This is a genomic window from Gluconobacter sp. Dm-74 (assembly GCF_018256135.1).
Taxonomy (GTDB): Bacteria; Pseudomonadota; Alphaproteobacteria; order Acetobacterales; family Acetobacteraceae; genus Gluconobacter; species Gluconobacter cadivus.
On the sequence record NZ_JAERLX010000004.1, the window covers coordinates 168,208 to 224,293 of the forward strand.

56 protein-coding genes and 1 pseudogene (1 of these 57 cut by a window edge) are annotated in these 56,086 nt (G+C 61.0%); 30 read left to right on the forward strand and 27 right to left on the reverse strand.

From position 1 onward, the window contains the following. Nucleotides 1-31: 31 nt before the first annotated feature. On the reverse strand, nt 32-403 hold the full coding sequence (locus JK208_RS08490) for a hypothetical protein (RefSeq protein WP_211575481.1): 372 nt from the start codon (nt 401-403) through the stop codon (nt 32-34). A gap of 205 nt (nt 404-608) precedes the next feature. On the opposite strand from JK208_RS08490, the gene dnaG reads away from it, so the two are divergent. The 7 genes from dnaG to JK208_RS08525 all read left to right on the forward strand — a co-directional run bounded on the left by dnaG (nt 609) and on the right by JK208_RS08525 (nt 8,075). After that, nucleotides 609-2,456, forward strand: coding sequence for a DNA primase (dnaG, locus tag JK208_RS08495; RefSeq protein ID WP_211575484.1), 1,848 nt, complete (start codon nt 609-611; stop codon nt 2,454-2,456). Between the two features lie 166 nt (nt 2,457-2,622). After that, complete coding sequence (gene rpoD, locus JK208_RS08500; RefSeq protein ID WP_194262336.1) at nt 2,623-4,581, forward strand: RNA polymerase sigma factor RpoD; 1,959 nt, start codon at nt 2,623-2,625, stop codon at nt 4,579-4,581. A gap of 21 nt (nt 4,582-4,602) precedes the next feature. Next, nucleotides 4,603-5,178, forward strand: coding sequence for a GNAT family N-acetyltransferase (locus JK208_RS08505; protein WP_211575490.1), 576 nt, complete (start codon nt 4,603-4,605; stop codon nt 5,176-5,178). Between the two features lie 159 nt (nt 5,179-5,337). Further along, nucleotides 5,338-5,820, forward strand: coding sequence for a 30S ribosomal protein S6 (gene rpsF / locus JK208_RS08510; RefSeq protein ID WP_194262338.1), 483 nt, complete (start codon nt 5,338-5,340; stop codon nt 5,818-5,820). 5 nt (nt 5,821-5,825) lie between these two features. After that, the gene (gene rpsR, locus JK208_RS08515) at nt 5,826-6,116 is read left to right on the forward strand and encodes a 30S ribosomal protein S18 (protein ID WP_194262339.1); all 291 of its coding nucleotides are present in this window, start codon (nt 5,826-5,828) and stop codon (nt 6,114-6,116) included. 10 nt (nt 6,117-6,126) lie between these two features. Then, nucleotides 6,127-6,717 (forward strand): 50S ribosomal protein L9, encoded by a 591-nt coding sequence (rplI, locus tag JK208_RS08520; RefSeq protein WP_099286870.1) that lies wholly within the window; start codon nt 6,127-6,129, stop codon nt 6,715-6,717. A gap of 140 nt (nt 6,718-6,857) precedes the next feature. Then, on the forward strand, nt 6,858-8,075 hold the full coding sequence (locus tag JK208_RS08525; RefSeq protein WP_211575491.1) for a cyclopropane-fatty-acyl-phospholipid synthase family protein: 1,218 nt from the start codon (nt 6,858-6,860) through the stop codon (nt 8,073-8,075). Between the two features lie 9 nt (nt 8,076-8,084). Here the strand turns inward: JK208_RS08525 and rsmA are convergent, their stop codons facing one another. Genes rsmA through JK208_RS08565 form a run of 8 tightly spaced genes read right to left on the reverse strand, consistent with a single transcriptional unit; the run spans nt 8,085 to nt 17,323 of the window. Beyond that, nucleotides 8,085-8,903 carry a 16S rRNA (adenine(1518)-N(6)/adenine(1519)-N(6))-dimethyltransferase RsmA gene (rsmA, locus tag JK208_RS08530; RefSeq protein ID WP_211575493.1) on the reverse strand — a complete coding sequence of 273 codons (819 nt, stop codon included), beginning with the start codon at nt 8,901-8,903 and terminating at the stop codon, nt 8,085-8,087. Nucleotide 8,904: 1 nt separating this feature from the next. Continuing rightward, complete coding sequence (locus JK208_RS08535) at nt 8,905-10,263, reverse strand: peptidylprolyl isomerase (protein ID WP_194262342.1); 1,359 nt, start codon at nt 10,261-10,263, stop codon at nt 8,905-8,907. 2 nt (nt 10,264-10,265) lie between these two features. Beyond that, nucleotides 10,266-12,590, reverse strand: a complete 2,325-nt coding sequence (locus JK208_RS08540; RefSeq protein WP_408872104.1) for an LPS-assembly protein LptD — start codon at nt 12,588-12,590, stop codon at nt 10,266-10,268. Next, complete coding sequence (gene lptG, locus JK208_RS08545) at nt 12,590-13,780, reverse strand: LPS export ABC transporter permease LptG (protein ID WP_211575500.1); 1,191 nt, start codon at nt 13,778-13,780, stop codon at nt 12,590-12,592. The genes JK208_RS08540 and lptG overlap by 1 nt, the downstream gene beginning before the upstream one ends. Continuing rightward, on the reverse strand, nt 13,777-14,946 hold the full coding sequence (lptF, locus tag JK208_RS08550; RefSeq protein ID WP_211575510.1) for an LPS export ABC transporter permease LptF: 1,170 nt from the start codon (nt 14,944-14,946) through the stop codon (nt 13,777-13,779). The genes lptG and lptF overlap by 4 nt, the downstream gene beginning before the upstream one ends. Before the next feature lie 57 nt (nt 14,947-15,003). Next, entirely contained in the window at nt 15,004-15,501 is a 498-nt protein-coding gene (locus tag JK208_RS08555) for a hypothetical protein (protein WP_211575513.1), read from the reverse strand. A gap of 2 nt (nt 15,502-15,503) precedes the next feature. Continuing rightward, nucleotides 15,504-16,529: an L-threonylcarbamoyladenylate synthase gene (locus tag JK208_RS08560; protein ID WP_194262346.1), complete on the reverse strand. Its 1,026-nt coding sequence runs from the start codon at nt 16,527-16,529 to the stop codon at nt 15,504-15,506. Beyond that, nucleotides 16,526-17,323, reverse strand: a complete 798-nt coding sequence (locus JK208_RS08565; protein WP_211575516.1) for a 3'(2'),5'-bisphosphate nucleotidase CysQ — start codon at nt 17,321-17,323, stop codon at nt 16,526-16,528. Before JK208_RS08565 ends, JK208_RS08560 begins: the two co-directional genes overlap by 4 nt. 234 nt (nt 17,324-17,557) lie before the next feature. On the opposite strand from JK208_RS08565, the gene JK208_RS08570 reads away from it, so the two are divergent. The 11 genes from JK208_RS08570 to JK208_RS08620 all read left to right on the forward strand — a co-directional run bounded on the left by JK208_RS08570 (nt 17,558) and on the right by JK208_RS08620 (nt 28,388). Next, nucleotides 17,558-19,030, forward strand: coding sequence for a leucyl aminopeptidase (locus JK208_RS08570; RefSeq protein WP_211575521.1), 1,473 nt, complete (start codon nt 17,558-17,560; stop codon nt 19,028-19,030). Nucleotides 19,031-19,044: 14 nt separating this feature from the next. Beyond that, nucleotides 19,045-19,488 (forward strand): DNA polymerase III subunit chi, encoded by a 444-nt coding sequence (locus JK208_RS08575; protein WP_211575522.1) that lies wholly within the window; start codon nt 19,045-19,047, stop codon nt 19,486-19,488. An 84-nt stretch (nt 19,489-19,572) separates the two neighbouring features. Beyond that, nucleotides 19,573-20,661, forward strand: coding sequence for an aromatic ring-hydroxylating dioxygenase subunit alpha (locus JK208_RS08580; RefSeq protein ID WP_211575524.1), 1,089 nt, complete (start codon nt 19,573-19,575; stop codon nt 20,659-20,661). A gap of 36 nt (nt 20,662-20,697) precedes the next feature. Next, nucleotides 20,698-21,543 (forward strand): aldo/keto reductase, encoded by an 846-nt coding sequence (locus JK208_RS08585; protein ID WP_211575527.1) that lies wholly within the window; start codon nt 20,698-20,700, stop codon nt 21,541-21,543. Nucleotides 21,544-21,654: 111 nt separating this feature from the next. Further along, entirely contained in the window at nt 21,655-22,893 is a 1,239-nt protein-coding gene (locus JK208_RS08590) for a hypothetical protein (protein ID WP_349291972.1), read from the forward strand. Further along, nucleotides 22,893-23,762 (forward strand): hypothetical protein, encoded by an 870-nt coding sequence (locus JK208_RS08595; RefSeq protein WP_211575531.1) that lies wholly within the window; start codon nt 22,893-22,895, stop codon nt 23,760-23,762. Before JK208_RS08590 ends, JK208_RS08595 begins: the two co-directional genes overlap by 1 nt. Beyond that, the gene (locus JK208_RS08600) at nt 23,759-24,280 is read left to right on the forward strand and encodes a hypothetical protein (RefSeq protein ID WP_211575534.1); all 522 of its coding nucleotides are present in this window, start codon (nt 23,759-23,761) and stop codon (nt 24,278-24,280) included. Before JK208_RS08595 ends, JK208_RS08600 begins: the two co-directional genes overlap by 4 nt. After that, complete coding sequence (locus tag JK208_RS08605) at nt 24,280-25,368, forward strand: hypothetical protein (RefSeq protein WP_211575536.1); 1,089 nt, start codon at nt 24,280-24,282, stop codon at nt 25,366-25,368. The genes JK208_RS08600 and JK208_RS08605 overlap by 1 nt, the downstream gene beginning before the upstream one ends. After that, entirely contained in the window at nt 25,365-26,804 is a 1,440-nt protein-coding gene (locus JK208_RS08610; protein WP_211575662.1) for a hypothetical protein, read from the forward strand. The genes JK208_RS08605 and JK208_RS08610 overlap by 4 nt, the downstream gene beginning before the upstream one ends. After that, on the forward strand, nt 26,801-27,286 hold the full coding sequence (locus JK208_RS08615; protein WP_211575538.1) for a hypothetical protein: 486 nt from the start codon (nt 26,801-26,803) through the stop codon (nt 27,284-27,286). Before JK208_RS08610 ends, JK208_RS08615 begins: the two co-directional genes overlap by 4 nt. A gap of 166 nt (nt 27,287-27,452) precedes the next feature. Continuing rightward, a complete protein-coding gene (locus JK208_RS08620; RefSeq protein WP_194262356.1) occupies nt 27,453-28,388 on the forward strand; it encodes an ROK family protein in 936 nt (311 codons plus the stop codon). Nucleotides 28,389-28,461: 73 nt separating this feature from the next. Here the strand turns inward: JK208_RS08620 and JK208_RS08625 are convergent, their stop codons facing one another. From JK208_RS08625 to JK208_RS08635, 3 genes are all read right to left on the reverse strand, one after another. Continuing rightward, nucleotides 28,462-29,379, reverse strand: coding sequence for a CDP-alcohol phosphatidyltransferase family protein (locus tag JK208_RS08625; protein WP_408870876.1), 918 nt, complete (start codon nt 29,377-29,379; stop codon nt 28,462-28,464). Nucleotides 29,380-29,393: 14 nt separating this feature from the next. Next, nucleotides 29,394-30,071 (reverse strand): phosphatidylserine decarboxylase, encoded by a 678-nt coding sequence (locus JK208_RS08630; RefSeq protein WP_194262421.1) that lies wholly within the window; start codon nt 30,069-30,071, stop codon nt 29,394-29,396. A gap of 79 nt (nt 30,072-30,150) precedes the next feature. After that, entirely contained in the window at nt 30,151-30,867 is a 717-nt protein-coding gene (locus JK208_RS08635; protein WP_211575540.1) for a methyltransferase domain-containing protein, read from the reverse strand. Nucleotides 30,868-30,907: 40 nt separating this feature from the next. Between JK208_RS08635 and gloB the strand changes: the two genes are divergently transcribed. After that, nucleotides 30,908-31,624 carry a hydroxyacylglutathione hydrolase gene (gene gloB, locus JK208_RS08640; protein ID WP_211575542.1) on the forward strand — a complete coding sequence of 239 codons (717 nt, stop codon included), beginning with the start codon at nt 30,908-30,910 and terminating at the stop codon, nt 31,622-31,624. A gap of 55 nt (nt 31,625-31,679) precedes the next feature. On the opposite strand, the gene JK208_RS08645 is transcribed toward gloB, so the two are convergent. The 8 genes from JK208_RS08645 to JK208_RS08680 all read right to left on the reverse strand — a co-directional run bounded on the left by JK208_RS08645 (nt 31,680) and on the right by JK208_RS08680 (nt 38,826). Further along, nucleotides 31,680-31,829, reverse strand: a complete 150-nt coding sequence (locus JK208_RS08645) for a DUF2474 domain-containing protein (protein WP_211575544.1) — start codon at nt 31,827-31,829, stop codon at nt 31,680-31,682. 18 nt (nt 31,830-31,847) lie between these two features. Further along, nucleotides 31,848-32,873, reverse strand: a complete 1,026-nt coding sequence (gene cydB / locus JK208_RS08650) for a cytochrome d ubiquinol oxidase subunit II (RefSeq protein WP_194262361.1) — start codon at nt 32,871-32,873, stop codon at nt 31,848-31,850. Nucleotides 32,874-32,878: 5 nt separating this feature from the next. Beyond that, nucleotides 32,879-34,318 (reverse strand): cytochrome ubiquinol oxidase subunit I, encoded by a 1,440-nt coding sequence (locus tag JK208_RS08655; protein ID WP_211575547.1) that lies wholly within the window; start codon nt 34,316-34,318, stop codon nt 32,879-32,881. A gap of 208 nt (nt 34,319-34,526) precedes the next feature. Further along, complete coding sequence (locus JK208_RS08660) at nt 34,527-35,585, reverse strand: DUF2125 domain-containing protein (protein ID WP_211575551.1); 1,059 nt, start codon at nt 35,583-35,585, stop codon at nt 34,527-34,529. Between the two features lie 249 nt (nt 35,586-35,834). Then, nucleotides 35,835-36,584, reverse strand: coding sequence for a 1-acyl-sn-glycerol-3-phosphate acyltransferase (locus JK208_RS08665; protein WP_211575664.1), 750 nt, complete (start codon nt 36,582-36,584; stop codon nt 35,835-35,837). Nucleotides 36,585-36,629: 45 nt separating this feature from the next. Further along, a complete protein-coding gene (locus JK208_RS08670; protein ID WP_211575553.1) occupies nt 36,630-37,223 on the reverse strand; it encodes a YdcF family protein in 594 nt (197 codons plus the stop codon). Beyond that, the gene (locus JK208_RS08675; RefSeq protein WP_211575558.1) at nt 37,220-38,128 is read right to left on the reverse strand and encodes an ABC transporter permease; all 909 of its coding nucleotides are present in this window, start codon (nt 38,126-38,128) and stop codon (nt 37,220-37,222) included. Before JK208_RS08675 ends, JK208_RS08670 begins: the two co-directional genes overlap by 4 nt. Then, nucleotides 38,125-38,826, reverse strand: coding sequence for a cell division ATP-binding protein FtsE (locus tag JK208_RS08680; protein WP_211575562.1), 702 nt, complete (start codon nt 38,824-38,826; stop codon nt 38,125-38,127). Before JK208_RS08680 ends, JK208_RS08675 begins: the two co-directional genes overlap by 4 nt. Before the next feature lie 123 nt (nt 38,827-38,949). Between JK208_RS08680 and JK208_RS16205 the strand changes: the two are divergent. Beyond that, a pseudogene (locus JK208_RS16205) lies at nt 38,950-39,042 on the forward strand (zinc-ribbon domain-containing protein); the annotation flags it as partial. Nucleotides 39,043-39,054: 12 nt separating this feature from the next. After that, nucleotides 39,055-39,435 carry a hypothetical protein gene (locus JK208_RS08685; RefSeq protein ID WP_249202030.1) on the forward strand — a complete coding sequence of 127 codons (381 nt, stop codon included), beginning with the start codon at nt 39,055-39,057 and terminating at the stop codon, nt 39,433-39,435. A gap of 27 nt (nt 39,436-39,462) precedes the next feature. On the opposite strand, the gene JK208_RS08690 is transcribed toward JK208_RS08685, so the two are convergent. Next, entirely contained in the window at nt 39,463-39,873 is a 411-nt protein-coding gene (locus JK208_RS08690; RefSeq protein ID WP_211575568.1) for a hypothetical protein, read from the reverse strand. Between the two features lie 138 nt (nt 39,874-40,011). Between JK208_RS08690 and JK208_RS08695 the strand changes: the two genes are divergently transcribed. Genes JK208_RS08695 through JK208_RS08705 form a run of 3 tightly spaced genes read left to right on the forward strand, consistent with a single transcriptional unit; the run spans nt 40,012 to nt 44,210 of the window. Continuing rightward, nucleotides 40,012-41,811, forward strand: coding sequence for an ATP-binding protein (locus JK208_RS08695; protein WP_408872106.1), 1,800 nt, complete (start codon nt 40,012-40,014; stop codon nt 41,809-41,811). Further along, a complete protein-coding gene (locus tag JK208_RS08700) occupies nt 41,808-43,745 on the forward strand; it encodes a response regulator (RefSeq protein ID WP_211575572.1) in 1,938 nt (645 codons plus the stop codon). The genes JK208_RS08695 and JK208_RS08700 overlap by 4 nt, the downstream gene beginning before the upstream one ends. Before the next feature lie 24 nt (nt 43,746-43,769). Next, on the forward strand, nt 43,770-44,210 hold the full coding sequence (locus JK208_RS08705; RefSeq protein WP_211575574.1) for a SufE family protein: 441 nt from the start codon (nt 43,770-43,772) through the stop codon (nt 44,208-44,210). A gap of 39 nt (nt 44,211-44,249) precedes the next feature. Here the strand turns inward: JK208_RS08705 and JK208_RS08710 are convergent, their stop codons facing one another. From JK208_RS08710 to JK208_RS08720, 3 genes are all read right to left on the reverse strand, one after another. Next, a complete protein-coding gene (locus JK208_RS08710) occupies nt 44,250-44,459 on the reverse strand; it encodes a hypothetical protein (protein WP_211575576.1) in 210 nt (69 codons plus the stop codon). Between the two features lie 108 nt (nt 44,460-44,567). After that, nucleotides 44,568-45,221, reverse strand: coding sequence for an energy transducer TonB (locus tag JK208_RS08715; protein WP_249202032.1), 654 nt, complete (start codon nt 45,219-45,221; stop codon nt 44,568-44,570). A 133-nt stretch (nt 45,222-45,354) separates the two neighbouring features. Further along, nucleotides 45,355-47,781, reverse strand: a complete 2,427-nt coding sequence (locus JK208_RS08720) for a glucose/quinate/shikimate family membrane-bound PQQ-dependent dehydrogenase (protein WP_211575578.1) — start codon at nt 47,779-47,781, stop codon at nt 45,355-45,357. Nucleotides 47,782-48,091: 310 nt separating this feature from the next. On the opposite strand from JK208_RS08720, the gene rpmI reads away from it, so the two are divergent. The 5 genes from rpmI (at nt 48,092) to lpxB (ending at nt 53,547) form a co-directional block, all read left to right on the forward strand. Beyond that, nucleotides 48,092-48,292: a 50S ribosomal protein L35 gene (gene rpmI / locus JK208_RS08725; protein ID WP_046901279.1), complete on the forward strand. Its 201-nt coding sequence runs from the start codon at nt 48,092-48,094 to the stop codon at nt 48,290-48,292. 14 nt (nt 48,293-48,306) lie between these two features. Beyond that, nucleotides 48,307-48,663, forward strand: coding sequence for a 50S ribosomal protein L20 (rplT, locus tag JK208_RS08730; protein ID WP_062033041.1), 357 nt, complete (start codon nt 48,307-48,309; stop codon nt 48,661-48,663). Between the two features lie 99 nt (nt 48,664-48,762). Then, nucleotides 48,763-49,833, forward strand: a complete 1,071-nt coding sequence (pheS, locus tag JK208_RS08735; RefSeq protein ID WP_211575580.1) for a phenylalanine--tRNA ligase subunit alpha — start codon at nt 48,763-48,765, stop codon at nt 49,831-49,833. Between the two features lies 1 nt (nt 49,834). Continuing rightward, on the forward strand, nt 49,835-52,303 hold the full coding sequence (gene pheT, locus JK208_RS08740) for a phenylalanine--tRNA ligase subunit beta (protein ID WP_211575584.1): 2,469 nt from the start codon (nt 49,835-49,837) through the stop codon (nt 52,301-52,303). Continuing rightward, a complete protein-coding gene (gene lpxB / locus JK208_RS08745; protein ID WP_194267996.1) occupies nt 52,300-53,547 on the forward strand; it encodes a lipid-A-disaccharide synthase in 1,248 nt (415 codons plus the stop codon). Before pheT ends, lpxB begins: the two co-directional genes overlap by 4 nt. 4 nt (nt 53,548-53,551) lie before the next feature. Here the strand turns inward: lpxB and trpS are convergent, their stop codons facing one another. Together trpS and JK208_RS08755 are read right to left on the reverse strand one after the other, a co-directional pair. Next, a complete protein-coding gene (gene trpS, locus JK208_RS08750; protein ID WP_194267997.1) occupies nt 53,552-54,541 on the reverse strand; it encodes a tryptophan--tRNA ligase in 990 nt (329 codons plus the stop codon). Nucleotides 54,542-54,583: 42 nt separating this feature from the next. After that, on the reverse strand, nt 54,584-55,069 hold the full coding sequence (locus tag JK208_RS08755) for a c-type cytochrome (protein WP_349291973.1): 486 nt from the start codon (nt 55,067-55,069) through the stop codon (nt 54,584-54,586). 95 nt (nt 55,070-55,164) lie between these two features. Between JK208_RS08755 and JK208_RS08760 the strand changes: the two genes are divergently transcribed. After that, the gene (locus JK208_RS08760; protein ID WP_211575588.1) at nt 55,165-55,707 is read left to right on the forward strand and encodes a thymidine kinase; all 543 of its coding nucleotides are present in this window, start codon (nt 55,165-55,167) and stop codon (nt 55,705-55,707) included. A gap of 27 nt (nt 55,708-55,734) precedes the next feature. On the opposite strand, the gene JK208_RS08765 is transcribed toward JK208_RS08760, so the two are convergent. Beyond that, nucleotides 55,735-56,086, reverse strand: the 3' portion of a protein-coding gene (locus JK208_RS08765; protein ID WP_211575589.1) for an FKBP-type peptidyl-prolyl cis-trans isomerase. It continues 155 nt past the right edge of the window; the window shows 352 of its 507 coding nt (coding positions 156-507); the start codon falls outside the window, past its right edge — the gene reads right to left on this strand; its stop codon occupies nt 55,735-55,737.

A 56,086-nucleotide genomic window follows, 5' to 3' on the forward strand; every position in this document is an offset into this window, starting at 1 on the left:
CTTCCGTTGAAGAAAGCCCGGTGTGGTGTGCTTACTGGGGCTGTGCTGGAGCCGTTGCGGCAGGCGCGTTGGTTGCAGGGGCGGTGCCAGTCATCTGGCCGGGCTTTGTGGAGTGTTCCACGTCATAAGCCGTTGCCTTTTCTTCGTAAGAGCCTTTGGCGCCCGGATGTTCCTGATCGTACAGGGCCGCCTTGGCGCGGGCTTCCTTGCGGTAGCGGTGACGCACATACATGCCGGTCACGCAGCCGCCCATGGCACCCAGAACCCCGTGATGGTTGGCGACGTGGCCGCCGACGGCACCGGCGGCACCGTATTTGAGGCATCCGCCTGGTTCTGCCTGTGCTGTCGTAAGCGACGTCGCCAGCAGGCCGGTTGCGGCTGCAAGCATCAGGTATTTTTTCATGAACGCTTCCTATTTTTCAAAGCTGTCGGAAGACCCGGCAGCAGAGAGATGGCTTTAATCATGCCTTAACCTTGTATCCTGAACAACGGGCGGTGCGATGTGACGGATATGGATTTCGATGGAAAGTTTCCTTTAAACAGGAACGCTGGCGCTGTATGCGCTCGGGAAACTTTTCTCCAACGCTCATGAAAGGCTCTTTCTGCCCATGGCAATTGATCCGGCCTTTCTGGATGAATTACGGAACCGGACGCCGCTTCCGTCGCTGATCGGGCGGCGCAACAAGCTGGTGAGGTCCGGGCGGAACTGGAAAACCTGCTGTCCGTTTCACGGCGAAAAAACGCCATCCTTCTATATTTATGACGATCATTTCCATTGCTTTGGCTGCGGTGTGCATGGAGATGCGATTTCTTATGTGATGCAGAGCGAGGGGCGCAGCTTCCCTGAAGCCGTCGAACAGCTTGCTTCCGAAGCCGGGCTTGAAGTTCCGAAAGCGGATCCGCGAACCGAGGCGCGTGCGCGGGAAGCACAATCGCTGGGCGATGTTCTGAATCTCGTGCAGGAGAGCTATCGGCGGCGTTTGTATCGTCCGGATGGGCGCGAGGGGCTGGCCTATCTGCGTGGGCGGGGCCTGACAGATCAGACGATTGAGCGGTTTGGTCTGGGGTGGTCTGGAGACGGGCGGCAGTTGCTGGACGAACTGCGACCACATGGTGTGAACGTTGAGATGCTGATCCGTGCGGGTGTCATGCGGGTGGACGAGCAGGGTGCGCCGAAGGGGGAACTGTTCTTCAACCGTGTGACGTTTCCGATCCGGGACCGGCGCGGGCGGATGATGTCCTTTGGTGCTCGGACGCTGGGAGACGGGCAGCCCAAATATCTCAATGGTCCAGAGACGGCGCTGTTCTCCAAGCGACGGACGCTTTTCAATCTCGATCTGGCGCGGGAAGGCGTGCATCGCGGGGCGGATCTCGTGGTGGTCGAGGGGTATATGGACGTGATTGCCCTCGATCAGGCCGGGTTTGGCGGGGCGGTCGCGCCGCTGGGCACGGCGATGGGCGAGGAGCAGCTTGAACTGCTGTGGCGCATGTCACCCTCGCCAATCCTATGTCTGGATGGCGATGCGGCGGGCGCGCGGGCGGCGCTGCGGGTGTGTGAGGTCTCGCTGCCCCTTCTTTCGCCGGAGCGGACGATCCGCTTCTGTCGGCTGGATGCGAAGGACGATCCGGACAGTCTGATCCGCAGTCGTGGACCGCGGGCCATGCAGGAGGCGCTGGCAGGCGCGACGTCCATGGCGGAGGAACTGTTCGGGCTTCTGACGACGGGGCTGGTCGATCCGGGGCCGGACCAGCGGGCGGCGCTGCGGGAGAAGCTGGTGACGTTATCGAAGCTGATCCCGGACCGCTCTCTGGCGTCGGAATATCGCAGCACCCTGTTGGATATGTTCTTCGAGCGTTTCAGGCGCAAGAAAACTTTCCAGCGCAAGGCCGGAGAGAGTCTGAAGCTGTCTACGCAAGCCCCCGGCGCGATGCGTGATGTGGAGTCGGGCAATGTGGAGCGGCTCAACATCATGACGACGATGCTGCTGCTGCATCCCGATATCCTTCCGGAAGTGGAACAGGCCTATGCGGGGCTTTCTCTCCCGTCGGATCTGGATCGTTTGCGCTCCGCGCTTCTGGACTGGTCCTGTCAGGAAGAGGGGTGCGATGCCCTGACGGAAGAAAGCTGCATGGCGTGGCTTGAAGAGCATGGGCTGGCGGATCTGGCGGGGGCGCTGAAAAGTGGACCGCTGCCGCGCGGTGTGGGGGACGGGAAGGTCCGGGATGAGATCCTGAAGGTGGATGTCATTGAAAGCTGGTGGCATTTTTATGCCTTGGTCAATTTCCAGACTTTCGAGCGCACTCTTGAAGAAGACGTGACCAAAGCTGTTGTGAATGGTGACATGGAGTCTTTTGTGGATGAGACTGGTCAGAGTGGGTTGCGCTTTCCCAGTGCGCTCATGACCCGGCTGCGGGTGCGTGATGCTCTCAAAAGCGGAGAAAGAGTCGGAGAGTGAGCGCCCTGATGTGATGTCGGGCTCAACAACGAAGAAACGGATACGAAACGATTTTTATTCCCGAAAGGTTGCATTCTTTGGGGCTGCAATCTTGACTTCGGGCGAAGGATCGACCACCTGCACGCTGCCGGATTGCTAACTCGCGGCGGAGTTGACGGAGAGACGAATGGCGACGAAAACAGCCTCTGGAACGGATCGGAACGCGCAGGAACAGGAGGGGGATGCCACTCTCCTTGATACGCAGTCCGCTGCCGTCAAGCGGCTGATCGCCAAAGGGCGTGAACGCGGGCATATCACTTTTGATGAACTGAATGCGGTCCTGCCGCAGGACCAGATGTCTTCCGAGCAGATCGAAGACGTCATGGCGGCCCTGTCGGAAATGGGCATTCAGGTTCTTGAAAACGAGGATCAGGACGAAGGCGAAGGGGCTGCCGAGAAGGAAAGCGAAGCCGAGACCGAGGAGGCTGAAGGCCCCCAGGGCGGCAACGTTGATGCCGAGGCCGCCAGCCGCACGGATGATCCGGTCCGGATGTATCTGCGTGAGATGGGTTCGGTCGAACTGTTGTCTCGCGAAGGCGAAATCGCGATCGCCAAGCGGATCGAGGCGGGCCGCGATGAGATGATTGGCGGCCTGTGCGAGAGTCCGTTGACGATTCGCGCCATCATTTCCTGGCATGAACGCCTCAAGGACGGCGAGATGCTTCTGCGCGACATCGTCGATCTGGAGGCCAGTCAGGGCGGTGGTCCCGATCCGGACGCCGTTGAGGGCGAAGAAGGCGATGAGGCGTCCGAAGAGGACGACAAGGCCGAGGACGAGAACGAAGAGGGCGACGGCGAGCAGCAGGAAGGCAGTGGCCTGTCCCTGTCCGCGCTGGAAGAGAAGCTGAAGCCGGAAATTCTGGCCCGTTTCGAAGCCATCGAGCCGCTGTATCACAAGCTGCGCAAGATCCAGATCAAACGTATTGAGGCCTTGACGGGCGGCGAGGATCACTCGGACAAGTCCGAGCAGACCTACGAGAAGTTGCGTCATGAACTGGTCAGTCTGGTTGAGCAGGTGCATCTGCACAACAACCGGATCGAGGAGCTGGTCGCGCAGATCAAAATGCAGGTTCAGAAGCTGAACGGCGTTGAAGGCCGGATGATGCGTCTGGCTGAGAGCTGCAAGATTTCGCGTGATGACTTTCTCATCAAATATCGCAGCCGCGAACTGGACCCGACCTGGCTGGACAGCATTTCCGCGCTGCCTGGCAAGGGCTGGAAAAACCTGACGACCAAGCACATGGACCAGCTGCGCAACCTGCGTGGCGAGATTGCGGCCCTGTCGCATGAAACGGGTCTGCCGGTTGGTGAATTCCGCCGCGTTTATGCGACCGTTTCCCGAGGCGAGCGTGATTCCACGCGTGCCAAGAAGGAAATGATCGAGGCGAACCTGCGTCTGGTGATCTCGATCGCCAAGAAATACACGAACCGCGGCTTGCAGTTCCTGGATCTGATTCAGGAAGGCAATATCGGCCTGATGAAGGCTGTGGACAAGTTCGAGTACCGTCGCGGCTACAAGTTCTCGACCTATGCGACCTGGTGGATCCGTCAGGCGATCACGCGTTCCATCGCGGATCAGGCAAAGACGATCCGTATTCCGGTCCATATGATCGAGACGATCAACAAGTTGGTCCGCACATCGCGTCAGATGCTGCATGAAATCGGGCGCGAGCCAGCTCCGGAAGAGCTGGCTGAGAAGCTGGGCATGCCGCTTGAGAAGGTCCGCAAGGTCCTGAAGATCGCCAAGGAGCCGATCTCGCTCGAGACGCCGATTGGCGATGAGGAAGACAGCCATCTCGGTGATTTCATCGAGGACAAGACGGCCGTTATTCCGTTGGATGCCGCGATCCAGACGAATCTGCGTGAAGCCACGACCCGCGTTCTGGCGTCTCTGACGCCGCGTGAAGAGCGCGTGTTGCGGATGCGCTTCGGTATTGGCATGAACACGGACCACACCCTTGAGGAAGTGGGCCAGCAGTTCAACGTCACGCGTGAGCGTATCCGTCAGATCGAGGCAAAGGCGCTGCGCAAGCTCAAGCATCCGAGCCGTTCGCGCAAGCTGCGCTCCTTCCTCGACGACAACTGAGCCGTCTGAGAGCGCGCGGCAATGTTGCCGGACTGGCTCAGGCCGAAAGGGGCATCCACCCGTCTTGCGGTGGATGTCACTTTTCTGGAGACGTGTTCTTCCCGACCCTCTCCGGTTCTGCCTGAAGAGTTTTCTCTGTCGCGCATGACGGGGGACGAAGCTCTTCCGCTTTATCGTTTCTTGTATTCGACAGTCGGGCAGGAATACTGCTGGTGGATGCGCCGGTCGATGCCGGATGCGGAGCTGGGAGAAATCCTCCACGATCCTGCTGTTCATTTCATGGTTCTGCGTGACAGCAGCGGCGAACCGGCTGGTTTCTATGAGCTGGATCTGCGACAGGGTGGGGATGCCAATCTGGCCTATTTCGGCCTTCTGCCACAAGCGATGGGGCGTGGGCTGGGTCGGGCACTTCTGGACCATGCCATTGCGCGGGCGTTCGGGGCAGGGAGCTGGCGGCTGCGGGTCAATACCTGCACGCTGGACCATCCCAATGCGCTTCCGAATTATCGTCGGGCGGGATTTGCGGTCCGGCATGTCGTGTCTGAAACATGGGACGTTCCGGACGAATATGTGCCGCAAAGACTGAGGCGACTCTGAGTTAAGACTTGCTTTTGGGGGCTGTGCGTGATTAATGCCGCCTTTCCCTGCCGGGCGATGTGGCATCGCGCCGGCTATACCCGCGCCCTGAAACATGGGCCCTGTTTCCGGCATGGGTCGGAGCCAGTTGCGGGTTGACCCAATCCGAAGGGAGTCTTCATGCCATTGTATGAAAGCGTGCTCATTGCACGTAATGATGTGTCGCAGGCTCAGGTGGAAACCCTGGTCGAGACCATCGAAACCCTGCTCACGGACAACGGTGGTTCCATCCAGAAGCGCGAGTTCTGGGGCCTGCGTTCCCTCGCATACCGCATCAAGAAGAACCGCAAGGGCCATTACGTCCTGCTGGGCCTTGACTGCACCCCCGACACGCTGCGCGAAGTTGAGCGTCAGCTCGGCCTGAACGAAGACGTGCTGCGCGTCCTCACGCTGCGCGTCGACGAGATCGACGAGAACCCCTCTCCGGTTCTGGCTCGCAAGAGCGACGACCGTGGCGATCGCGGTAACTTCCGTGGCGGCTCCAAGCCGGCTGGTCGTTTCGAGAGCGGCCGTGGCGGTCCCCGTCGCAGCAGCGAAGACCGTGAAGAATATCGTGCACGCGGTGAGCATGACGATGCTCGCGAGACGGCTGGAGCGGAGTAAGAATCATGTCTGACACCATCACTCCCGATTCAAACGAAGTGAATCCCGCTGCCCGTCGCACGGCAGTTGGCGCACGTCGTCCGTTCTACCGTCGTCGCAAGTCCTGCCCGTTCTCCGGTGCCAATGCCCCGAAGATCGACTACAAGGACGTGCGTCTGCTGAGCCGCTTCCTTTCCGAGCGCGGCAAGATCGTGCCGAGCCGCATCACGGCCGTTTCGGCCAAGAAGCAGCGTGAGCTGGCACAGGCGATCAAGCGCGCCCGCTTCCTCGCCCTGCTCCCCTACGTTGTGAACTGAGGAGAGCATCATGTCCCAGACCGCACTGATCCTGCTGCAGCGGGTCGAGCATCTCGGCCAGATGGGTGACCTGGTGCACGTGAAGCCGGGTTATGCCCGTAACTTCCTGCTGCCCCAGGCCAAGGCCATGCGCGCCACGGTTGCCAACAAGAAGCGTTTCGAGACCGAGCGCGCTCAGCTTGAGGCTCAGAACCTCAAGAAGCGTGAAGAGGCCGAGCGCCTTGCCGAGCGCATGCATGAGCTGTCCGTTGTTGTCATCCGTCAGGCTGGCGACAGTGGCAGCCTGTATGGTTCCGTCAGCACCCGCGACATCGCGGTTGCCGCTACGGATGCCGGCCTGACGATTTCGCGTCAGCAGGTTGTTCTGGCACACCCGATCAAGCAGCTTGGTCTGACGGAAGCACGCGTTGTGCTGCATCCGGAAGTGTCCATTCCGCTGACGGTCAACGTTGCCCGTTCCGCTGAAGAAGCCGAGCGTCAGGCTCGTGGCGAAGAGATCGGCGTGCAGGAAGAGGATGAAAACATCCTTGGTGACTTGCAGGCTGAGAACGCCGCCGAAGAGGCTGCTGCCGAAGCTGCCGAGGCCTCGGAAGAAGCGTAAGGCTTTTACCGCTGATCTTGGTTTTAAAGAACCCGGCCGGGAATATTCCCGAGCCGGGTTTTTTTATGTCCATTTGACTGGCAGGATACAACTAGAGGCCCGCTGAGGCTTTTTCCCGGTATTGGAATCAGGAGATCGGAATGAAGCGAATTCTGGATTTTGTCTTGCGGAAATTCATTCAGACGGGACGCCTGCGGGTCACATTCAGCGATGGTGTTGTCCGGACCTATCGCGGATCAAAGCCGGGACTTGAGGCGGGTCTGCATCTTCGGACCAAGCAGGCCGAGCGGGCTCTGATCGTCAATTCCGGTCTCGCCTTTGGTGAAGAATACATGGCGGGCAGTATCGTGCCCGATGGATGTACGCTTGAAACGCTGTTGACGGTGCTGATGGAGAACATCAACAACCATGGCCATGTCTTCGAAGAAATCGAGGATCGTCTGCGGTACGTCACACGGGCCTGGAAGACACTGAATTCTCTCAAGACGTCCCGAAGCAATGTGGCGCATCACTATGATCTGAACGGCGCGTTGTACGATCTGTTTCTTGATAAGGACCGGCAGTATTCCTGCGCGTATTTCGAGCGTGAGGACATGACGCTGGAGGAGGCGCAGAGTGCCAAGAAGCGCCATATCGCGGCCAAGCTCAATCTGGATCGTCCGGGGTTGGAGGTGCTGGATATCGGCTGTGGCTGGGGCGGAATGGCCCTGACGCTGGCGAAGGATTACGGCGCACGGGTTCTGGGGATCACGCTGTCACGCGAGCAGCTTGCTGTGGCGCGGCAGCGGGCGAAGGATGAAGGGCTCGACGGGCAGGTCCGGTTTGAACTGATTGATTACCGCAACCTGCACCAGCAGTTTGATCGGATTGTTTCGGTGGGCATGTTCGAGCATGTGGGGCCGCCGCAGTTCGAGGCTTTTTTCCAGAAAGTGAAGGCCTGTCTGAAGCCGGATGGCGTGGCGCTGATCCATTCGATTGGACGGATGGACGGGCCGGGAACGACCAATCCCTGGATTCAGAAATATATTTTTCCGGGCGGGTACTCGCCTGCTCTGAGCGAGACACTGGCAGCGATTGAACGGTCAGGTCTGTGGATGACGGATTGTGAGGTGCTGCGTCTGCATTATGCGCGTACGCTGGCGGAATGGCGCAAGCGCTTCGATGCCAACCGTGAGAAGATCCGGGCGCTTTATGACGAGCGCTTTGTCCGGATGTTCGAGTTCTATCTGGTCGGGGCTGAGCTGTCGTTCCGGGTGCAGGGGCACATGAACTTTCAGCTTCAGCTGACCCGGTCGATTGATGCGGTGCCGTTCACGCGCGATTACATGTTAGAGCGTGAACGGGAAAGCGCAGGCTAGTAAGGAGTTTTAGCGGCTGGCGAGATTGAGTTCCGCCAGCCGTGCGAATTCAGCGACCGAGAGGGTTTCGGCGCGGCGGGTGGGCTCGATTTCGGCTTTTTCCAGAAGGCGTTCGCCCCCGATGGATTTCAGCGAGGAGCGCAGCATCTTGCGGCGTTGTCCGAAGGCGGCCGCCGTAACCTGCTCCATGGCGCGGAACAAACGTGGGGAGGGTTGCTCGGCGTGTGGGATGATGACGGCCACTGCGGAATGGACCTTGGGCGGCGGTGAGAAGGCTCCGGGCGGAATGCGCAAGGCGACCGAGCATGTGGCGCACCACTGGGCCAGAACTGCGAGACGCCCGTACGCGGAACTGCCCGGTTCCGCGCAGATCCGCTCGGCGACTTCGAGCTGGAACATCAGGGACAGCCGTTCCCACTGCGACGCCTGTCGCAGCCATCCCACAAGGAGAGGGGTGGCGACGTTATAGGGTAGATTGGCGATAATTTGGCGTGGTGCTGGAGCGAGGGTGGCGGCGTCCAGCTTCAGGGCGTCCTCGCGGACGACATGCAGGCGGTCCGGATAGTAGGTCGCCAGTTCGTCCAGAAGGGGCCAGGCACGTTCGTCGATTTCCACGACATCGACGCGGGCGGCGGGCGTGTCCAGCAAAGCACGGGTCAGGCCGCCGGGACCGGGACCGATTTCAACGACACTGCGCCCGGTCAGGTCGCCGCCAAGGGCGGCGATCCGGGCGCAGATGCCCGGATCAAGAAGGAAGTGCTGGCCGAGGGATTTCTTGGCATCCAGACCATGGATCTGGATGGTATCGCGCAGTGAGGGAAGGGACACGTCAGTTGGTGGCCTTGGCGGCAGGACGCATCTCGATGATGGCGCGGCGCTGAAGATCACGCTGAAGCTGGCGTGAAGCCTGCTCGACATGCTCGTTCATGAGCTGGTCGGCGATTTCGCTCGGGCTCTGTTGTGCCAGATTTTTCTGCTGCCGGTTGCAGACCATGAGCAGGGCGATACCGTCCATCGAGACCAGCGGACGGCTGACCTTGTTCGGCGGCAGCGATTCGAGGACCGACTTCATCTGCGGCATGAGGCGTTCCAGAATCTGAGAACCGGGATTGCCGGGGCGCTTTTCACCCAGAGACTTGTTGAGCGCTTCCATGGCATCGCAGCTATGGATCGTCTGAACGGCGGTCGTGGCTTTTTGCAGAGCTGCACGTTGCTGTTCGGTCGGGTTCTGCGGGTTCAGGGGCGCATCGAACGGGAAAAAGGCCTGTCTCAGATCAAGCTGGGTACCCATCTGTTTGCCGACCACGCGCTTGGCCTGAACGGTGGCGATCACGAAGCCGCCTGCGACCTGAATGGGGTTAGAGATGGCGCCGATCGGCATCTGGCGGACGATGTTGACGACCTGCGGATCGAGGTTGTCTTCCTGCACCCAGCCCATGGAGCCACCGTCGAGAGCAGACTGGGCCTGAGAGAATTGGGCGGCCACGATCGGGAACGGTGCGCCCTCGCGGAGCTGGGAGATGATGGTTTTGGTGAAGGCGAGTTCGGCTTCGTCATGGCGCGGGTCGGCGACGGGGACGAAGATTTCGCTCATGAAATACTGAGGGCGCCCCTGTTCCGCCTGAAGCGCCTGTTCGCGCTGGCTGATCTGGGTTGCTGTGATGCGGCCTTCTTCGCCCAGCTTTTCGCGCAGGACCTGCATCCAGCCGATCTGGACGCGGATCTGGTCGATCAGGGTCGTGAGCGAGACGCCGTCCGAAGCCAGGCGGTTGCGCAGGGCGTTCTTGGGCATCCCGTTGCGCTGCTCGATATTGGCGATGGCACCTGCGATCTGATCCGGCTCCACGTTGATGTGGCGCTTGAGGATTTCCTGCGTTTTCAGGCGTTCGTCGATCAGCTGATGGATGATCTGACCACGCATGCGCCCCATGATTTCCGGGCTGATGGGCAGGCCGGTCGAAAGCACGAAGAGCTTTGCGCGGTTGTCCACGTCACGCTGCGTGAGAACTTGCCCGTTGATGACGGCCAGGATCTGGTCTTCAGGGGGCTTGACCGGGGCTGCGGCCTCTTTGGTGGCGGCAGGTTTCGTGGCCGCCTTGTGGTGTGGAGCGGCCATGGCCGGGAGAGTGGCCGAGAAAGCCAGAAGGACAGCCAGGGCCGTGGATGCGGTGCAATGGGTCTTGGACATGCTCAACCGTTGATTCCGAAGGTGCCGATCGTCTTGAACGTGAAGTTGAAGAGGATGGTCTCGTTACGCTGTTCGCCGCCGATACGGGTGTATTGTTTGATATACATGATATCCAGCCCGAAACAGTCATTGGAATAGCCGATTGTGCCGCCATTGGCGACGAACTGTTTCCGGGACAGGCTGCGACGGAAGAAACCTGACGCATGGTAATTGCGCCAGTGGGTGGAGAAACCGCCTGTCACTTCGCTGGTTTTGACCAGATAAGGGGCGTTGGGGCCGTTTTGGCGGAAATCTGTTGCGTAATAATAATATGGCGTGACGGGAGCATAGACGTAGCCGCCTGTCAGACGGAACATTGGAACACCAGTGCTGATCAGGCCTTCGCCGTAATCGAACTGGTGGGTCCAGGGATTATAGCGACCGCGGGCCGTCACATCGACATACTGGTTCGGGCTGACACGCAGGCGGGCCACCGGGTCAGACAGGTGATGGTCGAGGCCGGAATAGGGCAGGCGGTTGTGGTCGATATGCTGCTGGAAGCTTTCGCCGACGAGCATGTCGATCGCATGGCCGTTCCATGACCAGTTCTGATGGATGCCCACATTGGCGCGCAGGCCACCATCAAGGCGGTCGGTCCCGAGATAGCGGTTAAGGGAAAACAGCGTTGTGTCCGTGAATTCATAGGACAGGCTGTCTTCGTTGGGCAGGTGACGGTTCTGCGAGTTGCCGGTGTTGGGGGCGGCGATGATCTGGGCAATGGGTTCCAGGATCTGCGAGCCATGGCCTTTGGCAAAGCTGCGCAGGAACGGCCAGTTCATCCGCAGGGCGATGGTCGGCTGGACCTGTCCCACGAGATGGTTGCCGCCTGCGTTCATGTAATAGGTCGGCTGCTGGTAGGCCTGCGTGGCGTGATAGACCATCGAATCGATCCGCGCCGTCAGCAGGAACTGCTGGCCAAGTTTGTTGTGGAACGGACGATCCCACTGGATGGCGGCCTGACCACGCTGATCGTTGATGCCGTTCTTTCGGTACAGATTGAAGTCGGTCGTCTGCACACTGAGGCGACCGCCGAACATGTCCGGCTGTCCCTGAAACGCATAGGTCAGTCGCGGGAGAGCCCAGGGCAGATCGGAGTTGCGGATGACGCCCTGGTTCAGGCCCTGATAGGCCTGTCCGTCAAACCGCAGGTAGGAGCCGACGCCGTAACCTTCGAGGAACAGGTTGGAGTTCAGCATTTCCTGACCGTAGCCGGGAACGCGGTAGTCGCGCATGTAATTGGCGGAACTGGCGACGTTGATGTTTGCGCCGAGCTGCCAGTTGCGGTTAAGGGCGAAATTGCCCCGACCGAACACATAACCCTGAATGCCGTATTCGTTTGAGGAACCGACATTGTTGCCGAAGGTGTTTGTGTAGCGGTTCTCGTCATGGGTGTCGTAGGCGACACCACCGGTGACGTCGATGGAACCGAAGTTGAGGCGGTTGCGGTACTGTGCGGTCAGTTCCGGGCCGGTCTTGGTGGAGACGAGGCCACGGACCGTCAGATCCTGCTGTTCGTCGATCGCCCAGAAATAGGGGAGTGTGAAATAGGTGCCGAGATAGCGGTCATGCGGGCTGATGCCCGGCATCAGGAAGCCGCTTTGACGTTTCACGGACGGATCGGTCATGGAGAAGAACGGGAAATAGAAGACTGGCAGACCGAGCATTTTAAGCCAGGCATGATCGAATTCGAGCCGCTTGTGCTGTACGTCCTGCGTCGCGTCGAAAGCCTGAAACTGCCAGAACGGCGGTAGGTCTGGGTTCTTCTCGCAGATCTTGCAGGCCGTGTAGACGGCATGCGTCAGGTCGTTGAGCATCCCGTTCGTACGGCGCATGCCGTTGCCGGCCAGCTTGGCGTTGTCTTCCATGCGGATATAGATGCCGCTGCCGATGCCATCGTGCATGCCGTGGCTGAACTCGACATAATCGGCATAGGTCGTGCTGCCGTCGGGTTCCACGACCGCAACATGGCCCATTGCCGACAGGATGCCGGTGCTGCGGTCATAGGTCACGCGGTCCGCGCGCAGGGCGTGATCGCCCTGCCAGACGCGGACATTGCCGTCCCATGTGATCAGGCCGTTCTTCGCATAGCTTTCGCTATCGGCGAGATAGGTCAGGGGATCGGTCTGGGACGTGGGCTTTCCGATGACGATGACATGGGAGTTGTCGCGCTGCATCGTGTTTGCAGACATTTTCTGCGGCGCCACGAGCGCGGTTCCAGCCATCAGTGTGGCACCGACGAACGAAGCGCGTCTGCGGGCGCGTGCTGGGAGCCACAGGGGCACCGTCATCAACCATCCTCCATGTGCAGTAAAAGCGCCACGGCGAGGCAGAGCCCCGCACCCGTCGGCGCCCATGCCGCAAGAACCGGTGGCAAAGCACCGGATTCACCAAACTGTTCGGCCACTTTCGAGATGGTGAACAGCGCAAAGCCTGCGGCAATTCCCGATCCCAGCATCCGGGCTACGCCGCCGCGTCGTGTCGGACGCATCGAGAAGCCTGCGGATACCAATGCCATGGTCCCGGCCAGAATGGGAAGGGCCAGCAGCGACTGGAAATGAAGTCTGTGCCGGATCGAGGGGAATCCCGAGCGTTCCAGAAGGCTGATGAACCCCGGAAGTGCGAAGACTGACAGCGTGTCGGGGGAGGCAAAACTTTCCTGCACACGACCGACTGTCAGGTCGGATGGCAGGGTCATGTCGCCGATTTTCTGGGGTAGGTGATCGGGGTGCAGCACAGAGGTGTCGTGCAGGAGCCACTGATGATCGCCTAGACTGCCATTGGGGGATTCGACACGCAGGATCAGACGGTCCCGGTCATCGAGGCGGAAGATTGAAACGCCGGAAACGTTCAGTGCGCCGTTGACGAGATGAACATCCTGCGCGTGCAGGATCGCAACGCCGTGGGGGACCAGTCCGTCATCAGACTGTCTGAGCCACAAAGCGCCTCCGTTGAGCGTCAGGGGGCCTCCGCCGGTGCGGAGATAGGTCTGATCCAGCATTTCGGCGCTGCGGAACATGCTCGACGACAGGGCGGAAATACCGGTTGTGGTCAGCAGGCCTGTCAGAATCGCGCAGGCCAGCGGGCTGGCGAGGAATTGCCAGGCGGAAATGCCTGCGGCGCGGGCGACGATGAGTTCGGACGAGCGGGTCAGGCGCGAAAAACAGACGATCCCGCCCAGAAGGATGCCGAAGGGCAGGACGTAGATGATGTAGTACGGCACATGCAGCGCTGCGATCTTGACGACGAGGCTGGCCGGAACATTTGGCCGCGTGGCTGCGCGTCGTAGCAGGTCGATGAAATCGAACAGTGAGACCAGGCCGGTCAGAGCCAGCACCATGGACAGGGTGCTGAGCATGAACTGACGGGCAATATAGATGGCAAGCGTTGTCGAGAAACCGGCGTGGTCGTCTCGGGTACTGAAGGCCTGAAACAGTGAGGTCAGCCATGAGCCCAGTCTCGGGGAGGCGATACTTCTCATCTTGAGGCCTCCGGCGAGGGTGTCATGGGAACGGGTTGCTTCACGCTTCCGGTCCATTGTTCGAGGAACAGCAGGACGGCGCAAACGACTGCGGGCAGGAGGGCTTCGAGCCAGATGAGCGGGACCAGCGCAAGATGCCGTCCGGCGAGGTTCTGGAGCATGAGCGAGAGGGCCAGCAGCCCGACGACGGTGAGGATTGCCGTCAGGGGGCGGGTGATGTTGCCATGACGGGAGAAGGCACCGCGCAGCACTGTTACCAGCCCGATCATGGCAAAGGACAGAGCGGTCAGGGGAGAGGTGAGCCGTCGCCAGCCCACCACGATGTTCTTGCCGCGATCGCGTTCGGACACTTCATGAGGGTCGGGATGGAACAGTTCGTGGAGCGACATCTCGTCCGGGTCGCGGTCTTCGTGGCTGTTCCGGCGCCCTGAGGTCAGGTCAATGGTGTTGCGCCCGAAGGTCAGGACGTTCAGCCGCCCGGTATGGCGGTCGATTTCCTCGCGCGAGCCATCATAGAGAACGACGCGGGGCTGGTCGTTCACCACGACCATGGTGCCGCGCTCGGCGAGGATCGTGGTGTGGGAATCGGGGTTGCGGTCGTCTTCCACCAGAACGCCATGAAGCTGGCCGTCACTGGTCCGTCCGCGGACATAGACTGTCATGTCACCCGAAAGGCTGGTGAAGACGCCGTCCTGAAGTAGGAAGGCTGCCATGCGGTTGCGGATCTGGAATTCGTAGCGGTGAAACGCATGATAGGACACGGGCGCGAGCCACAGGGTCAGAACATAACATAGCGCCACGGAGAAAAACGCGCAGAGCAGCCCCGGTCTGGCCAGTTCCAGCGGAGAACGCCCGGCGGCGCGCATGACGGTAAGTTCCCGGTCTCCGACCATGCGCTGATAGGTGAACAGCACGACGAGGAATGTCGTGATGGGAAGAATGACGGCAATGAAAGTCGGGAGCATCAGCGAGGTAAGCTGGATGAACACGCGCAGGGACAGGCCGTGCTGAACCACCATCGAGACGAAATGCAGCGACTGGGTCAGCCAGATCAGGGCTGTTGCACCTCCGGTCAGCGCCAGCAGGGCGATGAGGAGCTGACGGAGGATGTAGCGGTCGAGCAGAGGCAAGATCTGCCGCCCGGAAGTACCGGAGGATGAGGCCATGGTCCTTCATCTATCCCTAGCGCGTGGCGGGAGGAAGGCGAAAAAACGAAACAGTTTTTATCGCAGATAGGTCGCCCGGTCGATGACTGTCCTTGTCGTTGTCAGGCTGTGGTAGAATTGGGTCCCGGCGATACCGACCAGAAGACCTGCACCCGCTGCGAAGGTAATGGCAATATAGCGCCAGGGTTTCTGCATCCGGAATGTGGCCACTTCCACCTGAAGCAGGCCCATGTCCATCTGGCACCGCCCGAGCCGCAACTGGGCGGTGCGGGTATCGGTCTCGCTCTGGCTAAGGCGGTGTTCCAGATCCTGAACGCGCTCGCGCAGGCCTCTTTCCCGCGTTGCAGTGTCTCGCTGGGGGACAGTGCCGATGCGCGTGATGAACAGGTTTTTCAGCGCGCCGCCGGTGACGCCATCGCGGCGGGCCATCTGTCGGATGCGTTCCAGCGCCGTGGCGGCATGGCCGGGCTGTTCGTCCAGCACGAGCGCCAGAATGTCGGACAGGATCTTGATTTCCCGCGGGTCGATGTCTTTGGAATCAGGCGCACGGGCCATGTTCAGGACGGTGCCATGGTATCTGCGTGGGTATCAGTGCGGGGTTCGGCCGCGCGGCGCAGGCGATCACGGATCGCGAGGCCCAGCCCGTGACGGGGGATTGTCTGGGCCGCAATGGTTTTCAGGCCGCGCCGTGTGCCTTCGGCATCCAGAAAGCGCAGTCCGGCGAAGAGGCGGGCCGCTGCTTCTTCAAGATTGCCGCTTTCGCTCAGGTTCCATGTCAGGCCCGCGCCGGGGAATGGTCGGCCGAAAGCAAGCTGGGCTTCGTCGGGCGCAATCGAGGTCACGTCCAGCCTGACGGGCAGGCTGGGGGCGTAATGCGAGGCCAGTCTGCCGGGGGAGGCGGGTGCGATTTCAGCGAAATCGTCCGGATGGCGGATCGGGCCGCAGAGATCGTTCAGCTCTTCGAGCGTGACCCCGCCCGGACGCAGAAGGACTGGCACGTTCCGGGTCAGGTCCAGAACCGTGCTTTCCACGCCGATCGAACAGGGGCCGGAATCCAGAACCGCGTCGATCCGGCCGTCCAGCGAGCGCAGGACGTGGAACGCATCGGAGGGACTGACGGTGCCCGAGACATTGGCGGACGGTGCGGCAACCGGCGCACCGACTTCGCGCAGGAGGGCCAGTGCCGTTCGTCCGCGGGGGACGCGCAGGGCGAGGGTGGAGAGCCCGGCGGCGGCGAGGTCCGAGACGGTCGAGTCCGGAGAGCGGGGGAGCACCATTGTCAGCGGGCCGGGCCAGAACCGCTCGGCCAGCGTATGGGCGATTTCTTTCATCCTGCCGCTGAGGGAGGCCTGTGCGAAGGCGCTTTCGGCATCGGGGAGATGGCTGATGAGCGGGTTGAAACGCGGGCGCCCTTTGGCGGCGAAAATCCGGGCGACGGCGGTGTCGGACGAGGCGATGGCCCCAAGGCCGTAGACGGTCTCGGTACCGAAGGCGACCAGCTTTCCGGCTTTCAGAAGCTCCGCCGCGCGGCGGATGCCCTCGGGCGTGGCTGTCAGGCGTTCGGTATACGGCGTGTCGCTCAAGATGCACCTCCCGTGCAGTAAAAGGACGAATTCAGTCGGCCCGGCTTTCCATAACGCAGGGGCTGTCCGTCCGCGTCCAGCAAAGCGCCGCCTGCCGCTTCGAGAATGGCCTGCGGGGCGGCGGTGTCCCATTCCATGGTGGGGCCAAAGCGGGGGTAGAAATCCGCTGATCCTTCTGCGACGCGCATGAACTTGACGGACGAAGAGAGTTTGTCGATGGACGCGACTTTTCGTCCTGCCAGCCAGCGGTCCAGCAGTTCCGGGTCGCCATGATGGCTGGAGGCCAGCACGCGCAGGCCTTCGACAGACGGGGTAGCGGTCTGGATCGGGGTGTTGTGGGTGCCGTCCCAGCGATACGCCCCCAAGCCCTGACCACCGCTATAGATCAGTCCGTAACCGGGAAGCGCCACAACGCCCAGAACCGGACGATCATGGCGGACGAGGCCGATATTGACCGTAAAATCCCTGCCACCCGACGCAAAGCCCCGCGTGCCGTCCAGCGGATCGACCAGCCAGTAGGCGTCTCCTGCGGTGACCCGGATCCCGGCAGACATTTCTTCCTCACCGATTGCGGGAATGGACGGGCAGGCCGCGCGCAGGCCCGACAGGATATGATGTTCGGAGGCGTGGTCCGCTTCCGTGACGGGGGAAGCATCGTCCTTGATATCCGTGCGAAAGCCGCGTTCGCGGATGGCGTTGATGATGTCTGAGGCTTCGGAAGCGAGCCTGAATGCCAGATCCAGCAGGGCGCGGTCATCGTTTGCGGGGACGATAAAGGGGGAAGCGGAAGTCATTCTGCCAGACTACTCCAAGATGGCTTTTGCGTCATGTGTTGATGCGGATGGTGTCACTGCGGACAGGTCGGCACGGGCTCCTGAGGGCCGTTCCATGTTGCGAACGGGATTTTTGTCGCGGCGCTGAGGGCGATGCGGCGCATGGAAGGTCTTTCTCGGGGGAGGGCTTGTATGCCGGGGCGGTGTTTCCGATAACGGAGCTGACGATTTCATGTTCCAGACGACAGGGCCATCATGCTTTCAGTGATTTTCGATTCCCTTCCTGCTTTTTCCGTGGATGCGTCCAAGGCGGTCGTGCTGCTGTGCGAGACTGCGGGTGGCGAGACGTTCTCGGCGCTGGACAAGGCGACGGCGGGGGCAGTGTCGCGCGCTGTTGCCCTGAAGGGGTTCAAAGGAGAGGCCGGGCAGAGCGTGGTGCTGCCCGCTCCGGCTGAAGGGCTGTCGCAGATCGTTCTCGCCGGGGTGACGCCGAAGGGCGGCGCGGCTGTGGATGCCGTGGCTGTCGAGAATGCCGCGGGTCGGGCGGTGCGGCTGCTGGATGGCGTTGAAAGCGCGGTTCTGGTCGTGTCCGGGGCACTGGAGCAGTTTGCTCCGGAAGCGGGGCTGGGCGCGCGTCTGGCGTCTTATGATTTCGATCTGTATCGCAGCAAGAAGCCCGGTGCGCGACCGGTTCTGAAGTCGCTGACTGTTGCAGTGTCGGACGTGGCAGCGGCTCAGGCACGCTGGACGGCTCTGGATGCGGTGTCCCAAGGTGTGATCCTGACGCGAAACCTCGTGAGTGAGCCGCCGAATGTGCTTTATCCTCAGAGCTTTACGCAGCGGATCGAAGACCTGCGTGAGCTTGGCCTGACGGTTGAAGTTCTTGACGAAAAAGCCATGACGGAGCTTGGGTTCGGTGCGCTTTTGGGGGTGGCGCAGGGCAGCGTTCACAAGCCTCGGACGGTGATTGTTCGTCATGAGGGCGGTGGCAGCGAGGCACCTCTGGCGTTCATCGGCAAGGGTGTCACGTTCGATAGTGGTGGCATCTCCATCAAGCCTGCGGCTGGCATGGACGAGATGAAGACCGATATGGGCGGGGCCGCGACCGTGATTGGTCTCATGAGTGCGTTGGCCCGTCGTAAGGCGCCGGTTAATGCGATCGGTGTGGTTGGGCTTGTTGAGAACATGGTGTCGGGCGGGGCGCAGCGTCCGGGCGATATCGTGCGGGCTTATGACGGACAGACGATCGAAGTCCTCAATACCGATGCGGAAGGGCGTCTCGTTCTGGCGGATGTGCTGTCTTATACCCGCAAGCGGTTCAGCCCGAAGCTCATGGTTAATCTCGCCACGCTGACGGGTGCGATCGTGGTCAGTCTTGGGTATGAAAACGCCGGTCTGTTCAGCAACAGCGATGCGCTGGCCAAGGGGCTTTCGGAAGCCGGAGCGCATGTGGGTGAAGGCCTGTGGCGGATGCCGATGGGCGAGGCCTATAACCGTGAAATCGATTCCGATATTGCCGATATGAAGAATATCGGCGGACGTCCGGGCAGCGCGATCCTTGCGGCTGAGTTCCTCAAGCGCTTCGTGGGCGACACGGACTGGGCGCATCTCGATATTGCCGGAACAGCCTGGAAGACCAAGGCGTCTGCCATTGCGCCGAAGGGTGCAACAGGTTTTGGCGTGCGGCTGCTGGACCGTTTTGTGAAGGCGCATGAAGCCAGCGCCTGAGGGGCAATCACGCTGTGGATGTCGGGTTCTATCATCTGACGCGCACGCCGCTTGAAGAAGCGCTTCCGGCCCTTCTGGGCCGGACGCTGGATGCGGGAGAGCGCGCGCTCGTGCGCTGTCCGGATGTGGCGGCGGTTATGGCGCTGGATACGGCGCTCTGGGCGTGCCGGGACCCGGTCTGGCTTCCGCATGGGAGCGCAAAGAGTGGTCATGCGGCCCGGCAGCCGATCTGGCTGACGGAAGGCGAAGACGTGCCGAACGGGGCGCGTTTCTTGTTTCGGGTTGATGGTGCGGGGGAGGATGATTTCGCGCCATTTACCCGGATTTTCGATCTGTTTGATGGTGGAAATCCGCAATCCGTGCAGCGGGCAAGAGATCGCTGGGTGGCGATGAAATCTTCAGGTCACAATCTCGTGTATTGGAAACAGGAAGAGCGGGGCTGGAAAAAGGCGGGGTAAGGTTTCAAAGTATGTCTGAAGCCATTGATGGAAGACGCTCGATAATGGGGGCGTCTTTCATGTCACTGGAGAGGACGCCTGACTGTGCCGGACCCCACGAATTCTTCCCCTGATCCTCTGAAAACCGATCTGCGTCGCGTCGATATCAATCCGGACTTCTGGTATCCGCTGGCGTGGTCGAAGGATCTCAAACGCGGGAAGACGATCGGGCGTCGGTTCGGACGGCATCCGATTGCGCTGGTGCGGCCTGCGGAAGGTAGCGTGTTTGCGCTGGAAGACCGGTGCGCGCACCGTCAGGTTCCGCTCAGTCTGGGCAAGGTGAGCGGCGAGGCTGTTCAGTGCTGCTATCATGGCTGGGCGTATGGCCGCTCGGGGCGGTGCATTGATGTGCCCTATCTCGGTAAGGGCAAGCTGCCGAACGGTGTGAGGACCTATCCCTGCCGTGAAGCAGGCGGGATGATTTTCGTGTTTCCCGGTGATGCGGCGAAAGCGGAGAGCGTTCCTCTGCCGCCGCTGGCGCAGGTAGACAATCCGGCGTTCAAGACGCGGCATTTCAGCCCCGTCGTGAAGTGCCATTACACGTTCATGCATGAGAACCTGATGGACATGAACCATCAGTTCCTGCACCGCCGCCAGATGGGGCAGATCAAGGCGCGTTTTCTGGGGCAGGATGCGGGCGAGGGCTTTATTGAGGCGCGCTACAGTTTCGCACGCAGTGGCAACCAGCAGCCACTGGCTGAGCGGTTGATTTTCGGCAAGCATCACGATGATCCGGGCCGTGAACAGCCGGTTGAGGAAATCGTGAGTATCCGCACGACCTATCCGTATCAGAGCCTGAAAATCCACGACAAGGACGGTGATCTGATCATGGAGCTATTCAGTGTTTACGTCCCGAATAGTGCTGATGGTGCGAGTACGCAGACATTCGGTCTGCTTTCGGTGCTGCGTCCGAAAACGCCATTCCTGATTGATGTGATCTGGCCCGCGCTGGGCATTTTCACGAACCGGATCTTTGAAGAAGACCGCGAGATCATGCAACTGGAGCAGGCGGCCTGGCGGGACTTGGGGGGCGATCACAACGTCGAGGTTTTCCCGATCGTGCGAAAGCTGCGCGATCTTCTGAAGGTCGAGGGGATTGTGAGGGAACACACCGCGGATCCTGTCGTTGTCTGAGAACATAGGTCTTGAAAGCACGGACAGGAGACGGTCATGAAAACAGTCAAGCTCAGGAATGGTGTCACGGTTCCGGCGCTGGGAATGGGAACCTGGAATGTCGGCGACAGTGCCTCACGTCGCAGCAGCGAGATCGAGAGCCTGCGAAAGGGGCTGGAGGCCGGTCTGCGGGTTGTTGATACGGCCGAGATGTATGGCAACGGGCGTTCGGAAGATCTGGTGGGCGAGGCCATCGCAGATGTGCGCGAAGAGGTTTATCTTGTCAGCAAGGTTGTGCCCTCCAATGCATCTTATGACGCAGTTCATAAGGCGTGCAGGCGTTCTTTGAAGCATCTGGGGACGGACTGGCTGGATCTGTATCTGCTGCATTGGCGTGGGGGAACGCCACTTGAGGAAACGATCCGTGCTTTTGAGGATCTGAAAGATGAAGGGCTGATCCGAGCCTGGGGTGTCTCGAACTTCGATGTCGATGACATGGAAGAGATCGAAAGCCTGTCCGGGAACTGTCTGGTCAATCAGGTCCTGTATAATCTGGAGCACCGGGGGACGGAGTTCGATCTTCTGGATCATGATCTGAAATCTGAAACGGTGACGATGGCGTATTCGCCGCTCGGGCAGGGCGGGGAGCTTCTGGAGCATCCTGCACTTCGGGAGGTGGCGTCGCGTCACGAGACGTCGCAGGGACCTGCTGATCCGGCGCAGATTGCGTTGGCCTGGGTGCTGCGTCGGCCGAATGTGCTGGCTATTCCGAAGGCTGGTTCTCCGGGGCATGTGGCTGGAAATATTGCCAGTCTGGAGATCAGCCTGACGGATGCGGATCTCAAAACGCTGGACAGTGCTTTCCCTCCGCCGAAACGCAAGGTATCTCTCGCCATGATCTGACGGTCGTAATGGTTGCGGTCCGTTTTCCACTAACCTGCGGACCGCGCCCTGCATATTTTCACGTCCCTGTTCCATACTGATCCGGTTTCCCTCTGCCTTGCGGTTCTGGTGGTGCCCGCCTGTGTGCTGGCGATCCAGCCGGGGCGGCTCGGGCAGGCCGTAGTCGTGTGTCTGGCGGCTCTGGCTGCGGTACTGGCGCTTTCGCCTGCCGTGCTGGCTGTGGCGCTGGGTGTGATTGCGGCGCAGGAACGGGATGGCTGTCCGGCGGTGTGGAGCGTTCCGGTTCTGCTGCTGAGCGTTCTGTTTCCCGCCCAGACGCCTGTTCTGCTGGGGCTGCTGCCTGTTCTGTTCTGGCCTGCGCTCGTGCGTCGCAGAGACGGGGGCTGTTCCGCCGTTATGAGCATTCTGGGCGTGTCGTTGGTGTGGCATGCTCCGGAGGCTGTACCGACCGAACTGGTTGCGGGTCTGGGCGTGTGTGTGTTCGGGCTGATCGGCTGGGCTGTTCTGAGCGCGCATCGACCGGGGAATCTGGGGTTTTTGCGTCCCGTTCTGTTGATGGTTCTGGTGGTGGCCGCGCAGGATGCGGGGCTTGCGGTCTATGCCCGGATTGCGCTGGAAGCTGCGTTTCTTGATCTCGCAATGCTAGTTTTGATGGCATCACTGGGGCCTCGGTTTCCGGCGCTGACCGTATTGCGTCTGCCGTTTCCGCCTTTGCCCGGACTGGTCGTGTTGTGGCTTGGGATTCATGCGGCGCTGAGCATGGCGGCGGGTGTCGAGGGCTGGAGCGTGCTCGGCGTGGTGGTGGCATTGCTGCTGGGCGTTCTGGCGCTGTCCGATCTGCTTGTCGTCGGGCGGCAAATGTCTGGGCGTGCGGCTGCCATATCCGGTGTTTCCGTATTGCTGGTGGGGGCTGGGAGCCTGTTTTTGCCCGCACTGGTGTTCGGACTGACAAGTCCTGCGCTGCATGGTGTTGGAGGGGAGTGGGTCTGGCCCGTCTGGAGTATCGGTGCAGGCGACGGCTCCCATTTCCGGCTGATGGCCTTCGTGATGGTTGGAGCCCTGATCTGGATTGTTCTCGTGCGTCCCTGCCGCATTATGGGGGGGATCGTTCACGCAGCCTCCACGCTGGCTCCGGCATTGATGACACTGCTGGCATCAGGCGATGCCCTGTTTGAAGAGGCGCCGTCTCTGGGCTGGAGCCTGCGCCGTTTTGTCGTGTCAGGGCGGGTTCGCTTGAGGGCGCTGAAGGGGACGAAAGCACCTGTTCTGCCCGATCTGCGACAGGGGGCCGTGGGGCTTTGGCTTGTTCTTCTTGGCCTCGTCCTCGCGGTGCTGGGAGTGATGACGTAATGGCGCATGACGCGGGACTGATCGCGCTGTCAGTGCTGGAAGCGCTGTTCCAACTGGGGTTGCTGCTCGTTCTGGCGCCTGTGCTGGGCTGGTGTCTGGACGGTCTGCCGTTCTGGCTGGCGGGCCGCGCGGGTGGTGCGGTGCGGTTTCGTCTCTTGGGTGCGGGGCGGTTCTGGAAATTCCTGTTCCAGACGCCGCTCACAGGACGTCCGGCGCTTGCGTTGACCGTGGGTGTGCTGGCGCTTGTGTGCCTCCCTGCGGTGACGACGGGATCGGTATTGTCACCGCTCGCAGACCCGCTTGTCATGGGTCTCATGCTGTTGATGGGGCGTGGATTTCTGGGGCCGGGCGTTTTGTCGGGAGAGGCATCGCGTCTGGTTCCGGCGGTTCTGCTGCTGTGCCTGACGGAAGCACTGATCGCGCTGGCCGCTCCGGGGACAGATGGCCTTGGGGGCTTGTGTGCGATGTTGCATATCGAGCCTGAGCCGGGTCTGGAGGGAGCGCTAGCCGCCTGTGCACTGGCTTTGGGAATTGCATGCCCGCCGCTTCGTTCCGAGGATGTGACGGGCCTGTTGTCCGGGGTGCGGGACCGGCAGGAGCGTGAGGCGGCGCGCAGTATTGCGGATGTGCTGAATTGTGGCTGGCTGTTGGTGCTGGCTGATCTGGCATGGCCGGTGAGTGTGGGGCTCGCGCAGGGCGGCGTTCAGGGCTGGTGGCTCGGGTTGGTTGCGCTTGTCGCACGGCTGGCGCTGGCTGTGGGCGTGGCGGTCGGGCTGAGACTGATGGCGCAGGAGCGGAGCGCGCGGCTGACAGCGCTGTTTGCGGGTGTGGCGCTCCTTCTGGCTCTGGCGGGGAGGTTTGGCACATGATCGTTGGGTTCGGACTGCTTCTGCTGCTGGCCCTTGCAGGGTTGGGAAAAGACGGTCGGGGGCTGCCGCTTTACGGGGCAGTCTGCGCTTTTGCCGGGGCGACGGTCTGTTCGGGGCTGATGGCGCTGCTGACGTCCGTGGCGCTGATCGGGCTGAATGTTCTGGCATGGATCTGGCTGCGGCGGTTCGCGCCGGAAGCGCCGGACAAGGCGGCTGTTCTGCCGGTTGTGGGTACGCTTGTTCTGCTTCTGGCACTTGGTTTGTCGGGAGCCGGTCTGGGACTTGCTCCGGTTCTGGGCGCGGGGGCGGTTCTGGCCGGGTTGTGTGGTGCGGCGTGGGGAACGCCGCTGGTTCAGTTTGCCGGGCTGGTCCGGGCGGCGGACGGGCTGGTTGTTGTGGCGTGCGTTCTGAATTCATGGCCGCTTTTTGCTGCTGCTTTGAGTCTGTGGGGCGTTCTGGCGGCCCTTGGCATCACGCTGCTGCCCCGTCTGGCATGGCGACGGGTGGAGGACGTCTGATGCATCCGCTCGCACCCGTCGGCACGCTGTTTGCCGTCACTGTCTGGCCGCTTCTGGCAGCGTTCCTGCTGTTCCTGACGCCTGAAAACCGTCAGGCCGCCAGTAGCCGGACGTTCGCTGTGGCGGGGCTTGTCATCACGCCGCTGGCCGTGTGGCTGATGCCGGGGACGGACGCTCTGGCCGCTGCGTGTTCCTGCATCGTGACGGCCATACCGCTGCTTCTCCCGCAGGCTCGGGACCGGACGGGGCGGATTTTGCCGTTTCTGGTGACGGGGTGTGCGTTGCTGGCGCTGAATGTTCATTCGGCGTTCGCGGTGACGATCCTGTGTGGCGCGGGAGCAGTTCTTCTGGCGTGGCGCGAAGGGCGTGGTCCCCGGCAGGCGGCTATTGTGTGGGACATTGCGCGCAGTCGGCTTGGGGGCGTGGTTTTGGGGCTTCTGGGCGCGTCGCTTCTGCCGATGCAGCAGTCGTCGCTGGGGGCGGTGCTGCTGACGGTTGGACTATGCATGGTGGCGGGTCTGGGGCCATCACCCGCGCCTGCGCCGGAGGCGGCGCTTCTGGATACGGGGCTGCGGTTTGCGGCGCTGATGCTGATGTTCCGCCTGAGTGCCTATCCGCTGGTCCATCTGCTCATGCTGATTGCGGGTTTTGGAACACTCCTGATGCTGGTGGTGTCGCGCTCGACAGGGCGGGCGATCTCTCTGCCGATGCTGTCGGCGCTGGGTGCTATTGCGGCCGCGACCGGCGAAGGTCCGGCGCTCGTCCTGCTGCTTTTGTCGGCGCTGGGATTGGCCGTTCTGGATCTGCATGAGGCTGAGGGATCGGAGGCCATCGGGGCAGGAGCCGCACCGTGGCCGGTGTTCTGCGCGTTGGTCGGGATCGGGCGGTCGCTTGATGCCGCAGAGCTTGTTCTGCTGGTGTTGTGTCTGCTGCCTGCTTTGTGGTCCGTACGTCCTATGACCCTGCTGCCAGCCTTCGGACGGGGAGAGCGGGGTATCGTCGCTGTGACGCAGGCCGTTCTTCTGCTGGGCGGTTTGTGTGGCCCGCTGTTTCTTGCGTGGCATCCGGTGACGGGGTGGCGACCATGAGAAGTATGGGGCGGATTATCCGCAGCGGCGAGCGTGTGGCGCTGTCGCATTATCATCTCGATCCTGTGCAGTGGAGTGATATGCTCTGTGTTCCGGGTGCGACGTTGCCGCTGATCTCGTGCTGGGCGGATGATGCGCGCGCCTCTGTTCTGCTGCTGGAGGGGGATCGCCCGCTTCTGGCGAGTACGGTTGTGGAAGACCGTCGGTATCTGGCGCCATCGTCGCGGTTTGCCGGAGCGGAATGGGGCGAGCGCGTGTCGTATGATCTGTATGGCGTCGAGGCCATGGAGGCGCGTGGGAATGGTACGCCTGCGCTGGATGAAGGTGGCTGGACGTCCACATGGCCATTGTCATCCCGTCCGGGACCGGCCTCGGGTGGTCTGCGTCCGATCGGGGGGAGCCGCTTTCTGCGTCCGGAGCAGACGGGGTTGAGTGGCCCTCTGGACCTGTCTTTCGAGGTTCTGAAAGGGAAGGTCCGGAGTGTGGATGTCTGTGCGGGCGGGGCACATCGGGGTGTGGTGTCGCGTCTTTTGGGGAAGACGCCGGAAGAGGCTATGTTCCTCGTGGCGCGGATGACGGCGGGTGGTTTGGTGGCGCATCCTCTGGCTTTTGCACGTGCCGTGGCGCAGGCGCGCGGGCAGGTTCCGGGGCCGGGAATTCGGGATGTGTGGATGATTCTGCTGGAGATCGAGCGGATGTCGCTTCATCTGTTCGACATGGCCCGGACGGCTCGGGGCGTGGATGCGGAGCTTCTGGCGACGCATTGCGATCATGCGCGCGAGGCCATCGCTCAGGCCTGTGCGGAGCAGGGTGTTTCGCGGCGTCTGATGGATACGGTGACCTGTTGCGGCTTTCCCGAGGGGCTGGAGATCGTCCCGCTGGCGCAGGCGGTTCACGCGGCGATGCAGCCACGCCTTGCAGCGATGGAGGAGCTTCATCGGGTTTTTGCGTCCCGTCTGAACGGGTTTGCAGTTCTGGATGTGCGGCTGGCGGAGCGTTTTGCTGTTGGGGGTGTGACGGGGCGTGCGAGCGGTCGCAGCATGGATATGCGACGGCGGGAAGCCGGAATGCGGCTGGAGGCGCTGCGGGCGACGGGATCGAGCCGCGGCGATGCCCGGGCGCGTGATGGGCTGCGGCTTGCGGAAATCCGGGATTCGCTGAAGCTGATGGAACGGATTTTGGGCAGCATTGGTCTGGACGATGACGAACCCGCGCCGGACAGCACGGATGAGGGTATTGGCGTGGCCGAGGGCGCGCGCGGAGATGTGTGGTACTGGGTGCGGCTGAAAAACGGGCGGATCGAGAACCTGCATGTCCGTGATCCGGGTGTCTCGGTTCTGCCGGTTCTGGGGGCGATGCTGCAAGGCTGTCCCGTGGAGCGTGCGCCTGCGGCTCTGGGGTCGATCGGGCTGTCTCCGGCGGGGATTGCGTTGTGAAGGGGTTGCGGCAGACGGGGCCTCTGAGCCTGCTTTACGCGTTCATGGATGCGCGGCGCTGGTGTCCGTCCTCTGAGGAAGTTCTTCCGCGTCGTGAGCGCCCCATCGGGCTTTATGTGCTGGAGACGGGAGGCTGCGAGGGCTGCTTCATGGAAATCGAGTCTCTGAAAGGCAGTGCTTTCGCTCTGGAGCAGGCAGGTTTTGTGTGTGTGAGCGATCCTGCGGATGCGGACTGGTTGTTGCTGACCGGTGCGGTGACGCGGGTCTGTGCCGAGATGGTGGACCGGGTCTGGCGGGCGATGCCGCCGGGCCGGAGTCTGATTGCGGTCGGGGCCTGTGCGGTCGATGGAGGGCCGTTTCCGGCCAGTTACGCGACGCTGGGGGGCTTGCAGGCTCTGACGCCGGTGCGGCGTGCGATTCCGGGCTGTCCCCCCGCGCCGCAGGAGATCCTGCGGGCCCTTCAGGAACTGGCGCGGGTCTGATCGCGATATTCTGAAACTGGAAATTGCCTGAAACAACGAAGTTTTGTCTTCGGACGGCTTGTCGTGACACGGTTTCGCGTTAAAGCAGACGGACGCACTGGATGCGTTTTCCCATGAGGTCCGGCCACCTGTCGTTCAGGTCGCCGCACAGAGCACAGGGCTTGAGATGGCTGATTATCGCCTTGGAATTGATCTTGGTGGCACGAAGATCGAAATCGCAGTTCTGAATCGTTCGGGCGATCTCGTCCTGCGGGAACGAATTGCCAATCCCGGTATTTATAACGAGGCCGTTCTGGCGATCCGGGATCTGGTGGCGGATGTGGATCATCGTCTGGGTGCGGTGCCGAGCCACCGCGTTTCGGCGGGGCAGCATACGTCCACGCTGGGCATCGGGATTCCGGGATCGATCTCGCCAGAGAGCGGGCTGATCAAGAATGCCAATGCAACCTGGCTGAATAACCAGCCTTTCGGGCACGATCTGGAAGCCGCGCTGGCCCGTCCGGTCCGGACGGAAAACGACGCCAACTGCTTTGCGCTGTCTGAAGCTGCCGATGGTGCGGCCAAGGGCATGCTGACCGTTTTCGGTGTCATTATCGGGACGGGTATGGGCGCGGGCATCGTTAATAATGGCCGCGTTCTTGAGGGGCGTCATCATATTGCTGGCGAATGGGGGCATCTGCCTCTGCCCTGGTCGACGGAAGAAGACGCGCCGCCGCGCGAGTGCTTCTGTGGGAACAAGGGCTGCATGGAGCGCTATCTTTCGGGCCCGGCACTTGCCGCGGACTGGAAGGGGCCGGGGCATCGCAATACGGCCGGTATCGAAGAGGCTGCGGCCAATGGCGATCAGGCTGCGATTGCAGCACTCGGCCGTTATACCGAGCGTTTTGCCCGGGCGTGCGCCATGGTTATCAACTTCCTCGATCCGGATGTGATCGTTCTCGGTGGCGGCGTCTCCAACCTTCACACGCTCTATGAGCGCGTGCCGCCGCTTCTGGCCAAGCATGTCATTACGCCGGTCTGCACGACGCCAATCGTGAAGAATAAGCATGGCGACAGTTCTGGCGTGCGTGGCGCGGCATGGCTGTGGGACGTGACGGAATAAGCCTGTCGCGTATTGGACATGAAAAAGGCCGCCCGGAGAACCGGGCGGCCTTTTTTGTTGGGATTTCCTGCTCTCAGGCGGGTTCTTCTTCCACCGTTTCCGACATTTCCTCTGCCGCCAGTTTCAGGCGGTGGTAAGAGCGGCGGGAGAAGGGCAGGATCGCGATATAGAGCAGTCCCGCACCGGCGAGGGCGCCCCAGGGGTCTGCGACCAGAAGGGCTGCATAAAGGCCGGTCCCTAGCATCAGAGGCAAGACGTAGCGCGCCGGAACCTTGAAGTTCTTGAACGACCAGACCGGCAGGGTGGAGACCAGCAGCAGGCCGGTGACAATCAGGCAGACGGCCGAGACGAGGGGCAGGCGGGCGAATGCGGCCAGACCTTCGGCATGGAGGCGGTCGGCTTCGAGGCCGAGGAAGACCGGAAACAGGACCAGTCCTGCACCCGCAGGGGCCGGGACGCCAGTGAAGAAGCTGTAGGAGTAGTCCGGCTTGTCGTCGTCATCGAGGCTCGCGTTGAAACGGGCCAGACGCAGCGCCATGCAGACCGTGAACAGGATGCACGGGACGAAAGAATAGCGTCCGGCGTGTTCGAGCGACCACATTAACAGCACGAAGGACGGTGCGACGCCGAAGCACACGAAGTCTGACAGACTGTCGAATTCCGCGCCGAAGCGGGTGGCGCCCTTGAGGAGGCGCGCGATGCGTCCGTCCAGTCCGTCAATGCAGGCGGCGATCAGGAGTGCTACGGCAGCGGGTTCAAACTGGTGTTCGAGCGCGAATCTCATGCCGCTGAGCCCGGCGCAGAGGCCGAGCATTGTCATGATGTTGGGGATGAGGCGGTTGAACGACGGCCCGCGCACACGGGTGCGCGGGTTGCGGCCCATACGGCGGAGTCTGCGTCGGATGCGGCGTTTTCGGCCAGAGGCGCTCACAGAGGCGCCAATAGACTGGGTGGGCTCGCGGGTGGGTTCAACCGTCGGAGGCGTGGTCATGTATGGCGTCTGGCTCAGAGCGTCGCCAGGACAGTTTCGCCGCCAACCATGGTCTGCCCCTCCACAACCAGAGGTTCGACGCCGGGCGGCAGATAAACATCGGTGCGCGAGCCGAAACGGATCAGGCCGAAGCGCTCGCCTGCTTCCATGCGATCGCCTTCCTCGACGAAGCACAGGATGCGGCGCGCGATCAGGCCGGCAATCTGGACGACGCCGATATTGCGGCCATCCGGCAGCGTCAGGCGCAGTTCGTTGCGCTCGTTGTGTTCGGACGCCTTGTCGAGGCTGGCATTGAGGAATTTTCCAGCGTGATAGGCGATCTTCGTCACTTCACCGGCGGCGGGCATCCGGTTGATATGGACGTTCAGCACGGAGAGGAACGTCGAGACGCGCCAGACCGGCGTGTGTCCCATTTCCAGCGCGGGCGGCGGCGTGACGAGGGCGACGGATGTGACGCGGCCATCGGCGGACGCCAGCACCAGATCGGGGCGCGGCGGCGGGGTGCGCTTGGGGTCGCGGAAGAAGTACAGGCAGAACGCCGTGAAGGCGATGCCTGCATTGCCCAGCAGGCGCGTGGCGCGCCAGGGCGTGGCCCGTCCGAGCAGTCCGACGAACGAACCGGCGAGAAGGAAGGGAGTCGCGGCGCGGTGCGGCGGCGACAGGACGAGCTTGAAGGACTGGATCAGCGACATGGAACGCACTCTTACGGCACACGGCGGGAGGGTCAAGAATTCGCCACAAAGAAGGCGTTTTTCGGGCAGGTTTTCTGCGTCAGGCAGGTTTGGGGACCTGTTGGGGGAGTGTGGCAGCCAGTTTGTCGTCGATCATGGGGATTCCGGCATAGGCATTTTTTCGGGCTGTGACGAGGTGAACGCCGCCGCATGGCAGGCGCAGTCTGTGTCCGATCTGCTCCATGAGCCGTCCCTGTGTGGCGGAAAGAGCAGCGGGTGGCGCCATCAGAGCACCCGAATGATGGTCGATCCGGAACAGGGTCTGGTCGAGAAGGCGGGTCAGCTGGCGGCTGCTGTAGGGACTGCCGTGGCCGAAAGGGGTGGCGTCGGTATGCGCCCAGTAGCCGGAACGGTTGGGAACGATCAGGATCAGGACGCCGTCATCGGTGAGGGTGCGCCAGATGGCCCGGAGGAAATCCGGGGCGACACGCGTGAATTCGAGACCGTGAACCACGAGCACCGCGTCCATTGAAAGGTCGTCGAAAGGCAGGCGGGCGCTCTCGACGATGCAGTCTTTTGAGGAAGGGTGAAGTGTTTTCTGCGTCTGGGCGTGAAGCAGGCGCGCGGAGACTGCGAATTCGGCACTTTCGGGAAGATAGGGGGCTGTGTAGCCTATGCCGAGAATGCGTCGGCCTCGCATGGGAGGCATGATACGTCGCAGGCGCTCGTTGAGGAGCAGGGCCGTGCGCTGTCCCTGTCGGCTTTCATAGAAAGTGGCGGCATCATCGGAACGGATGCGGGCCAGGGACGTCAGCATGCAGCTACCTCATCAGCAGGACAGTCCAAGGGGAACAGTCATGCCACTTGATATCAAGCCGATTCCGGTTCTGTCGGATAATTATGCCTGGCTGCTAACGACGCCAAAGGGGGAACGGGCCATCGTGGACCCCGGTGAGGCCGGGCCGATTCTTGATGAGATCGGGGAGGGGCGGCTGGACATGATCCTGCTGACTCACCATCACGCTGATCATACGGCCGGGACGGAAGCATTGCGGGAACGCTATGGCGCGCAGGTTTACGGGCCGCGCCAGAATCAGGAACGGCTGCCTCGGCTGGATCATGCTGTTGAAGATGGGGACGTTGTTTCTCTGGGAAATACGCAGATTCAGGTCTGGTCCACGCCGGGCCATGCGGTTGGGCATGTGTCATATGTCGTGGCCGAGGTTCCGGCGCTGTTCTGTGGCGATGTGCTGTTCAGTCTGGGCTGCGGGCGATTGCTGGAAGGCACGGCGCAGGAACTGTTCGACAGTCTGCATCGCTATGACAGTCTGCCGGACAGCACGCTTGTCTGTGCGGGACATGAATATACGCGCTCCAACCTTGCTTTCGCACTGCATGTCGATCCGGAGAACGCCGCTCTGAAGGCGCGGGCCGGGGAAGTCGAACGTCTTCTGAAAGCTGGACAGCCAACGCTTCCAATCACGCTGGGTGTAGAGCGCAGGACTAATCCATTTCTGCTTGCGCCGGATGTTGCGACCTTCGCGCGGCTGCGTAGAGAAAAGGATACGTTCTGACGACACAAAAAAGTCCCGCTCGAAAGAGACGGGGCTTTTTAGCATCATCAGGCCGTTACCAGCCGAAGATGATTTTCTTGAGCAATTCGGCACCAAGGCCGACGATGACAACGCCGCCCGCCCAGATCGCCACGAACCAGCCCACGCGTTTCATCCAGTTCAGGAAGCCCGGTTTCTCGTCGGGCTGACCGTATTCGATACGCATGGGGCTGGTCCTATGCCGTTAGTGGTAGTGGTGCCCGGCGGACATTTTTCCGCGGAACACATAGTACGAATAGGCGGTGTAGGAGAGGATTAGCGGCAGGAGGAACATCGTTCCGACCAGCAGGAAGGTTTGGCTCTCCGGCGGAGAGGAGGCCTGCCAGATGGTGATGGTCGGTGGCACGATATAGGGCCACACATTGATGCCCAGACCGCTGAAGCACAGGAAGAACAGGCCCAGCGTTGCGATGAAGGGCAGCAGATGCGAGCGCGGGTTGCGCAGTCCGAGGAACAGTGCCGCTGCGAGTACGACGACTGCAACTGGAACCGGCGCCACCAGAGCGAGCTGCGGCATGTCCAGCCAGTGCTGCATGTAGGTGGTGTGGAGCATTGGCGTCCAGATCGAGACGAGCGCGATCGTCACCAGCATGAGGCCGCCGAGGACAAAGGAAATCCGGCGCATTGCATCATGCAGTTCGCCTTCGCAGCGCCACAGCAGCCATGTTGCGCCAAGAAGTGCGTAACCGATGACGACGGCGAGGCCGCAGAACAGGGCGAACGGGGTAAACCAGTCGAAGCTGGACCCGACGAACACATTGTTCTCGATTTTGATGCCCTGAACGAGCGTTCCGAGAATGACGCCCTGCATGAAGGCCGCAACGATGGAGCCGCCGCAGAAGGAGCTGTCCCAGAAGAACTGGCTCATGGGCGATTCCGACTTGAAGCGGAACTCGAAAGACACGCCGCGCAGGATCAGGGCCAGCAGCATGAACAGGATCGGCAGGTAAAGGGCCGGAAGGATTGTGCCGTAGGCGACGGGGAAGACGCCGTAGAGCGCCGCTCCGCCGAAGATCATCCAGGTTTCGTTGCCGTCCCAGACGGGGGCCACGGTGTTGACCATGAGATTGCGATGATCGTGGTCTTTTTCCTTGAGGAAAAGGATGCCGATCCCGAGATCGAAACCATCAAGGCAGACATAGAGGAAGATGGCGGTTGCTGCGAGCAGCGCCCAGACCACCGGAAGCCAGAAGCCGGCTGTTTCTGTCATGGTTCTTACTCCGCCATGCCAGCGCCGGCCGTCGGGCCGGATGGGGGCTGATGGGAGACCTGTGTTGTACCTGCGGCACGCTGGGGCTGGTCTTCAGCGGGGCCATGTTCGCCCGGATGGGGTTCTTCGGCGAAGGTCCGCAGCAGGATGGTGATGCCGCCCATGAACACGATGAAATAGACGATGATGAAGGCAATCATCGACGTTGCGATGCTTGGCAAGGCGATCGGAGAGACGCTGTCGGCGGTCCGCATCAGGCCGTAGACGGTGAAGGGCTGACGGCCCACCTCAGTCGTGACCCAGCCACACAGCAGCGCGAGGAAGCCCGCCGGAGACATGAACAATGCGACCCGATGCAGAAGCGGCGTGTCGTACAGTTTGCCTTTCCAGCGCAGATACAGCGACCATAGCCCGACCAGCACCATCAACATGCCCAGCGCGACCATGATGCGGAAGGAGAAGAACAGCAGCGGAGAATAGGCGCGGTCTTCTTTCGGGAAGTCCTTCAGGCCCGGGACCTTACCGTCGAGACTGTGCGTCAGGATCAGCGAGCCCAGATAGGGGATGGCGATCTTGTAGCGGGTGGTCTCGTTTTCCATGTCGGGAATGCCGAACAGGATTTCCGGGGCGCGGCTTTCGGATTCCCAGTCGCCTTCAAGAGCGGCGATTTTGGCGGGCTGATATTCCAGCGTGTTCAGGCCCTGCGTATCACCGGCCAGAACCTGGATCGGGGAGACGATGGCGGCCATCCACATCGCCATGGAGAACATCAGGCGGACCTGTTCGGACGCCTGACGGCCTTCACGACGCGCCTTGAGCAGGTGCCATCCGGCCACGCCTGCCACGATGAAGGCCACGCACAGGAAGGCTGCGAGGCCCATATGGACGATGCGGTACGGGAAAGACGGGTTGAAGACGATCTGCCACCAATCGACGGGCAGGAAACGTCCGGTGGCTTCGTCGATGCGATAGCCGCGGGGAGTCTGCATCCAGGAATTGGAGGACAGGATCCAGCTCATGGAAATCAGGGTACCGATCGAGACCATGCAGGTGGCTGCGAAATGCAGGCCTTTGCCGACGCGGTTGAGGCCGAACATCATGACGCCGAGGAACCCGGCTTCAAGGAAGAACGCCGTCATGACCTCATAGGCCAGCATCGGGCCAAGGATCGGACCGGCTTTCTGTGAGAAGGCCGACCAGTTTGTTCCGAATTCGTATGACATGACGAGGCCGGAGACCACGCCCATGCCAAAGACGACGGAAAAGACCTTCAGCCAGTATTTGAAGAGGTCCAGATAGGCGCTGCGGCCTGTCTTGAGCCAGAGGCCTTCCAGAACAGCCAGGTACGCTGCAAGACCGATTGAGAACGCCGGGAACACGATGTGAAACCCGACCGTAAACGCGAACTGGAACCGCGCCAGGAATAAAGCCGAGAGGCCAAACATTTCAGTTGCCTTCTGGAGAGATGGCGAGTGGCAGATACCGTCAGAGGCAAGGCCGCTCCCTGCGGGATCTGACGCACGCAGAACGAGGATAACGAAGTTGTGATCGTTTCGTGTGTCGCCGTCTTTTGAACCTACAGAACGTGTTTGGCCAGAGAAAGTTCTGTGTTCCGATAGGTTTTTTGATGAAAATCAAGCGGAAATTTCGGCCTCAGGGGGGAGGGAATGTTCCGTTGAAAAGCGTGGAAATCGCCTGTGTATCCGGGAGGATCTGGCCGTTGACGACGGGGAGCGCCACGGAAAGTGGTTGTTCGTTTTTGGGCTGTGGAGCGGAAGCCTTTTCCAGCGCTTTGCGGAGGGCGGCCTGAAGGTCCGGGGCGAGGTGCGACTCTATTTCAGGCCGATCCAGAAGGTGCGCTGCAAGCTCCTGCCAGTGCATCAGGGTCAGGGTAAGCGTGCCGGTTTGGCTTGGGAGGGTGAGGGCGCCGGAAAGCGTGATGTGACTGCCTGTTGAGGCTGGGGAGGCTGAGGCGTCCTGAAGCAGGAGACGGCTATATGACGCCGGGTCAAGAAATGAGTGGTCTGTGGAAGATCCGGACGCTGTCAGGGCGAGCGCAAGATGCGCCTGATGCAGGTCGGCGGAGGCTCCATAGGGCAGTGGAAACCCGGACAGTTCTGCCGCTTTTTCCTCTATGCCGAGCCGTGTTGCGCCGATGGGGGCTTCAGGAAAACGGATGAGGCGTCCGGAGAGGTTTTTCGCGAAGATCTGCCTGTCAGGCCATCCGCCCGACAACGCGGCCTGAAATTGTGGCGCTGAAAATCGCAGGTCTTCTGGGTTTCTGAAACGGATCTGAACACCCGACGTCAGAACAGTCAGGATTTTGTCATTCAGGACAAGCCGTATCGCCTGATGCCCCGTCAGGGAAATCGGAAGCCCTGTGCGAAGAAGGGAGGTCCATGATCCTCCAAGACGAAGATGCTCTGCGGCCCAGCCTGCATCATAGGACGAACCGGGCGATGCAGGATGTGTGGCGTCCAGATGGTCCAGCTCCACCCATGCGCCGAACGGCCAGCCGCCGCTGCGTAACGGAGTCGCATGAACGGCCCAGCCGTTTTTGTCTGCGGTGGCGATGGCGGTGTGGGCGCTGGTCTCCAGCCGGTGGATCGTGTGATGCCAGCAGAGTGTATCGAGGAGGATCGATATTGCGAGAATGGCAATCAAGACCACAGCATATCTGCTGTAACCCACAGTAAAGAACGAACGATCCATTGAGCATCTCTTTTCGGGAGTGGCTGCGGGATTGGTCAACCCCTGTCTGTTTTATCCCCAGCCATGGAAAGTGCTTCGGGAGTGCCCGAAAATGCGTCCATAGGTCGGTTTGCCATAAAAGCCATGGCGGTTGTGCAGCAGTGAAAACCGCAGAAAACCAAAGGATATGGAGGTTTTATTAATGGTTGGATGTTGGAAGCGCGAAGTTCTTGAGAGAACGTTGAAAGATTTCAGTTTTTTGCAGTCCAATCATGTGTTTTTCGGGTCCACAGAGTTATCCACAGGATCTCTGGGCAGGGTATGGGTTGTGCACAGTTCGTCCCACGCGCTTTCCAGAGCCTCGGTAAAGGCCTTGCGTTCCTGTTGGGCCGGGAGAGGCTGACCGATCACAACGTGAAGGGTGCCCGGACGTTTGAGCCAGGGGTTTCGGTCCCAGAAGAGCCCTGAATCGGTTGCGACGGGCACGACGGGAACGTTGGCCTGTCGTGCCAGAGCGACGATACCGGGCTGGATCGGATGACGTTCGCCGGGCAGCGTGCGGGTGCCTTCGGGGAAAATAATGATCTGGCGACCCGCGTCGTGAGCCGATTTTGCATCCTGCATCATGGTGCGCAGGGCTTTTGAACCGGCTTTCCGGTCGACGGAAATCATGCCGGTCAGACGCAGCATCGGGCCGACGACCGGTATGTGCGTCAGTTCTGTTTTGATGATGTAGTCAGGGCGGTCAACGAGGGTCATCCAGATGAAGCCATCGAAGAAGGACTGGTGCTGCGAGGCGATCAGCAGCGGGCCGGGTGGCAGGTTCTCCTGACCTGTGATCTCGATGCGGACCGAAGAGATCCGGGTGAAGCCGAACAGAACGGCGCGCGCCCAGAGTTTTGCATAAGAGAGGGCCAGATCCTGATTTTTCATCAGGCGGATCGGAATGGTCCCGAGGCCCATGAACAGGGTGATCCAAAAAAGATAGAGATTGAACAGGACGCCGCGCAGAATGCTCATCATGGTGTTCTGCACACCAGAAAATCCGGTCCGGCACAAGGGCTGTCAGGCGCCATCCAGTCCTTCACGACCATCGGGCAGTCCTGTCAGGACGCCAATTTCGGCGCCGAGTAGTTTGTTGTATTCCCGAAACATCAGGAAGAGCGTTCTGCGCGAAGGGGTGCCTTGCAGGGCGAGGGGCACCACCGGATAGGCGAAGAGGTCCAGATCGGGGGCTGTGCGGTGGATTTCGAGAACAGCCCGACGCATATGATAGCCGGAGGTGACGACGAGAAGGCGGTGCAGTCGGTTGTTTTTGGCCCATTCGGCTGTTTCGTGGGCGTTGCCGATCGTGCTGGTGGCGCGGCGTCCCAGAGTGATGCGTGTGGCCAGAGGTGAGGACAAGGGTTCCTGCTGAAGATGCAGGATATGTTGCAGCGTAACATGAGGCCCAACGCCTGAAATCAGCAGCAGATGTCCGTATCCGCCTCGCAGGAGCGTAATGGCCGTATCGACGCGCTGTTCTCCACCAGTCAGGGCGACGATGCCATCGCAGACAGTGGCGGTGACGGGAGGGCTACTGGCGTCTTGAACGAACCAGACGAATCCCGCCAGCCAGAGACCTCCCAGCGCCAGACATGCCTGGAGGAGACGTGTCATGGCAGGCGCCGGAGCCAGACGAGCACGACGGTCTGTGCGGTAAGCCAACCCAGACAGGCGGCGATCAGGGGCAAGGCGCCGAGTTCTTCAAGAAGCATGCGTGGCAGGACGTGCAGGGTGCTCCACCATGCGGCGATCAGGGCGTCCCATGTGTTTGAAGGAGAGGTGGCGGGAGGTGCGCCATGTGAAAAGGGCGTGAGCTTCTGGGCCAGCATGGTGATGACCGGGCTCAGAAGCAGAAGGCCGACGAGCCCTCCGGCGAGACTGAGCAATGCTGCCCGCCCGGCGATCCTGCTGGAGATGGTCAGGTCTCCTGCGCCAAGAAAATGGACAATTTCGACGGCTTTGCGCTGGGCCATGACGGAACGGCGCACCGTCATACCGACCGAAAGAACCGCAATGGCCGCGATGAGGCTGACGGCCAGCCATGCACAGGCGATCAGGCTGCTTCCCAGACCGTTGAGACGTTCACCCCAGCGCCGGTCTTCCTCCACGACGGCTTCAGGCAGCACGTCATGTACGATCGTGCCCAGATCGGGCGTTCCGGTATGGGCGACAATCAGGACGGCAGGCAGAGAAAGGCCGGGAAGACCTGCGCTGTCAGACACTTGCCCCAGCCATGGTGCGAGAAGGGTCTGGACCTCTTTGATGGAGAGTTCGCGGACTGTTGTGACATCGGGCGTTTTGTTCAGGGTCTGGACTAGGGTGCGGGTGCGGTCTGCAAGCTGGGGCGTGTCGGACGGGATCTCGATTGTGGTTGCGTTTCGGGCGGCACCGGACCAACTTTCGGCAAGGGTCTGCACGCCTGCCAGCCCAGCAAGTGAGAGGCCTGCGAGCAGGGTCATGAGTGCGACCAGAAGCGGCAGGCTGCCTGAACGCAGTCCGGGGGAGACCGGGGCACTCATGAGCGTTCTGCCCGTTGGGTGGAAATTCCGTTCTGAATGTCGGTATTTGCGATCGTGCCGTCCTGAAGGATGATGGAGGCTGCCGGAGCTTCGCGGACCAAGGCCTCGTTATGGGTGGCGACGATGACGGTCGTGCCCATTTCGATCAATTCCTGAAATGTCGTCAGAAGGCGTCTGGCCTGCGCGTCTTCGAGCGCATTGGTCGGTTCATCGGCGAGCAGGAGTTCGGGGCGACCGATCAGGGCGCGGGCAATGGCCGTGCGCTGCTGCTCACCGCCGGACAGGGCGCCGGGGCGCTTATCGGCGAGATGTGCCACATCCAGCCATTCCAGTACGGCGAACGCCTCGCGTCTGGTGTCGCGCTCGGAAGCGCCGCGCAGTCTGAGCGGGAGAGCCACATTGTCGAACACCGTCCATTCCCCGATCAGGCGATAGTCCTGAGGAACAAACCCGATTCTTCGGCGCAGGTTTCGCAGCGTTGCCCGGCTGGCGTGGCTGACGGACACGCCGAGCAGGTCCATCTGACCGGCGGATGGGCGTGTTTCGAGTGTGAGGAGGCGCAGAAGACTCGACTTGCCAGCACCGGATGGTCCGAGCAGCCAGCGGAACTCTCCCTGCGGCACGGAAAGCGTCAGGTTTCGCAAGACCGGCTGCCCTACGCCGGGAGGCATCATCGAGACATTCAGGAGGCGGATCATGACGCTTTCATTGAAAACTGGAGTAATTTATTAACCATTTAATAACGATCATTTTGTCATAACAGACAAGTACACGGATCAGGCTAGGCCGGATCGGAGCCGGCTGTCGAAGGGATTGATTGAATGCGCATTGAATGCCCCCATTGTCATGCGGTCTTTGAAGTACCGGAGGCGATGGCAAAAGGGGTTAAGCGTCTGCGCTGCGCCAATTGTGGAGACAGTTGGGAAATGACTGCCTCTGTGGTGACGGCGCAGGAATCTGTTCCCGAAGCCACACCGGCTGTTTTTGAAGTTCCGGAAGAGGAAAGCGACAGCAAGCCTGATGTGGTGGATGCCCCTTCGCCCGTCTCGGAAGGAACATTTCGAGCGACAGGAGCGATGGCCGGACGAAACGCTGAGCGCCGTTCGGCTGTCCTGCATTCCCGTTCAGCTGGCGACGTTCAGGCACGGGCTGAACAGGCTGGCCCGTCGATGATCGGGTCTACCGGTCTCTGGGTCGCGGCCTGGGGTGCCAGCCTTGTTCTGGCGGGCTCCGGAGTTGCGGCGTTGTGGTACTGCAAGGGCGCGGGGGTTTTCGGTTTTCTTCCGGGGATCGGACATTTTTCCTGAAACCCGGTTCGGGCCGCCCCAGGGATCTTACATATTGCGGGCGGCGAGTGCCGAGAGTGTGGCGCCGATGGCGGCTACGGCCATGAGCAGGATGCCGTCGAAAATAAGGGAGCCCGGCGTGATGAGGTGGCTGCCGATCTGAAGATGGGTCGGAAGGGTTCCGGCGACGTGATTCATGACGTCGCGGGCCTGCGGGTCGGCACTGGCTGCGCTGGTTGTGATCGCATTGACGATGTGCGGAAGAATATACCAGCCCGAACCCAGAATCAGCAGGAGAGGCGCCATGAGTTCGGCAATCTGCTGGGCCAGATAGAAGGCAAAATAACAGACGGACCATACGCCCATCCGGATCATAGACGATGTTGTGAGCGAAGATTCGTTCCGGCTTCTGCTACCGAGGAGGCGGTCCGTGATATGGGGCGGGGGCTGCATGTCCATGAGATATGGCTTCCAGTGGTCCGGCAACGGGAGTTAGTGTTCGTCCCTGAAAGCGGACGAATGGTTCACTTCGGACTAGCTGCAAGAGATCGCCAATGCAAACTTTCCCGTGCCGTCATGCCTTTTCCTGAATTCGAGATGCCGATGGTAACGCCGAATATGCCCCGGGTCGTTCTGGTGGAGCCTGACTGCGACCATGCCCGGCAGATTGCCCGGATACTGGTCAATGAAGGCTTTGCGCTCACCTGCGCGACCAGCGGCGAGGAAGGTTTGGGCACGATCGAGGATACGATGCCCGATCTGGTGGTGGCTTGTACCGAGCTTCCGGGAATGAGCGGGGGGCAGCTGGCACGGCGGCTGCGGCTGGATGCGCTGACCCGCAACATTCCGATCCTGATGCTCACGGAAGATGCGTCGCCGGGTGTGGAGCGTGAGGGGCTCGAAAGCGGGGCTGACGCTTATATTTCCAAATCGGCTCATCCTGATCTGATGGTTCTGCGGATGCGGGCCTTGTTGCGGGAGGGGCCGGAGCTTCTTCAGGTCGATGAGGCATCCCGGTTGCGTCGGGCCCGGATCGTGATCGTCAATTCTCCACGAGAGGAGGAAGACGAAGACGATACAGCTGAGGAAGCACCCGAAACGACGTTGGGGGAGTTGCTCTGGCGTGACGGGCATACCGTGACATCTATTGAGCGTTCGGACGACCTGATCGAAGGCGGATGGCTGCGGGGGGCCGACAGTCCGGACTGTCTGGTGCTGGAACTCGGGAGCGGAGACGAGGATCTGAAATTCTGCCGTCTGCTGGATGCGCGGCGGCAGGCTGTTCTGGAGGCCGGTGGCATTCCGTTCCGGACACTGGGGATCGTGGAGGCGTCACGGTTCAGGCGGCAGTCTTCCGGGGAGTTTTTTGAGGCCGGAATTGATGATCTGGTGCCGAGCGACATTGCGCTTGAAGCTCTTGCGATGCGAATCCGGACACTGGCCCAGCGCAGAATGGCGCAAGACGAGTTCCGCCAGCAGGAAATCGAGCGTCAGCAGAACGCCCTGACACTGGAGGCTGCGCGAGCCAAGGCGGAAATGGCCGAAGCCTTGGCGCAGGCCAATATGGAGCTGGCGCGCACGAATGAGCGGCTTCTTCAGGCGCAGTCCAAGCTCGTGCAGACGGCAAAAATGGCCTCGCTGGGTGAACTGGTGGCCGGGATTGCGCACGAGATTAACAATCCGCTGGCCTTCACGATTGCCCATGCCGATACGGTGGCGCGGACGTTGAAGCGGTTACAGGGCGTCAATGCGTCTGACGAGGCAATCTCGCTGACGAAAAAAGGCATGTCGCGTCTGGACTCCATGAAGCTCGGCTTGCAGCGGATTCAAAATCTGGTGCTGAGCCTGAGGCGGTTTTCACGTCTGGATGAAAGCTCGTTCCAGAAGGTCGATGTTCCGGCCGCGCTGGATACAGCGCTTGCTTTGCTGGCCCATAAACTGGGGCCGGGGATTGTGGTTCGGAAGGACCTTCAGGCTCCGCCTGAACTGGTCTGCCAGCCGGCATTTCTCAATCAGGTTGTCATGAACATCGTTTCCAATGCGGCGGATGCGCTCGCGGATCTGTCCGTGGATAGTGATGTGGTGCGCGGTACGATCGTCATCGCCTCGCGTCTGGAGAACGGGCGTTATGAAATGAGTGTGAGCGATGACGGGCCGGGTCTGCCGTATGAATTGCGGACACGGATCTTTGACCCGTTTTTCACAACCAAGCCTGTGGGAACAGGGACAGGGCTGGGACTGGCCATTGCCTATAGTGTCATGGAGGCGCATGACGGGACGATCGAAGTAACGGACGCCAATCTGCCGGGCGGGCATGGCATCGGAGCCTGTTTCCGGCTGAGTCTGCCCGTTCGCATGACCGAGGAGGGGCCGGTGGCGACTGGCCGCGCAGCATGACTTTCTGGAGCGCAAAAGGACCGTCGCGTCCTCTGATTCTGCTAGTGGACGATGAGGAGGAGATCCTCGTTGCCCTGACGGATCTGCTGGAAGACCAGTATGAAATCCTGTCCACGACGGACCCACTGCGGGCGCTGGATCTGCTGCGGGAACATCGGGATGTTGCGACCATCATTTCCGACCAGCGGATGCCCGGCCTGACCGGGGATCAGTTGCTGATGCAGGCGCGGGCATTTTCGGACGCGCGCAGTATTCTGCTGACGGGGTATGCCGATCTGGAGGCCGTCGTATCGGCGCTGAATCAGGGGCAGGTGCAGGCTTATGTGCATAAGCCTTGGGATTCGGATGCGCTGCGGTCACTGGTTGGGGAAGTCACGCAGCATTGTCTGGCGCAGCGGGCGTTGCGGACCGAGCAGGCTCTGCTGCGGGGACTGATGGAAGCGCTGCCGATTGGACTGGTTTTTTCTGATCGCGACGGGCGGTGTATCCGCAGCAATGTGCGTGATGAATCCGAAAGTGGTGCCGAAACCGAGCAGGCCCATTTTCCGGAAAATCTGTGGCCTGACGTGGAAGCTATGCGAGAGAGCGTCCGCAGGTCTGGGCAGGAAGAGCGTCTGGTTGGGGAAGTTCTTGCGCAGGAGGATGGCAAGACATCCATGCGCTGGCATGAACTGACGCGACTGGCGCTGGCGTGGCCGGAAGGTGTGGCTTGGGAAGATGCCTGGCAGGTCAGTATGGACCGGGATGTGACGTCGCGTGTTGCCATGGAATCGCGGCTGCGACAGGCGGAAAAGCTTCAGTCTCTCGGGACGCTGGCAGGAGGGATCGCTCATGATTTCAATAATCTGCTCGCCGCGATTTCCGGGTCTCTCGAACTGCTGGAAGATATTGCCGATCTTGACGAGACGTCTCTAACGCTTCTGCGCAATGCTGCTGATTCGGCGCAGCGCGGGGCGGTTCTGACACGACGGTTGCTTCAGTTTGGACGTCCGCGTGAGGCGCGGTTGTCCGCGGTGTCTTTGGAGCAGCTTTTGCCCGGTTTGACGGATCTTCTGCGTCAGAGTCTCAAGAAGCGTGGTGCGCCTGCTGTGGCGTCACCGTGTGCGCTGTGCGTTGAAGACCTCCCGCAGGATCTGCCGCTGGTGTGGTCGGATGCCGACCAGCTTGAAATGGCCCTGTTGAATCTGTGTGTGAATGCACGCGATGCCATGGCGGATGGTGGAACGGTGCGGATTAGCGCTCGGATTGTGGATCAGAAGCGGACGGATTTGCCTGCCGAGTGTTGTCCCGATCGGGCGGTGGCGCTGGACGTCGTGGATGAAGGCGCGGGCATGACGCCGGACATTGCGGCGAGAATTTTTGATCCGTTCTTTACGACCAAGGATGTTGGGCGCGGGACGGGGCTGGGCCTGTCGAGCGTGTATGGGTTCCTCAGCCGCAGTTATGGGGAGATCGTTGTCGACAGTGTCGTGGGTGAGGGAACGCGCATGACGCTGATTCTGCCTGTGGCACAGAGCGGGCAGCAGGGAGTTAGTCAGCCTGAACGTCCCGGCGGGGTTGTCGGACGGTCGCTGAAGGTTCTGGTTTTAGATGATGAAGCGCCGGTTCGTATGGTAACAGCCGGTTTCCTTACACAGGACGGACATAAGGTGACGGCTGTTTCTTCGCTGGAAGAGGCGTTGAACTCTGTTGATGCGGCAGCTCCGCTTGATCTGGCGATCGTCGATATGCGGATGCCTGATCATGATGGGCTGACCTGTGCGACAGCGTTACAGAAAGCGGTGTCGGGATTGAAGGTGCTGTTTATCAGCGGACATACAGATGATATGCCAACGCCTGAAAATGGTCTGCTTCTGCCAAAGCCTTTTACACAGGACGCCTTGCGCAGAGCCGTTGCCGAAACCATGCGTCACGGCAGCGGAAGTGCGGACTGAGGCCTGTAACGGAGATTGTGACGCGTGAGTGATGCCTATCTTGTTCCCCCGGAAGACACGGCTGCTGCGGCTATTGAGGAGGTCGAGGCTGAGCTGGGTCTGTTTGATGACTGGATGGAGCGGTATCAGTACATTATCGAGATGGGCCGCAAGCTGCCGCCTTTTCCGGAAGACTGGCAGGATGATGCGCATCGTGTGCCGGGCTGTCAGAGTCAGGTCTGGCTTGAAGCAGTTGAGCGCGACGGGAAGCTGTTTTTTGCCGGTGCGTCCGATGCCGCGATCGTCCAGGGGCTCGTGGCGCTGCTGCTGAGGGTTTACTCAGGCCGATCCAGCGCAGAAATTCTTGGGACAAGTCCGGTATTTTTGCACGAGATGGGGCTGGTCAAGGCACTCTCGACAAATCGCGGCAACGGGGTGGAAGCCATGGCGCAGGCCATTCAGAAGCGGGCCGCCCTTCAGGCGTGAAAAACCCCCGTTGGCTGGAGCCTTCGGGGATGTGAAATATTACTTCGGTGCTGTTGCAGGAGCCGTGCTGCTGGCAGGTGCGGGGCACTTGGTGAACTTGCCTTTTGCGTCCCGGCAAGGCTTCGGCTTCGAAGGGGCTTCACATTTTGTGAACTTCCCCTTTTCGTCACGACAAGGCTTGGCGTGAGCCATCTGGGCACCGAGGGCCATAACGGCAAAAGCGGCAACGGACAGGCGGCGGAATGACATGATGCTGGTCTCCAGAGGGGGGCCGGGTCGTGGACGCCGCGCCCCGGTTTGGCGGAAATCATGCAATAGGTTGCGGGCGGGACGCAAGTTTCGTCACTCCCTCTAAAATCAGCGAAATCCCTGTTGGTCTACCGGGTGGGAGGCGTCCCAGTCGATGCTGCCGTGGTATTGCGCGGAGACGGGCTGCCCGTTCTTCAGGGCCGGGTAGTATCTTGCGAGACTGTAATAGGCGAGCGATGCGCGTTGCAGGATGGCGGGGCCGTCGCTGGCGGTGCAGTCATGGGCGATCCCGATCTGATCGATCTGGCATGTGACGGTGATGTGTGCCCCGATGGCGGCAACATCTGCCGCTTCCGGATAATGAGGGGGTGCAGAGTGCATTTTATCGAGCAGCGGATGTGTCAGGTCGGCGGACGTGTGGAAAGTGTATGTGTACTCCCACGCGCTTTGGACGGCTTTGCCATTCTCGTAAGCAGGCAGGAATTTTGAGCTATAGGCCAGATTTTCGGCGGCGAGTGCGAAGTCCGGCTGTGATGCGGTCGTCTCGCACTCTGTGGGAAAGCCCGCAGCACTGATGGTACAGCGGATATGCGCCGTTCCATTTTGGCGTTGTTCGAGTTCCGCCGGGGGGTAGATGAGCCTGCCGTGGTGATGTGGGTCGAGCATGGCCCCGAGGGGGCGGTCCTCTGCATGCGCTGCCATTATCGTGCTGAGAACTGCAGCCGTTATCGCGAGTGCGGGGCGGATGGCGGGCAATGTCATGGCATGTCTTTCGTCTGCGACCGAATTATTACCATATGTAACGAACATGTCTGTGGCCAGTACGCTGCCATCAAAAAAGGGGAGATGCCGGATGGCACCTCCCCTTTTTCATGACCTGTGTGGTCCTGTCAGATCATTTCTGATCGGGCAGGGCGTAGGCGATGATGTCGTCGCCCATGCGGGTCGGGAACGAATTGTGTCCGCCAGCATAGGTTACGATGTACTGCTTGCCGTTGATGGCATAGGTCATCGGGGTGTTCTGGGCACCAGCCGGCAGACGATCCTGCCAGAGGACCTTGCCCGTCGTCAGGTTGTAAGCCCGGATGTAGTAATCCATGGACGACGTCAGGATGCCGATGTTGCCAGCCGTGGAGAGCGGGCCACCAAGGCTCGGGACACCGATCTTGATCGGCGGGAGCGGGATCGGCAGAGAGCTGCCATACATCGAGTCACGCAGGGTGCCGTTGCGGTGCTGCCAGACGACCTTGTTGGTCTTCAGGTCGATACCGGCGACATAGCCCCAAGGCGGCGTACGGCAGGGCATCTTGATGCCGAGCGGCAGCAGCACCGGATCCAGGAACGGATGCAGGTTGACGGCATAGGGGATGCCATAGTTGTGCTGCAGGCCGGTTTCGCCACCTGTGCCCTTGGCGTTCTCGTCAGGCCAGAGCGGGTTGCCCGGTCCGCGGGGAACCAGCTGGGAGACGAACGGCAGGGAGATCGGGTTGGCAAAAGCCACCTGACGCTGCGGATCGACGGCCAGACCGCCCCATTCAAACATACCCAGATCGCCCGGGAAGATGAGCGAGCCCTGAAGCGACGGCGGCGTGAAGGGGCCTTCGTAGCGCAGGCTGTGGAAATAGATGCTGCAGAACATCTGGTCGAAGATCGTGCCGCCCCAGATGTCGGAGTCGTTCAGCGGGTTCTTCGGACGCAGGGTCAGCTTGGACATCCGCTGTGTCGGGTTGGTGTAATCGCCAGGAGCAGCGCCGCCGGGAACCGGGGTTTCCGGAGCTGCGACAATTTCCTTACCGGTGCGACGGTCGAGGACGAAGATATCGCCGGTCTTGGTCGGGATATACATGGCCGGAACAAGTGTGCCGTCCTTTTGCGTAATATCCACGAGGCTCGGCTGGGACGGAACGTCCATGTCCCACAGATCGTGATGAACCGTCTGGTAGAACCAGGCGAGCTTGCCCGTGTCTGCGTTCAGCGCGACGATGCCCGGAGCAAAACGCTCGGAATCCTTCGTGCGATATCCGCCCCACTGGTCGGGGGTGCCCACGCCCATCGGAATGTAAACGAGGTTCAGGTTCTTGTCGTAGGACGACACGATCCAGGAGTTCGGAGAATTCGGATGGAAGACGGGATGGTTTTCATCCGGAAGCTGGTTCGGGTCGGAGTTCGAGGCGTCGAAGACCCAAACGCGCTTGCCGGTATAGACGTCGAATGCCTGCGTGGCACCCGAAGCCTGCTTGACCGAACCGTTATCGGTGATCGCACTGTTGGCGATGATCAGCTTGTCCGCAATAACCGGCGGGGACGTCGGCTCGTACTGGCCGGGCGTCGTGTAGGGCTGGTTCGGAACGCGCAGATCGATTTCGCCATTGGTGCCGAAGCCCGAGCAGGTCTTGCCCGTGTCTGCGTCGACTTCAACCAGACGGCCATCGTTAACCGGCAGGATGATGCGCTTGGCGCAGTCCGTCGGGGCGGGGTTGCCATCGGAATCGGTCGCATTGGCCGGCGTTTCGTGGAAGCTGACGCCACGGCAGGTCAGATGCTGGAAGCCGGGATTGATCTGGAGCTTCGGATCATAAACCCATTTGACGTTACCGGTCGCGCCGTCGATCGCAAACAGCTTCTGGTGCAGGGAGCACATGTAAAGCGTGTTGTTGAATTCGATCGGGGTGGCTTCGTTCGTTGCTTCACCCGGATCGTTGGGCGTCATCATATCGTGCGTATGAATATGCCATGCGACCTTGAGGTTGCTGACGTTCGATGCATTGACCTGATTTAGCGGCGACCAGCGGTCACCGGCCTGCGTGCGGCCGTAAGCGTGCCATTCGCTGGCGGGGACGTTGTCCGGGTCGACGGGGGAGGCATTTGCGATCTGCGTCGGCAGTTCGCCGCTGATGTCGTGCGGGTCCGTGAAGAGGCTGGCGAACAGGGCCAGCACCGCAACGCCAACGGCGCCTGCGAGCGGCAGAATGGTCGTGCGCGTTCCGCCGATCTGGCGGGAGACGAACGGCAGCAGCAGCCAGATGCCGAGGATGATGACGATGTCCGAACGCGGGATCAGGGACCAGATGTCGAGACCGACAACGGTGAGTTCCCAGATGACCGTTGCGAAAACGACGACTGCGAACAGATAGAGTGCAGCCGGATTGCGTCGGAATGAGAGGAAAGCCGTGGCAAGAAGTGCCAGGCCAAGGAGGACGTAATAGAGTGGGCCGCCGATAGCGGCGACCCAAGCGCCGCCTACGGTAAGGATCGCGCCGCAAAGCGCGAAGACCGCGGCCGTTATCAGGGCCCAGAGCCCTGGCCGGGATGATGTGCTCATGATGTTCCTGAAGATGTTGTTCTGGTGCAGCACGGTGACTTCCGGACAAAGCACATGGAAGGATATCAAGGGTCAAGATGTCAGAAGGTTCACTTTGCTCACGTCACTGTGAGGACATTCACGTCGTCGTGACTTGAGGAAAGGGACCACTTATGATTGAGCGTTCAAGAAAATAATGCGCTTGCAGAATACTTTGGCCTCCGATAAGGACACCGCTTCCGCGCACGCGTCCGGGCCACGAGTGGCATGCCCGGCCGTGCAGAGTCCCTACTGTGCGAGGGACCAATCGTTTACGGCGAGGGAGACCGAAATGCCCAAGATGAAGACCAAGTCGTCGGTCAAGAAGCGGTTCAAGATTACCGCGACCGGCAAAGTGATGTGCGGCCCGGGCAACAAGCGCCATGGCCTTATCAACCGTCCGCAGAAGATGAAGCGCACCAACCGTGGTCCCCAGACCATGACGGACATGGATGCGAAGACAATCAAGCAGTGGGCGCCCTACGGGCTCTGAGGAGATAAGGTACTATGGCACGTGTCAAGCGGGGCGTAACGTCGCACGCCCGTCACAAGAAGGTTCTCGGGCTCGCCAAGGGCTATCGCGGTCGTTCGTCCACGAACTATCGCATTGCTCTCGAGCGCGTCGAGAAGGCGCTGCGTTATGCGTATCGTGACCGTCGCAACAAGAAGCGTGATTTCCGCGCCCTGTGGATCCAGCGTATCAACGCTGCCGTCCGCGAGCATGGTCTGACCTACAGCCGCTTCATCAACGGTCTGGACAAGGCTGGTATCGAGATCGACCGTAAGGTTCTCGCTGCCATCGCTTTTGACGATAGCGCCGCTTTCGGTGAAATCGTGAAGAAGGCCCAGGCCGCTCTCGGCTGAGCTTTTCCGGCTTGATCCCGTCCTCGGGGTCTGGTGGCTGGCGGGCCGTCCTGTTATCAGGACGGCCCGTTTTGTTTTGTGCTGCAGGAGATGGGCGGTATGGCTGACGATCTCGATATACTCAGGAATGACACGCTGGCGGCGCTGGCTGGCGCGCAGGACCGTGCGCAGTGGGACGCGATCCGCGTCGGGACACTGGGTAAATCCGGCGCGTTGACTGGTTTGCTCAAGCAGCTCGGCAAGCTGGAACCTGAGGAGCGCAAGGAGCGCGGTCAGGCGCTGAACCGTCTGCGCGACGAATTGACGGCCGCTGTCGAGGCGCGTGGTCGCGATCTTGAGGAAGAGGCGCTTCAGGCCCGTCTGCGCTCCGAGCGCGTCGATGTGACGATGCCAGCGCCTTCGGTTGTGACGGGCACAATCCATCCCATCAGCCGCACCATTGAGGAAATGACGGCGATTTTCGGTGCGATGGGTTTTTCCGTTGCCGAAGGGCCGGATATCGAAAGCCAGTGGCACAATTTTTCGGCGCTCAACACGCCGGACCATCATCCTGCACGGACCGAGCACGACACATTTTATCTGCCGCCGAAGACCGAAGGCGGAGAGCCAAGGGTGCTGCGGACGCAGACATCCGGCGTGCAGATCCGCACGATGCTCGGCTCACAGCCGCCTGTCCGTATTATTGCACCCGGCCGGACGTATCGTGCCGATCATGATGCAACGCATTCGCCGATGTTCCATCAGTGCGAAGGTCTGGTGGTGGATCGCAATATCACGCTGGGCCATCTCAAGGGCTGCCTGATCGAATTCCTGCGCGTCTATTTCGACAAACCAAACCTGCCGGTCCGTTTTCGTGCCTCTTACTTTCCGTTTACCGAGCCTTCCATGGAAGTTGATATCGGATGGTCGAAGGCGACGGGCGAGATCGGCGGCGGGTCTGACTGGCTTGAGGTTTTGGGTTCGGGGATGATCCATCCGCGGGTTCTGGCGAATTGCGGACTGGACCCGGCTGAATGGCAGGGCTTTGCGTTCGGAATGGGAATCGAGCGTCTGGCGATGCTGAAGAATGGCATCCCCGATCTGCGCTCTTTCTATGAGAGTGACCTGCGCTGGCTGCGTCATTATGGATTTTCGGCGTTTTCGCCGGCCACGCTGACGGAGGGCGTGTGACATGAAGTTCTCTCTCTCATGGCTGCGTGAACATCTTGATTTTACGGCTTCTGTTGAAGACATCTGCGCCCGCCTGAATGTCATCGGGCTTGAGGTCGAAGGCGTTGAGAACCCTGCCGATCGTCTGGTAGGTTTCCGGACGGCCAAGATCGTGGAAGCGCATCGTCATCCTGATGCGGACCGCCTTCAGGTGTGTCGTGTGGCGGCTGGCGCTGGTTTTGAAGACGTGCAGGTCGTGTGTGGTGCGCCGAATGCCCGTGCGGGTCTGCATGTGATTTTTGCGACGCCGGGGACGTATGTTCCGGGGCTCGACATCACCATCAAGAAGGGCAAGATCCGGGGGCAGGACAGCAACGGAATGCTGTGCTCTCTGAAGGAACTGGGGCTGGGCGAGGAAAGCAACGGGATTGCCGAGCTTTCCGAAGCAGCTCCGATCGGGGAGGCCTACGCGGCCTATGCGGAACTGGACGATCCGGTTATCGAGATCGCGATTACGCCCAATCGTGGCGATGCGCTGAGCATTCGTGGCATTGCGCGCGATCTGGCCGCGGGAGGCATCGGACGTCTAAAGCCTTGGCTCACGGAAGCCGTGGAAGGGGATTTTCCATCTTCGCTGGCATGGAAGATCGAGCACCCGGCCTGCCCGTATATCGTCGGTCGGGTCATCCGGGGTGTGAAGAACGGGCCGAGCCCGGACTGGCTGCGGCGCCGTCTGGAAGCTGTCGGGGTTAAGCCGATTTCCGCGCTGGTCGATGTGACGAATTATCTCACATACGATCTTGGCCGTCCGCTGCATGTCTTTGATCTTGCGAAACTGAAAGGCGACACGCTGACGGTGACGCATGCCGCGCGCGAGACCTTTACCGGGCTTGATGGACGCGAATATGTGCTCGGCACCGAGGACATGGTCATTGTCGATGAGGCCGGGGTGCAGTCGCTTGCCGGGCTGATTGGCGGCGAGAGCAGCGGTGTGGATGAGAACACGACGGATGTGTTCGTGGAATCCGCCCTGTTCGATCCGGTGCGGATTGCCCTGACCGGACGTCGTCTGGCCATTCACACCGATGCGCGCCAGCGTTTCGAGCGTGGGATTGATCCGGCGCAGGTTCTCAACGGGCTTGAAGCCGCCACCATCATGATCCGTGATCTGTGTGGCGGTGAAGTCAGCGAAATCACCGAAGCGGGCATTTTGCCGGACTGGAAGCGGACGGCAACGCTGCGTTTCGAGCGTCTGAAGACGCTGGGTGGCGTGGAGATCGCGTCTGAAGATGCTGTACGGGCTCTGGAACATCTCGGGTTTGAGGTGACCGAGCAGACGGCGGACGCTGCGACGTTCCTTGTGCCGTCCTGGCGGAATGATATCGCTTCAGGACAGGTTCTGGCACAGGCCCCGACGCTGGACGAGGCTGTGGCGGCGAAGGCTGCAAGCCATGTTCAGGCTATGGAAGCGGAGTGCGATCTTCTTGAAGAAGTGCTGCGTCTTTACGGGCTGGACAATGTTCCAGCGGTCGCGCTGCCTCAGGCGACGGTGGTTCCGGCTCCAGCCGTGACGTCTCTTCAGGCCCGCGCGGCTCTGTTGCGGCGGATCTGTGCAGCGCGTGGACTGACCGAGACAGTCGGCTTTTCCTTTGTGGCGCAGGACGATGCTGCACTGTTCGGAGATCTGCCGGAGACCCAGCATCTTCTGAACCCGATCGCCACGGATCTGGATCAGCTCCGTCCGACCCCGCTGGTCAATCTGGCGCGGGCGCTATCCCGTAATCTGGCGCGTGGCCTCGGCGTCTCGGGAGAAGGCGCGCTGTTCGAAGTCGGACCGTGCTTTGATGCCGAGGGGCAGCATCTGCGTCTTGCTGGGCTGCGGGCCGGACAGACAGCGCGGGAGCCGGGTGTGGCGGCGCATGACGCAACCTTGTGGGATGCAAAGGCGGATCTATCGGCGGCTCTGGTGGCGCTTGGTGTGCCGGAAGCGGCGCTGTCCGTGACGGCGGATGCTCCGGGCTTCTATCATCCGGGTCGGTCAGGGCAGGTCCGGCAGGGACCGAAGACGGTCCTGGGTAGCTTTGGTGAACTGCATCCGCGTGTTGCACGCGCCTTGGGCCTGAGCGGAACCGTGGTGGCGTTTGAAGTCTATCTGGATCAGGTGCCGCAGCCGAAGATCAAACGGAAATCCGTGCCTGTGCTGTCGGCGTTGCAGCCTGTGCGGCGTGACTTTGCCTTCGTTGCCGGACCGGATGTCGAAATCCAGGCCGTTCTGAAAGCGGTGCGGATGGCGGATCGCAATCTGGTGCAGGATGTGCGTCTGTTCGATGTGTTCGAAGGCGGCAGTCTGCCGGAAGGGCATCGCTCGCTCGGTGTGGAAGTGGTCTTGCAGCCGCAGAGCGAGAGTCTTACGGATACGCAGCTTGAAGCGGTTTCCAAATCGGTGGAAGCTGCGGTTCTCAAGGCAACAGGGGCAGTACTGCGTCGATGAACTCTCTTCCAGAATCCGGATCTGACGGACAGTCCACGGTGGACCCTTCCCAAAAGACCACGCCCTTGCCCCGGTATGGGCGGGTGATCTGGATTCTGGCAGGCGAGGCCAGCGGAGACGTGATTGGTGCGCGCCTGATGCAGGCGCTTCATGCGCAGGACCCGTCGCTGGTTTTTGCCGGTGTTGGCGGGGGGCGCATGGAAGCGTTGGGGCTGCACAGCCTGTTTCCCATGAGCGATTTGGCGGTAATGGGGTTTGTCGAAGTTCTGCCCCGGCTGCGGCATCTGTCGCAGCGGCTTCTGGAGGCCGTGCAGGATATCGAACTGCGGAAACCCGATCTCGTCGTGACGATCGACAGTCCGGGTTTTGCTCTGCGGCTGTTGCAGAAGATCGAGCGTTCCGGGATCAAGCGTGTTCATTATGTGGCGCCGCAGGTCTGGGCCTGGCGGGAAAGCCGGGTCAAGGAGTTTCCGGGTCTGTGGGACAGGCTTCTTTGCCTGTTGCCTTTCGAGCCTGAATGGTTTGCAAAACGCGGACTTGAGGGGCGGTTTGTCGGGCATCCGGTGCTCCAGTCCGGCGTACGGCAGGGGAATGCGCAGCGGTTCAGGCTGAGGCACAATATTCCGCCCCATGCGCCGGTCGTGATCCTGATGCCGGGCAGTCGGCGTTCGGAAGCGCCCCGGCTTCTGCCTGTGTTTCGTAAGATGCTGGATCTTCTGCGGGTGCAGTATCCGGATATCTGTCCTGTGATCCCGGTTGCGCCTGTTATTGCGCCGACGATTCGTCAATTGATCCGCAAATGGCCGATCCAACCGCATATCGTCACGGACATTCATGACAAGCATGATGCTTTTGCAGCCGCGCAGTGTGCCCTGACCAAGTCAGGGACTTCCACGCTGGAGCTTGCGATGGGCAATGTGCCGATGGCGGTGACGTATCGGGTCAATCCGGTGACCGCCACGATTGCGCGGCGTCTGATCAAGGTTCCGCATGTGGCGATGGTCAATCTGCTGGCCGGGCGGGAAGTTGTGCCGGAACTGCTTCAGGAAGATTGCACGCCGAAGAAGCTGGCCGAGATGGTCTCGAAGCTGTTGAGCGATCCGCAGATGGTGGAAAAGCAGCGTATGGCATTTGCCGACGTGCTTGAGATGCTCGCGCCGCCTGTGGGAACGCCTGCCGATGCAGCGGCTGCCGAGATCATGGATCTGCTGAACGAGCCGGTTTCCCGGTCGTCCAGCATCTGAAATCCTAGCGCAGGAAGCCGACGAGGCGTTCGGCTTCCTGAACGATCGGTTCCGAAACGCTGTTTGCACGTTCGGCACCGGCACGCAGAACCGAGAGCAGATGCGCTTCGTCCTGAAGCAGGCGCTGCGTTTCGCTGGCGACCGGGGCCAGACGTTCCACCAGAAGATCCGCGAGAGCGTTCTTGAACGGGCCAAAGCCCTGACCGCTGAAACGGGCCAGAATGTCTGCCGGTGTTTCATCCGACATGGCTGCATAGATGGAGACGAGGTTCCGGGCTTCCGGACGTTCGCTCAGACCGTCCATTTCGCTGGGGAGCGGTTCGGAATCGGTCTTGGCGCGGCGGATTTTCAAGGCGATGTCGTCTGCTGTGTCGGTCAGGACGATGCGGCTCTGTTCTGACGGGTCGGACTTGGACATTTTCTTGCTGCCGTCGCGCAGGCTCATGACGCGGGCCGCGGCAGGCGGAATGAAGGCTTCCACTTGCGGGAAGAACTCCACGCCCATGTCGTGATTGAATTTCTGGCCGATATCGTTGGTAAGTTCGATATGCTGGCGCTGGTCTTCGCCGACGGGGACGCGGGTTGCGTGGAAGGCCAGAATGTCAGCGGCCATCAGGTTGGGATAGACATACAGGCCCGCCGAATGGTTCTCGCGGTTCTTGCCAGCCTTGTCCTTGAACTGGGTCATGCGGTTGAGCCAGCCGAGGCGTGAGACGCAGTTGAAAATCCAGCCGAGGCGGGCATGCGCGCTGACGGCGGACTGGTTGTACAGACGTGTGGGTTCGATTCCGGCTGCCAGAAGGCAGGCTGTCGAACCGAGCGTCTGTTCACGCAGGGTCTGCGGGTCCCAGGGCATGGTGATGGAATGCAGGTCCACCAGACAGAAGACGCAGTCATGGTCTTCCTGCAGCGTAACCCAGTTGCGGATCGCTCCGAGATAATTGCCCAGATGGGGAATGCCGGTTGGCTGAATGCCGGAAAATACGCGCTGCATGGGTTCTGTCTTCATTTGCTGGGAAAGGGGAAGCGAACGGCTTCAATGAACGGGTGTTTGCAGGTCCAGCCTCTGGCGTTCCTGCAGGACATCCGCCGCCGACATCGGATGAGCTCGTGCGGCTGCGATGTCAGCGGCGGTGAATTTGGGGGCGTCTGCGGGCATTTCCTGACTTGCGACGAATGTCAGGATGCGGGCGATCTCGTCGTTGGAGAGGCGATGGAAAGACGGCATGGAACTGTTGTAGTGGCCGTCTCCCGCCATGATTGGGCCGTTCAGCCCGTAAAGCAGGACATCGACCAGATAGTGATGACCGGCAGGTCTCTGTGCGATCGGGCCGACGCGACCGAAAATGGGGGCGACTTCAGAAACCTGACCATGACCGCCATGGTGGCAGATACTGCATTCATTGGCGTATTCGCGCGGGGCCTGAGCGCGATTTTCCCAGGCGTGACCGACAACGAAGGCCGCCACCATGAAAATGGCGAGAAACAGAGGCAGTCGGACGGCTGGGTCAATTCTGATCACAGTGTCGTTGTCGCATCTTCGGAGGCGTTTCAGCAAGTCCGGGGCTTGGCAAATCGGCTGTAATAGGGCTCATGGCGCTATCGGGAGGAGAAACCATGACCGTCAGAGGCCGTCTTGTAGTGTATGTGGGGCCGATGTTTGCGGGGAAATCCGCGCATCTGATTGCTGCCGCGAAAAAGCAGACGGATATTCTGGCTCTCAAACCCGGCTTTGATACGCGCGATGGCGCCGAGCTTGTCAGCCGGGATGGATCTCATCTTGCTGCGATGTCGGTAAACATATGGCCCGCAGATGCGGACCGGTACGGCCATATCGTTCTGGATGAAGGGCAGTTCTGGGTTGCGCCGCATTATCAGGGCGATATCGTTGAAGATATTCGGAATGTTCGGGCGCAGGGCGTGGATGTGACCGTCGGGGGGCTAGATACCGATTACCGGCGCGTTCCGTTCGACGTCATGGAGCGGTTGAGGGGAGAGGCAGACGAAGTTATTCTCTTGACGGCGCGCTGTCATGTCTGTGGTGCGCCCGCCGCGTGGACCGCGAAAACCCATGATACCGGTCATTTGCTGGAGACGGGCGATCAGGAGCTTTATGAAGCGCGCTGCGAGGCGCACTGGACCCTGCCGGAACGGCCCTGAGAGCGGCTCCGGCAGAGGTGGAGGCTTTTACTGCTGGCCGCCGCCGCCGTTATTGACGCCCAGAAGGCGGATCTTGAAAATCAGCGGGCTGTTTGGCGGGATAATGCCCATGGAGCGCTTGCCGTAGCCGAGGTTCGGCGGCAGGTAGAGCATCCATTCATCGCCCACATGCATCATGGGAAGGGCTTCAAGCCAACCCTGCACAAGGCCGTCGAGCGGCATTTCCATGTAGGCGCCACTGCCGTGCTGGTCGGAGCTGTCGAAAATGCCGCCATCCGGAAGGCGACCCTCGTAGATGACCATGATGGTGGAGCCATGATGCGGGCTGTCACCATCCCTAGGGCCTGACTGGAGAACCTTGTAGGCCAGGCCGTCCGGC

Coding starts and splice junctions, on each gene's coding strand:
- JK208_RS08670 (WP_211575553.1), bottom strand. CDS start 37,223: ATGACACGTCTCCTCCAGGCATGTCTGGCGCTGGGAGGTCTCTGGCTG.
- lpxB (WP_194267996.1), top strand. CDS start 52,300: ATGAACTCTCTTCCAGAATCCGGATCTGACGGACAGTCCACGGTGGAC.
- JK208_RS08540 (WP_408872104.1), bottom strand. CDS start 12,590: ATGACGGTGCCCCTGTGGCTCCCAGCACGCGCCCGCAGACGCGCTTCG.
- JK208_RS08695 (WP_408872106.1), top strand. CDS start 40,012: ATGCCGATGGTAACGCCGAATATGCCCCGGGTCGTTCTGGTGGAGCCT.
- rplT (WP_062033041.1), top strand. CDS start 48,307: ATGGCACGTGTCAAGCGGGGCGTAACGTCGCACGCCCGTCACAAGAAG.
- JK208_RS08720 (WP_211575578.1), bottom strand. CDS start 47,781: ATGAGCACATCATCCCGGCCAGGGCTCTGGGCCCTGATAACGGCCGCG.
- trpS (WP_194267997.1), bottom strand. CDS start 54,541: ATGCAGCGCGTATTTTCCGGCATTCAGCCAACCGGCATTCCCCATCTG.
- JK208_RS08570 (WP_211575521.1), top strand. CDS start 17,558: ATGCTTTCAGTGATTTTCGATTCCCTTCCTGCTTTTTCCGTGGATGCG.
- JK208_RS08685 (WP_249202030.1), top strand. CDS start 39,055: ATGACTGCCTCTGTGGTGACGGCGCAGGAATCTGTTCCCGAAGCCACA.
- JK208_RS08505 (WP_211575490.1), top strand. CDS start 4,603: ATGTTGCCGGACTGGCTCAGGCCGAAAGGGGCATCCACCCGTCTTGCG.
- JK208_RS08645 (WP_211575544.1), bottom strand. CDS start 31,829: ATGCGTATCGAATACGGTCAGCCCGACGAGAAACCGGGCTTCCTGAAC.
- JK208_RS08680 (WP_211575562.1), bottom strand. CDS start 38,826: ATGATCCGCCTCCTGAATGTCTCGATGATGCCTCCCGGCGTAGGGCAG.
- JK208_RS08610 (WP_211575662.1), top strand. CDS start 25,365: ATGAGAAGTATGGGGCGGATTATCCGCAGCGGCGAGCGTGTGGCGCTG.
- JK208_RS08700 (WP_211575572.1), top strand. CDS start 41,808: ATGACTTTCTGGAGCGCAAAAGGACCGTCGCGTCCTCTGATTCTGCTA.
- JK208_RS08620 (WP_194262356.1), top strand. CDS start 27,453: ATGGCTGATTATCGCCTTGGAATTGATCTTGGTGGCACGAAGATCGAA.
- JK208_RS08660 (WP_211575551.1), bottom strand. CDS start 35,585: ATGGATCGTTCGTTCTTTACTGTGGGTTACAGCAGATATGCTGTGGTC.
- cydB (WP_194262361.1), bottom strand. CDS start 32,873: ATGACAGAAACAGCCGGCTTCTGGCTTCCGGTGGTCTGGGCGCTGCTC.
- lptG (WP_211575500.1), bottom strand. CDS start 13,780: ATGAGAAGTATCGCCTCCCCGAGACTGGGCTCATGGCTGACCTCACTG.
- JK208_RS08690 (WP_211575568.1), bottom strand. CDS start 39,873: ATGGACATGCAGCCCCCGCCCCATATCACGGACCGCCTCCTCGGTAGC.
- gloB (WP_211575542.1), top strand. CDS start 30,908: ATGCCACTTGATATCAAGCCGATTCCGGTTCTGTCGGATAATTATGCC.
- JK208_RS08635 (WP_211575540.1), bottom strand. CDS start 30,867: ATGCTGACGTCCCTGGCCCGCATCCGTTCCGATGATGCCGCCACTTTC.
- JK208_RS08565 (WP_211575516.1), bottom strand. CDS start 17,323: ATGACTTCCGCTTCCCCCTTTATCGTCCCCGCAAACGATGACCGCGCC.
- rpsF (WP_194262338.1), top strand. CDS start 5,338: ATGCCATTGTATGAAAGCGTGCTCATTGCACGTAATGATGTGTCGCAG.
- pheS (WP_211575580.1), top strand. CDS start 48,763: ATGGCTGACGATCTCGATATACTCAGGAATGACACGCTGGCGGCGCTG.
- rplI (WP_099286870.1), top strand. CDS start 6,127: ATGTCCCAGACCGCACTGATCCTGCTGCAGCGGGTCGAGCATCTCGGC.
- JK208_RS08655 (WP_211575547.1), bottom strand. CDS start 34,318: ATGTTTGGCCTCTCGGCTTTATTCCTGGCGCGGTTCCAGTTCGCGTTT.
- JK208_RS08625 (WP_408870876.1), bottom strand. CDS start 29,379: ATGACCACGCCTCCGACGGTTGAACCCACCCGCGAGCCCACCCAGTCT.
- JK208_RS08715 (WP_249202032.1), bottom strand. CDS start 45,221: ATGACATTGCCCGCCATCCGCCCCGCACTCGCGATAACGGCTGCAGTT.
- lptF (WP_211575510.1), bottom strand. CDS start 14,946: ATGGCCTCATCCTCCGGTACTTCCGGGCGGCAGATCTTGCCTCTGCTC.
- JK208_RS08710 (WP_211575576.1), bottom strand. CDS start 44,459: ATGTCATTCCGCCGCCTGTCCGTTGCCGCTTTTGCCGTTATGGCCCTC.
- pheT (WP_211575584.1), top strand. CDS start 49,835: ATGAAGTTCTCTCTCTCATGGCTGCGTGAACATCTTGATTTTACGGCT.
- JK208_RS08760 (WP_211575588.1), top strand. CDS start 55,165: ATGACCGTCAGAGGCCGTCTTGTAGTGTATGTGGGGCCGATGTTTGCG.
- JK208_RS08525 (WP_211575491.1), top strand. CDS start 6,858: ATGAAGCGAATTCTGGATTTTGTCTTGCGGAAATTCATTCAGACGGGA.
- dnaG (WP_211575484.1), top strand. CDS start 609: ATGGCAATTGATCCGGCCTTTCTGGATGAATTACGGAACCGGACGCCG.
- JK208_RS08630 (WP_194262421.1), bottom strand. CDS start 30,071: ATGTCGCTGATCCAGTCCTTCAAGCTCGTCCTGTCGCCGCCGCACCGC.
- JK208_RS08555 (WP_211575513.1), bottom strand. CDS start 15,501: ATGGCCCGTGCGCCTGATTCCAAAGACATCGACCCGCGGGAAATCAAG.
- rpmI (WP_046901279.1), top strand. CDS start 48,092: ATGCCCAAGATGAAGACCAAGTCGTCGGTCAAGAAGCGGTTCAAGATT.
- rpsR (WP_194262339.1), top strand. CDS start 5,826: ATGTCTGACACCATCACTCCCGATTCAAACGAAGTGAATCCCGCTGCC.
- JK208_RS08600 (WP_211575534.1), top strand. CDS start 23,759: ATGATCGTTGGGTTCGGACTGCTTCTGCTGCTGGCCCTTGCAGGGTTG.
- JK208_RS08585 (WP_211575527.1), top strand. CDS start 20,698: ATGAAAACAGTCAAGCTCAGGAATGGTGTCACGGTTCCGGCGCTGGGA.
- JK208_RS08665 (WP_211575664.1), bottom strand. CDS start 36,584: ATGAGCATTCTGCGCGGCGTCCTGTTCAATCTCTATCTTTTTTGGATC.
- JK208_RS08675 (WP_211575558.1), bottom strand. CDS start 38,128: ATGAGTGCCCCGGTCTCCCCCGGACTGCGTTCAGGCAGCCTGCCGCTT.
- rpoD (WP_194262336.1), top strand. CDS start 2,623: ATGGCGACGAAAACAGCCTCTGGAACGGATCGGAACGCGCAGGAACAG.
- JK208_RS08490 (WP_211575481.1), bottom strand. CDS start 403: ATGAAAAAATACCTGATGCTTGCAGCCGCAACCGGCCTGCTGGCGACG.
- JK208_RS08605 (WP_211575536.1), top strand. CDS start 24,280: ATGCATCCGCTCGCACCCGTCGGCACGCTGTTTGCCGTCACTGTCTGG.
- JK208_RS08595 (WP_211575531.1), top strand. CDS start 22,893: ATGGCGCATGACGCGGGACTGATCGCGCTGTCAGTGCTGGAAGCGCTG.
- JK208_RS08535 (WP_194262342.1), bottom strand. CDS start 10,263: ATGTCCAAGACCCATTGCACCGCATCCACGGCCCTGGCTGTCCTTCTG.